The organism is Flavobacterium psychrophilum DSM 3660 = ATCC 49418 (assembly GCF_002217405.1).
In the GTDB taxonomy this organism is placed as follows: domain Bacteria; phylum Bacteroidota; class Bacteroidia; order Flavobacteriales; family Flavobacteriaceae; genus Flavobacterium; species Flavobacterium psychrophilum.
In genome coordinates this window covers 1-57,671 of record NZ_MUHE01000007.1, presented here as the reverse complement: position 1 = coordinate 57,671, position 57,671 = coordinate 1, and the positions used below count along the sequence as shown (strand labels likewise).

Below are 57,671 nucleotides of genomic sequence, written 5' to 3'. Positions count from 1 at the left end.
TTTTTTTACTTCTCATGGCTTATAAATTCTCGGTAGCTTTTGTCGCCTTGGAACCCCATTATAACTCTAAAACATTCTCACTCCGAAATGTCTTTTTCATAGCCTTGAGCTATTAAGTTTTTTTTGGCTTAATTCTATGCTAAACAGTCTTTTTTAAATCTCATTATTAGGGTTTTAGCAAAAGAGGCGTGCTTTTGTTTGCAAACCAAGTGTACGGAACTTCGATAGAAATAAAATTATAGTGAAAATCTTTAATACAAAATACTGTAATTAATAGTATTAAGCCAGTGTTTTTTTATGTCAGCAACTCAAAAACTCAAAAACTCAAAAACTCAAAAAACGAAGACAATGGTAGGACATGTTTTTGGTTTTATGTATTGAAATACAAATAAATAAGAATTTTAAGACAACAAGTACAATTGGATTAATCAACTTAACTTTAATTTATTCCGATAGTACAAGCGTAAGTTTAGGTATTTTATATAGTTAACTGGTAATGTGTATGTTTATATGTTAAAATTTTACTTTTACATTAAATTATTCTGCTATAATATTTTGAATGTATAATAATAATTAGTTATTTTTGCAAAATATATTATTTATGTTTTCTTAAAAATCAAAAAAAATAAATTTTTAATAAGCTTTTAAGTAATTGTCACATTTTGAAATATTTTAAAAATCATGTAATATTTTCATTTTAGAGCATTAAAACTTTCAAATTACTTAAGTTGATATTTTAAACAAAATTTTGTTTCAGACAGAAAGCAAAAACAAAAACAAAAACAAAAACAAAAAAAAACAAACAATTACTAATTAGTTAACACCCCTTTATGATGTACAAAAGACTCAGCGTATTGGTGTTTTTATCTTTTCTTGCCTTTACAAGCGCAAGTGCACAAGATCTTAACTGCCGATCGAAACAAGAAAATGATGTTATTTTTAGGAATAACCCGAAGTCGTTAAAAGAATGGAATGATTTTAATAATTATTCTCGTCTTCAAGAATCTAGATTAATTAATGAAATGAGAGGCGTAAATACTACTAATGCCGCAACTTATACTTTGCCAGTAGTATTTCATGTGTACGGAGATGTACAAAGTGGTAAAACAGTAACTTATGACAAGTTAGCGACCACATTACTTGAAATTAATAAAGATTTTAATGGTTTAAATGATGATTATGGTACCGTAGAGCCTTTTTTTCAAGCTAGACGTGCTACTTTAAGTATTGAATTTAAATTGGCAAAAATAGATCCAAACGGTAACTGTACCACTGGAGTTATTTTTCATCCAGCAAAAAATGGTTACGGTAATGGTGGGGGTTATGATGACCAAATTGCTGCCGATGCTTGGGATAATACCAAATACATAAACGTTTACATACAAAACGATTTATATAATGATGGTAGTGTAACCAATTCTGGTGTAGCATGGTATCCAGATAACGGTATGACTACCGCAAAGACTGCACGTATTGTTTTTAATGGTGCTTATATTTTTGGCAATACAGACAAAGAATTTGCTTCTACTTTTAGTCATGAGTTTGGGCATTTTTTAAACTTAATACATACTTTTGATGGTGGTTGTACTGGGACCGATCAGGTTGCGGATACCCCAATTGAAGATGGTACACACGGTCTTAGCTGTACGCCAGGTACAAATTGTACAGGAGATAAGGTAAATATAGAGAACTATATGGGGTATAATGGTGCAAGAGGTTGTTATAAAATGTATACTCAAGGGCAAGTAGCCCGTATGATAACAGCATTAGGTCACCCTGCAAGAACAACACTATGGCAAACTGCTAATTTAACTGCTACTGGAGTTAGTACTAGTACAGGTTCTGCATTAGCTTCTACAACAGTTAGATTTAAAGAAGATGCGCTTAATAATGGTGCTTTAGCTGGCAATGCCGTAATTATATTAGATGGTACCAAAACATTTGCTTTAGCTACAGGTACTTTGACACAAGGAACACACTATACTGTTACTAATTTACCAACAGGGCTTACGCCAGTACTTGCAGTAAATACTAACAAACAACTTACACTTACCTTTACAGGTACTGCTACAAGCCATACCGCTAGTAATTCTGGCGATATATCGGTTAAATTTTTGGCAGCAGCCTTTTCAGGAGGTCTTACAGGTGTAAGATGTAATGGTCTAACTTTTGCTACAAAATTTATTGATCCTTACGGTATATTTTTTGTAGATATGGCAGATGTTACTGTACAAGGAGCTGCTAATTCTTGGAAGTTTTTTGCTACAGATTTTGGTCAAGATTATGGCGCTTGGAGATTTGCAGCCAATCAATTAAAAATTGAAACTTATGGTAACAAATTAGCTTGCCAAACAGGAACTAAAAACATTAGTTTATTAGTATCTGGAACTATAATAAATGCTACCAGTAATTTTACAGCACCAACTGCCTACCCAGGACAACTAGATTTACGTACTGCTACTTATACCGCTTGGGATGGTAAAACAGGATATGTGGGGTTTGAACATTTAATTGATGGTGAAGTGTGCTACGGTTGGTTTAAAGTACGAGTAGATGCAAATGGCGACGGATATACAGTATTAGAGTATGCTTACAACACACAACCAGGGGCTAATATAGTTGCAGGGATGACTACGAAAATAGCTACTTCATTATCTGCTACTACTATTTATGAAGCAGACACTAATGACGGTGCTATAGATCCTGCAGGAGTTTCTTTAAAATTAGTTACTAACAATGGTACTTATACCCAAAGTTCAGGAGTTGTTGCTGCAACCAAATATACACTTACAGGTGTTCCTGCTGGTCTTACAGCTACACTTACCGCAATTAGTAATAATGAATTGAAACTTACTTTTGCCGGTAGAGCTACTGCAAATGCACTTAGTAATACTGCAAATTTGGTTTTAACACTTAAAGACGCAATTGTAACAGGTGGTGTTGCAGGTTTAGATACTTCGGTGTTTACAATAAAACTAGATTTTGAAGATCCTTATGGTATATTTTCAGAAGCACTTACTGGAGCAACGGCTAACGCAACTCAAACTTGGAAATATATTGATCTTGCAAAAGGTGACAATACAGAATATGGTGTTTGGAGATTTGCTGCTAATAATTTAAAAATAGAAACTTACGGTAAACGATTAATAGGTACAACAGGTACAATAAACATTACAAAATTACCTTTTAATAGTGTTATTGATGGTACTAAAACATTTATTGCGCCAGGTGCTTATCCAAATCAGTTAGATTTGCGTAGTGCTACTTATACTGCTTGGGCAGGTGGTACAACAGGTTTTGTTGGTTTTGAATATTTTAGAAGAGGAAGACCATGTTATGGTTGGATGCAAATAACTATTGATGCTAATGGTGATGGTTATACTGTTACAAAATTTGGATACAACACAAAACCTAATGGTGCTATTACAACCCCATCGAGTTTAGCAAATGCTACTTTTGATAATGCAGAATTATTAGGTGTTTATCCAAACCCTTTTGCAAATGAAGTTACTATAAGTACGTCAGAAATGTCAGGCAAAAATGTAACCCTTTCGATTTATAATTTATTAGGTCAAGAGGTGTACAATAAAACAGTAACCAATAGTGCAGACAGCATTTTGTTAACTACAAATAATTTAGATAAAGGAGTTTATATTCTAAAAGTAACAGTAGATAATGAGAAATTTATTTCTAAAAAAATAATTAAAAAATAATTAGAAAACACATATAACAATTCATTTCGAGTGGTTAGCTAAAGGCATCTTTTTTGTAATAACAAAAAAGGTGCCTTTTTTTTTTACTATAACAATTGTAGTACCATAATCATTAAAAATAAATGTATCCCTTATTAACCTTAGCAGGAATAAATAGTATTAATTTTTTTAACAGGTTTTAATATGATATTCATCAACGGTAGGATGTTTTGCAATAGGGGACTAGCAAAATTATTAGGAACTGTGAGAGAGTTTTTAAAAGTTTATTCCTAACTTAACGAGGAAGTAATAGAAAAAAGTATTAACAAATCAAATACCAAAAATAAAGACTCAGTTTTAAATAGACAGTAATTTTGAAGTTGAATTAGATTATTAAGAAACTCTTAGATGTTATAAAAAAAAATCTCGTTATACTAAAAATTAGTGTATTTATTGGCTACCATTTAGGTATATTATGATTAGGTAAGGTTTTTGTATTTATTTGTTATTTATTCTGTTGTCATAAATTGCACAAATTTTTTAAGAGCTAGAATCTTAATTTGTTTTTTATAAATTCCTTATGAGGTTACGGCTTTCAATGTATATGACATTCTAGCTTTAATTTTTATGAGATAACACCAGAGCCAATTAGCTCATCACCAATGTGCCAAGAAACAAACTGCCCTTGTGTAATGGCAGATTGTGGCGTTTCGAATTCTACATACAAACCATTTTCAAACTGATGCAAAGTCGCTTTTTGTAACTCCTGACGGTAACGAATACGCGCCATGACTTGTATTGTTTGCCCATTGGTTAAAGCTAAATCTGGACGAATCCAATGTATTTCATCATTAGTAACGAACAATGCTTTTTTAAACAATCCGGGATGCTTGTGTCCTTGTCCAGTATAAATTGCATTGGTTTCTACATTTGTCGAAATGATAAATAAAGCTTCTTTTGTGCCACCAACATTTAATCCTTTACGCTGACCAATGGTAAAATAATGAGCTCCTTGGTGTTTTCCAACAACTTTAGCGACTTCTGGAGTATATTGAATATCTTTGGCTTCGAAAGCCAATTTTTCTTGTACCGAATCGAAATTAATTTTTTCTTGATTATATATTTGGTTGGTTGCATCAACTTCAAATATTAAACCTTCTTTAGGTTTTAGTTGTTGTTGCAAAAATTCTGGCAATCGTACTTTTCCTATAAAACACAGCCCTTGAGAATCTTTTTTTTCGGCAGTAACTAATTCTATTTTAGTAGCAATTTCACGTACTTGAGGTTTTGTAAGTTCGCCAATTGGGAATAACGATTTGGCTAATTGCTCTTGCGATAATTGGCACAAAAAATAGGATTGGTCTTTGTTATCATCTACACCAGCTAGTAATTGATAAACTGGTTTGCCATCAACTTCAATTTCTCCTTTTCGGCAATAATGACCTGTGGCAACATAATCGGCACCAAGTGATAGTGCGATTTTCATAAAAACATCGAATTTTATTTCGCGATTGCAAAGTACATCAGGGTTTGGTGTGCGTCCTTTTTTGTATTCGCTAAACATATAATCGACAATTTTTTCTTGATATTGTTGGCTTAAATCGACGGTTTGAAATGGTATTCCTAATTTTTCGGCAACTAATAGTGCATCGTTACTATCTTCTAACCAAGGGCATTCGTTAGAAATAGTCACAGAATCGTCGTGCCAGTTTTTCATAAACAGACCTATTACTTCATAGCCTTGCTCTTGCAATAAATATGCAGCAACACTCGAATCGACACCTCCAGAAAGACCTACTACAACACGTTTCATATAATGAAATTTAAGATAGGCAAAGATATTATTAATTTGAAAATTAAAATTGGTTTATTAATTCTTATTTTCGATAATTGTATTTTTTAACACATATTTTAGACTGAAATAACCAATAATTCCAGCAATTAAGGAGGAAATTAAAATGACAAATTTTGCATTGTTTATGATTGTATCGTCATTAAAAGCCAATAAGGTTATAAAAATAGACATCGTAAAACCAATACCTCCCAGAAAACCCACGGCAAGAATAGATTTCCAGTTTAAATCATCTGGAAGTTTGCAAATCCCTAAGGAAACCGCTAGCATGCTTAAGAGAAAAATACCCAGTGGTTTACCAATAATTAATCCCAATGCAATTCCTATACTATAATTTTGAATTAATGTTTCGCTTATATTAGAACTTAACACAATGGCTGTATTGGCCAATGCAAATAATGGAAGTATAAAAAAGGCTACTGGTTTGTGCAAAAAATGTTGTAAAATATATGATGTAGATCTCGAATCTCCGTTTCCAAAAGGAATTGCAAAAGCAAGCAATACACCCGTAATTGTAGCATGAACACCTGAATGTAACATAAAATACCACATAAAAACACCCCCAATTAAGTACGGAATTAAGTTTCTTATTTTAAGTCTATTAAGAATTAGTAAAAACCCAAAAATACCTAAGGCAATACATAAATTAGTCCATAATAATGTTTTGGTATAAAAAACAGCAATTATCAGAATTGCTCCTAAATCATCGATTACAGCTAATGCGGTTAAAAATATTTTTAGCGATAATGGTATTTTATTTCCTAAAAGCGACAATATAGCCAAGGCAAAAGCAATATCTGTTGCCATAGGAATTCCTGCTCCAGATTGGGTTTTGGTTCCAAAATTCATTACTAAAAATAATCCTGCGGGAACAATCATACCACCAATAGCACCAAAAATAGGGAGCATTGCATCTTTAATGTTTGATAATTCGCCATCATAAACTTCTCTTTCTAATTCTAGACCAATGAGTAAGAAAAAAATAGTCATTAGCCCATCATTTATCCAATATTCTAAACTATTTCCTGCTAAATTTGCATGCCAAAAATGCAAATAACTGTTTGCAATTGCTGAGTTTGCTATAACCAATGAGAAAAGTGTGCAACTTATTAGAAATAATCCGCTAGACTTTTCGCTTTCAAAAAATTCTTTAAATAATCCAGTAATTTTCATGAGGTAATACTTTTATTAATTTTTACAAATATACTTTGTTTTAAATTTAGAATTATTATTTAATCATTATCCGTTTAGGGCAAACAAAAATAAAAACTTATATTTGTAATTCTACAATACAAAAAATAAAAATGCCAAGCAGAATTTTAGTAAGTTTTCAATTATTTGTAAGAAAAATAATTCGCCGTTTCGAGAGTATCTTTTTTTTAGCAAAAGAAGTATTGTCTGAAAGGAATTTTATTTATTTATCCTCTGTTGTTATTGCTATATCTTGTTCATTTGCAGTAATTATTCTAAAAAGTTTTGCGCACAATGTGTTCTTGTTTGCTAATTATTTGAACACTTTTTTAAAACTACCTTATTCAAATAGTATTTTACCTGTTATTGGTATCCTACTCACTGTTTTTGTTATTAGAAGATTTCTAGATGGAAAATTAGAAAAAGGAAGTTCTCATATTTTGCAGGCGGTAGCAAAAAAAGGCGGTGTTGTTCCTAAAAAACAAATGTATGCTCAGATTATTACAAGTTCACTTACTGTTGGTTTAGGAGGTTCGGCAGGATTAGAAAGCCCAATTGTAATTACTGGAGCAGCTTTTGGTTCTAATTTTGCACAAAAATATAAATTATCACAAAAAGATAGAATTTTACTCTTAGCTTGTGGGGTTGCTGCAGGAATTGGATCGGCTTTCAACGCACCCATTGCGGGTGTTTTATTTGCCATAGAAGTAGTCTTAACAGATGTAAGTATATCAGCATTTATACCTATCATGATTTCTGCAGCGACGGGCGCTTTAGTTTCTCAAATGATTTTAAGTAGAGATATATTATTAAGTTTCAAACAAGAAGAAACTTTTAATTTTCACAACACACCTTACTATATTTTATTGGGAGTTTTGGCTGGTTTTGTATCTGTATATCATGCAAGAAATTTCAGAAAAGTCGAACATTTTTTTAGCAGATTTAAAAGCAGTCCTTACAAAAAAGCATTATTTGGTGCGATACTTTTAGCGGTTTTAATTTTCTTTTTTCCAACACTTTTTGGAGAAGGTTACGAAAGCATTAGAACTTTATCTACAAACCATCCCGAGGTTTTATTAGACAATACAATTCTAAAAAACCATAAAAATAACCAATGGATTTTGCTTGCTTTTATAGGAATTACAGTTTTTCTAAAATCGTTTGCCACAGGAATAACACTAGGAAGTGGGGGTAACGGAGGTAATTTTGCTCCTTCGCTTTTTGTGGGGTCTTACTTAGGTTTTTTTGTCGCAAAATCTATAAATCTTTTAGGGATCTCTAGTGCATTGCCCGTAGGGAATTTTGCGATTGTAGGTATGGCTGGAATTTTGAGCGGATTGTTTCACGCACCTCTTACAGCTATTTTTTTAATTGGCGAAATTACTGGCGGTTACGACCTTATGGTTCCGCTTATGATTGTATCCTCAATTAGTTTTGCTGTATCTAAAAGATTTGAAAAACATTCGATGGATGTTAAGAGCCTAGCAGACAAAGGCGAGGTTTTTACCAGTAATAAAGATAAAAATATTTTGCAAAGTATAGATTTCCTAGCTTTAATAAAAACCAATATTAAAACAATTACTATAGAAAATTCGTTAGAAAATTTAGTCGAACATTTATCAACTCTGCATCAAGAGATTTTTCCTGTTATTGATGAAAAAGAAAAACTAGTCGGAATTGTAGATTTTAATGACATTCGAACAACCATTTTTAACCCCTTTAGGATAAAACATACTTGTATCAAAGAAATTTTAAAACAACCCATTGGGGTTATACAATACGATGACGGAATAGAAATTGTTATGGAAAAATTTCAAATCACAAATCAAACAACGCTTCCAGTTATCAAATATGGAAAATTCTTCGGATTTATCTCGAAAATAGACATCTTAGAGGAATATCGAGAAAAATTAAAAGAAATGATTATCGAGTAAATAAAAGTAGCAAATACTAAGCCCCATTACAAATTTCACTACTTACTACTGTTAATCCCATTATTTTAGAGAGGCTAACTCAAATATCCTTATATTTCTTATATGATTCAGAAAATGATATTGTATTCAGACCACTTATTAAATATAAAAGGTATAAGTATAAATATAAATAATTCTTAATAAAAACCATATTTTTCATAATTTCCTTAATTTTGACAAAAATTACAATCCATTGAATAAAATATATTTTCGTTTAGTTTTACTATTGATACTTTTCAGTCAAACAACACTTTGGTCTCAAGATGCCAAACAAATTGTTATTCAGCACTCTGATTTTTTAGATATTTCCGAGAAAGAAGTTCCCGGAGCCATTGTTCTAACCGGCAATGTAGTTATCATACACGAAGGCGTTCGTATGACTTGTAACAAAGCCTATCATTTTACAAAATCTAACTTTGTTAAAATCTTTGGAAATGTAAATATGGTGCAAGGAGACACCCTTTCTATGAATAGTAAATATGCCGAATATAACGGAAATACTAAGTTTGCTTATGCCACAGGCGATGTCTTGCTTCGAGATCCAAAAATGACCTTAGCAACAGATACTATTAACTTCGATAGAAATTCGCAACAAGCCTATTACAATTCAAAAGGAACTATCCGAGATCCCGAAAATACACTAGTAAGTAATTCTGGCAAATATTATTTAAATCAGAAAAAATTTCAATTTTCAGATGCTGTTAGCGTTACAAATCCTAGACAAACAATAAAAACAAACCATTTAGATTATTATACAAATTCAGGTCATGCGTATGTTTTTGGGCCATCAACAATTACATCGGCCACCAATACAATTTATACCACTAAAGGTTTTTATGATACTAAAAAAGACGAAGGAAAACTACAAAAAGGCTCTAAAATAACCTACAAAGACAGACTCATAGAAGGAGATGATATTTATTATGACCGAAAATTAGACTTTGCTCGAGCAAAAAACAATGTCAAAGTAACCGATACAATTAATCATTTTGTAGTAAAAGGCAATTATGCAGAAGTTTACAAACAAAAAGACTCGATGTTTATTACAAAAAAAGCCGTTGCTATTACCTTGTTCGAAAAAGATTCTGTTTACTTTCATGCCAAAAAAATATTAGTAACAGGCAAACCCGAAAGCCGAATTATCCGAGGTTCAAACAATGCTCGTTTTTTTAAAAAAGACATCAGTGGTAAGTGCGATTCTATTCACTATGACAAAAAAAAGGGATTAACACAAATGATAGGAAAACCCGTACTCTGGAACGGAAAAAACCAAATGACAGGCGATGTTATGCATCTTGTTTCTAATCAAAAAACAGAAAAAATAGATTCCCTAAAAGTACTAAACAATGCTTTTATTATTTCAAAAGACACCATAGGCGAAGGCTTCAATCAAGTAAAAGGACAAAATTTATTTGGTAAGTTTAAAAAAAACAAATTGCATGAAGTAAATGTTATTAAAAATGCCGAAGTCATCTTTTATATGCGAAACGAAAAAAATGAACTCATAGGAATAAACAAAAATGTGAGCAGCAAAATTAATATGATTTTAGAGGCCAATAACATCGAAACCATTACTTTTTTTACCGATGTCGAGGGCATAATTTATCCAGAAGAAGAACTACCAGAAAATGCCAGAAAACTAAAAGGATTCATTTGGCGTGGCGACGAACAAATCCTAACAAAAGAAGATCTTTTTCCAAAAGAAGAACTCGAACTCGATGCCAAAGCCCAAAAAGAATCGAAAGCAAAATCTAAAGATATAAACATTCCTATGCAACCATCTCAAGAAACATTAGAATACGACAAACAAAATGTAGAAAAGAAAGTTGGTAAAAAAAAGAAAAAATAATTTTTTAAAATAAAAAATTCAAAAGATATTTTTTAAAGGTACAAAATTTTAAAATAATGATTAAAGATTTTCTCAAATACCAAGCACAAACCTCACCCTATCCACTTGGTATGCAAGTTTCACATGCCATAGGCTCTTATATATTTGACACCAACAACAAAAAATACCTAGATTTTGTAGCAGGAGTTTCCGCCTGTACCTTAGGACACCAACATCCTAGAGTAAAAGAAGCCATCATAAATCAGTTAGACAAGTACATGCATGTTATGGTATATGGCGAATACGCACAAGATCCCGCAGTCAAATTATGCAAATTATTAGCAGAAAATATGCCTGAAAAACTAAACAAAACCTATTTAGTAAATTCAGGAACAGAAGCTATTGAAGGCGCACTAAAACTCGCTCGAAGAATTACAGGAAGAAGTCAACTTATTTCCTGTCACAACGCATATCATGGCAATACGATGGGATCTATGAGCGTGATGGGATTCGAAGAACGCAAACAAATATTCCGACCACTCATTCCTGATGTCGATTTTATCACCTTCAATAACGAAGCCGATATTCAAAAAATAACCACAAAAACCGCAGGAATAATCCTAGAAACCATACAAGGCGGTGCAGGATTCATACGTCCCGAAAATGATTTCTTAAAAAAAATCAGACAACGTTGCGACCAAGTAGGCGCCATGATGATTCTCGACGAAATTCAACCCGGCTTTGGGCGAACAGGAAAACTATTCGGTTTCCAAAATTACGACGTCATTCCCGACATTGTAGTCATGGGAAAAGGCATGGGGGGAGGCATGCCAGTAGGAGCATTTACAGCAAACGAAGCCCACATAGATCTATTAAGTCACGACCCAAAACTCGGACATATTACCACCTTTGGCGGGCACCCAGTAATCGCAGCCGCTTGCTTGGCAACATTACAAGAACTCGTTCAAACTAATATTATGCAAGAAACCTTGCACAAAGAAAAATTATTCCGACAACTCTTAGTACATCCACTCATAAAAGAAATCCGAGGCGAAGGACTCATGCTTGCCATTATAACAGAAAGCCCCGAAATCACAAACCAAATCATCTTCAAATGCCAAGAAAAAGGCTTAATTTTGTTCTGGTTACTCTTCGAAGGCTGTGCCATTCGCATCACGCCACCGCTAACCATTTCAAATCAAGAAATTAGCGAAGGTTGTGGCATAATTATTGATGCTATGAATGAGTTAGCCATGACAATGACTAACGAATAATTTTTTTAGGAGCTATTTCCTGCTATCCGTTACAATCTTTTTTTCGGAAAAAACCTCAAAAAAGGATTTTCACTGCTATCAGGGCTAGAGCTTCGATCTGAAATTTAACATTCAGTCATCAAATTAAAAAAATATTAATTGTCAACTGTCAACTGTCAATTATCAATTAAAAAATGTTAATTAAATTGTTCACAACAAAACAAAAAAAAAGTATCCATTAAACATTTAAGTCCTACTTTTATTTTTGGATAAATTTAAACGAAAAGACCATGTACTTGAGCCAAGAAGAAGACGATCAAAACTTATCCTTGTCAAAATTTGAATCAATGCTAAAAACAAACAAAGTTTTGTTTTTCGATTCAGAAGAATTCGAGGATATTATCCTACACTACCTAGACATTGGCAAACCTGCACTAGCAAAAAAAGCCTTAAAACTCGCCCTAGATCAGCACCCAAAATCTACAGGGCTAAAACTCGTACAAGTAGAAATGCTCGTGTATGACGACAAACTCGATATTGCCGAAAAAATGCTAAACGAACTATACGCCATCGAGCCTACAAACGAAGAAATATACATTCAAAAAGCAAATATCTGTTCTAAAAGAGACCAACACGAAAAAGCAGTCGAATACCTAAAAATAGCTTTAAAATACACTGACGACCTTCCAGATGCGTACAACCTAATAGGTATGGAGTACCTCTTTTTAGACAATCTAGAGTTAGCAAAAGAAAATTTTATACTATGCCTAGAATCAGATCCAGAAGAACAAGCTAGCTTATACAATGTAGTATATTGTTTCGAATTTTTAGATCAGCACCAAGAAGCTATAAAGTATATTACAAAATATATAGAAACAAATCCCTATAGCGAAATCGCTTGGCACCAATTAGGAAGACTCAATTACGGACTCAAAGAATACGAAGCATCATTAATTGCTTTCGATTACGCAACAATCATAGATGACGAATTTCTTGGTGCCTTTATGGAAAAAGCAAAAGCCCTAGAACGCCTAAAACGCTACGAAGAAGCAATCGAAAATTATAACGAAACTATCAAATTAGATGATCCAACTTCTTATGCCTTATTGAGAATAGGAAAATGCTACGAGAAATTAGGAAACGAAGTACAAGCCATTAAGTTTTATAACCAAACGGTACACGAAGATCCTTTATTAGACAAAGGTTGGATCGCTATAACCGATTTTTATTTTCGCAAAAAAAACTACCCAAAAGCACTATATTATGTAAACAAAGCCATACAAATAGATGCCGAAAACAAACTATATTGGAAACGCTTTGCAACCATAAATAAAGCTTTAAATCTTTTTGAAGAAGCAGAATATGGTTGCAGAAAAGCAGTAAAACATGGCGATTATCAACTAGATACTTGGTTGTTTTGGACAGATATTTTACAATTTTTAGGAGAATTTGAAGCTTGCATACAAACCTTATTACAAGCCTGCGAGCATTTTCCAGAAGAATTTGAAGTAGAATATCGTTTGGCAAGTTTCTACTTTATGTTAAATGAAAACGAAAAAGGATTTTTTCATTTAAGCAACGCCTTGCGTCAAAACTTTAAAAAAAGAAATATTATCGAAAAATTATTTCCAGTAGTTTGGGAACAAAAAATAGTACAAGATTATATTTTAAGACATAAAAAATAAATTCTTTTAACGACATAGAAACATAGGTTTTAAAGGGTACTTATACACTGCTTTTTAGCAAAAAAAAATATTTCTTAACTAGAATTATAATTAGCAAAGCATCTTATTATTCTATATACTATGGTGTTCTATTTATTTTTTTAACTCCAATAAATGAAAAAATTAGGATTACTAGGCAAAAACATAAGCTATTCTTTTTCGCAAAATTATTTCACAAATAAATTTAAACAAGAAAAAAATAATAACGCCTTTAGCTACGAGAATTTCGACATTCAAAGTATTGAAGAATTTACTAAAATTTTACAAATAAATTCAAACTTAATTGGCTTAAACGTTACCATTCCGTACAAAGAAACGATTATTCCTTTTTTAGACGAATTGTCTCAAAATGCTAAAGAAATTGGCGCCGTAAATACAATTAGAATCTCTCCAAACGGGAAGTTATTTGGCGACAATACAGATTATTTTGGTTTTAATAAATCGCTAAAACCTTTATTAAAATCACACCACAAAAAAGCTTTAATTTTAGGAACTGGTGGTGCTGCAAAAGCAGTGGCTTTTGGTTTAAAAAAATTAAATATAGAAAGCCTTTTTGTATCCCGTCTAGAAAAAGAAAGCACGATTACTTATAATGAGATAGATGCAAAAATTTTTGATGATTACCAAATCATTATCAATTGTACACCCCTGGGAACTACTCCAAAAACAGAATTGTTTCCGGATATTCCTTACTCATTTTTTACGCCAAAACACATTGCTTTCGACTTGATATACAACCCCGAAAAGACAGTGTTTCTTGAAAAAGCAGAAAATAAAGGCGCAATTATAAAAAATGGTTATGATATGTTAGTCTTTCAGGCAGAAAAAGCGTGGGAAATTTGGAATGAATAGTTTTGTCAGGTATTTTTAAAATGTCCAAGCTTTTTGTTGCAACTCTGATAAGAATGTCCAAGCTACAATTCGGCTATTTTTTTGACCTTGTGCCATATCAATTGTTTTTATTTCTACGGCAGAAACTTTGTTTAAAGTCTTGTAAATGCTAGACAAATTTTCTCTTTTAGACACTAATGTAGTAAACCACAAAACTTGCATTGGGTATTTTGCGCTTTCGTAAATCATTTGAGTAATAAATCCTATTTCGCCACCATCACACCACAATTCGGTATTTTGTCCTCCAAAATTTAAAACTGGATTTTTAGTTCGAATTTCTTGCAAATTGTTTACTTTTCTTGCAGATGATTTTGTAGCTTCTGCAGCCGAATTATGAAACGGTGGATTACAAATTGTAAATGCAAATTTATCATCTGTAAGGATAATATTTTTGAATATAAATCTAGATTCTACTTGCTGTTGCAAACTTATGGCATCAATTAATTTTGGGTTGTTTTCGATGATTTTTTTACAATTCTGAATCGCTTTTTCATCGATATCAGTTCCTACAAAACTCCAATCATATATAGCATTTCCTATTATTGGGTATATACAATTGGCGCCAATTCCTATATCTAGACCTATTACATTTTCGCCTTCAGGAATTATTTGGTTGTTTGTAGTGGCTAATAAATCTGCTATATAATGTAGGTAATCTGCTCTTCCAGGAATGGGCGGACAAAGATAATCTTGCGGAATACCCCAATTTTTAATGTTATAATAGGCTATTAATAAAGCATTATTTAGTGCTTTTACTGCTTCAGGGTTGCTAAAATTGATGGTTTGAGTATCATATTCGTTTGTAAAAACATGGTTTTTTAGTTCAGGAGAACAGGTAGTTAATGCTTCAAAATCATATCCAAATTTGTGTAGATTTCTGGGGTGAAGATTTGTTTTTTCGGGAACTATTTTAGCTTTCATAATCTTAATTTCGGTTGTAAAGGTAGTTGTAAAAAATGAAATTTAATGAACAGAAATCGTATAATGATTTTTTAGCATTTAATCTAAACATTCCATAATGAGTAAATCGCCTTTTTGGTGTTCGATTGTTACAATGCCGTCTTCAACAACATGGTTGCTACTTCCTGTTCGGTATCCAATTGTTAAGGTGTCGTTTTCTAATGGATAAAACAAATTTTTAGAATAAATTTCTGAGACTATCCCTATTGGGATTAAGGAAATTGGGGTGTTGGCAGTGTACCATTTTTTAAATTTAGTAGGTAATAAAAATATTTTCGAGTGGTCGTCTATAATTACAATTTTTAATAAATTTCGATAGCGAACAATATTGGTTAGATTTGTAATAGTGTGGTCTGCTCTTTTTCCTGTTGCCCAGACAACATTTGCCATTGGGATTTTTCGTTCTATAAGATAATCGAATGCTTTCTCGAGATCCGTTTTATTTTGGTCTGGTGCGTGTACTATTTCGATTGGGAATTGTTTGTCTATATAATATTCGGGATCGAAACCACGGTCGAAATCTCCTAGTAAAACATCGACTTTAATTCCTAATTCTAAAACTCGTTCTATTGCCGAATCTAAAACGATGACAAGTGGTGACCATTCTAGTAATTGTCCTAATAATTCTGAACTGCAAGCCGCTCCGTTTGCAATGATTAGTGCTGGTTCTTGGTCGTCTCGAACAATATGGTGTGATGACATTTTTTGTATAATTTGGGGTAAATGTATGAAAAAGTGAAAATTATATGATTTAATTTTAAAAAAAAAATCTTGTAATATGCTTTTGAAATTCCGAAATAAGATTGAATGATTTTGGCAAAATTATACCAAGAATCATGATGATAGCCCAGATAGTAGTGAAAATCCTTTTGTTTTTTTCTTTAAAAAACAAAAGATTGTAACGGATAGCTGGAAATAGCTCCTAAAAAAAATATTTCTTGTAACTTTAATTTTTATTTTGCTTTTTGTTTTCATAGGTTTTTAGTATCTTCGGCATAATAATAACTGTAAATATTTTGCAACATGCAAGACAAGCAACACGATAACCTACCTGTGGTAGATGGAAATGAAGTATTAGAATCAGAAAAAGAAGTGCAAGATTCTAGAAATGAAGCGATTGAAACAATCGAAAATCTAAACGCTGAGGTTAGCGAAGATGTAACTATTGGCGAAAGTCATGATATTCCGATGCCGAATTATGATGCAATGGATATGGAGAGTTTAGTTGCTGCACTAGAAAAAATTGTAGTTTCGGATAAAATTATGGCTGTAAAAAACCATATTGAAGAAATAAAATCAGTTTTCTTGTCTAAATACAACCATTTTATCGAAGAAAAAAAGGAAGCGTTTGCTCATGAAAATCCAGAATTTAGCGAAGAATTTGACTATAATTTTCCTTTAAAATCTAAATTCGATTCTTTATACAGTGAGTTTAGAAGTAAAAAAAATACGTATTTTAAGGGTTTAGAATCGGATTTGAAAGCTAATTTGCAAACCCGTTTGGCACTTATTGAGGAATTAAAATCATTAATTAATCCTGGCGAAAACATAAAAGACAATCTTAAACAGTTTAATGATTTAAGAGAGCGTTGGAAAACCGCTGGGGCGATTCCTAAAGATAAATATAACCATGTTTGGAATAATTTTCATTTTCATGTTGAGAATTTTTACGATTATTTGCATTTAGATCGAGAAGCTCGTGATATAGATTTTAAACACAATCTTGAAGCAAAACTTAAAATAATTGCTCGTGCACAGGAACTTATAAATGAATCTGATGTAATGAAGGCTTTTAGAGAATTGCAATCATTACATAAAATCTGGAAAGAAGATATAGGACCTGTTTCTAGAGAAAATCGTGAGGAAATTTGGGCTGTTTTTAGCGATTTTACCAAGCAAATGCATGATAAACGAGAACTTATTTTTGAAAAACAAAGAGGTTCTGAGGTTGAAAATTTAAACCAGAAAAAAGAAATAATTGCTGCTATAGATGCTATTACTTCCGAAAAAATTACTGTACACTCTGGCTGGCAAGCTCAAGTAGAAAAAATAGAAGCTTTGCGTGATCGTTTTTTTAGCGCAGGAAAAGTACCTGCCGAAGTAAATGAAGAAACTTGGAGCGATTTTAAAAATGCTGTGCGTAACTTTAATGTGCACAAGAACTCTTTTTATAAAGACATAAAAAAAGACCAAAATACAAATCTAGATAAGAAAAACGCATTAGTAACTCGTGCTAAAGAATTGCAAGAAAGTACAGATTTTAATGTTTCGACTCCTATCATGAAGAAAATTCAAGAGGAATGGAAACAAATAGGGCATGTGCCAAAAAAATATTCGGATTCAGTTTGGGTAGCATTTAAAGAAGCTTGTAATCATTATTTCGACAGATTGCATGCCGAGAAAAACGAAAATGAAGAGGTTGAACTCGCTGCTTTTGAAAAGAAAAAAGAATACTTAGAAACATTAAAATCATTTGAATTAGTTGGAGAGCACAAAACAGATCTTGATGCTATAAAATCTCATATTGAAACTTGGAAAAACATAGGAAAAGTACCTTTTGCAAGGCGACATATTGAAGGGAAATTTAATAAAATATTAGACGTTCTTTTCGAAAAATTGAGTTTAAGCAAAAAAGATGCTGATATGATGCGTTTTAGCAATAGAATGGACAATTTGTCAGAATCTAATGATACCAGAAAAATTGATAATGAGAAAATTTTCTTAACTAGAAAAGTAGAAGAAGTACAAAACGAAATTTTCCAATTAGAAAACAATATTCAGTTTTTTGCCAAGTCTAAAAAAGACAATCCGATGGTGCTTGAAGTAATGAAAAACATAGAGCGTCACAAAGAAGAATTAGCTACCTGGAAAGAAAAACTAAAACAAATTAGACAAATGTAATTTGTTTCTAACCATTACAAAAAGCACAAAGTTCATTACGAATTTTGTGCTTTTTTATTTTCTACTAACCCACCATGTTTTTTATTTATTTCGTCATGCTTTAAGTCATTTTGGCGTTGTTAAATACTGATTATAAGACATTTTGTCCTTTTATTTTTATTGGAATAACAATTGACGATTATTTACTATAACTAGCTATTAAGAAAACAACAAACCTAAAAAATATGAATATTAATAAATTTACAATCAAATCTCAAGAAGCCATTCAGGCAGCACAACAATTAGCCCAAAGCTTCGGACAGCAGCAAATAGAAAACGAACACATTTTTAAAGCCATTTTTGATGTTGATGAAAATGTTGCTCCGTTTATTTTGAAAAAACTCAATATAAATGTGCCTTTGTTTCAACAAATTTTAGACAGCACAATTCAGAGCTTTCCAAAGGTTTCTGGTGGCGAAATTATGCTTTCCAGAACCGCAAACACAATGCTAAACGAAGCTGAAATCATCGCAAAAAAAATGAACGATGAATTTGTTTCTATCGAGCATTTACTCCTAGCTATTTTTGCCTCAAAAAGCAAAGTAGCCCAAATATTAAAAGATCAAGGCGTAACCGAAAAAGGATTAAAAGCTTCTATTGATGAACTTAGAAAAGGCGAAAGAGTAACTTCTGCATCTGCCGAAGAAAATTATAACTCATTAAATAAATACGCCAAAAACCTTAACGAATTAGCTAAAAACGGAAAACTAGACCCTGTAATTGGACGTGATGAGGAAATTCGTCGTGTATTACAAATTTTAACCCGTAGAACTAAAAATAACCCAATGCTGGTAGGAGAACCTGGTGTTGGAAAAACCGCAATCGCTGAAGGATTGGCTCACAGAATTGTAGATGGAGATGTTCCTGATAACCTAAAAGATAAAATAGTATTCTCACTCGATATGGGAGCATTAATCGCAGGAGCAAAATACAAAGGAGAATTTGAAGAACGGTTAAAAGCTGTGGTAAAAGAAGTTACTGCCGCCGAAGGAGATATCGTTTTATTTATAGACGAAATACACACACTTGTTGGCGCTGGTGGAGGCGAAGGGGCTATGGATGCAGCAAATATACTAAAACCCGCTCTAGCACGAGGAGAATTGCGAGCCATTGGTGCTACAACTTTAGATGAATATCAAAAATATTTTGAAAAAGATAAAGCACTCGAGCGCCGTTTTCAGAAAATTATGGTAGAAGAACCAGATACTGAAAGTGCCATTTCTATCCTGCGAGGAATTAAAGAGAAATACGAAACGCACCATAAAGTTCAGATAAAAGATGAAGCCATTATTGCTGCAGTCGAATTGTCTCAACGTTATATAACCAACCGTTTTTTACCAGACAAAGCGATCGATTTGATGGATGAAGCGGCTTCAAAACTGCGCATGGAAATCAATTCAAAACCAGAAGAATTAGATGTTCTGGATCGAAAAATCATGCAACTAGAGATTGAAATTGAAGCCATTAAAAGAGAAAAAGACGAAAGTAAACTCAAAATATTAGGAATGGATTTGGCAAATCTAAAAGAAGATCGAAACGAGATTTATGCCAAATGGAAGTCTGAAAAAGATGTGGTCGATAATATTCAAGCTATAAAAACAGAAATTGAGGATTTTAAATATGAAGCCGAACGTGCAGAGCGTGATGGCGATTACGGAAAAGTAGCAGAAATACGTTACGGAAAAATAAAAGAATCACAAGAACGATTAGACGTTTTACAAAAACAATTAATAGAAAACCAATCAGGTACTTCCTTAATAAAAGAAGAAGTAACTAGAGAAGATATTGCCGAAGTAGTCGCAAAATGGACAGGGATTCCAGTGATGAAAATGTTGCAAGGAGAACGTGAAAAACTCTTACATCTAGAACAAGAATTACATAGAAGAGTCGTGGGACAAGAAGAAGCCATAGAAGCCGTGAGCGATGCAGTTCGTAGAAGTCGTGCTGGTTTACAAGACTTAAAAAAACCAGTTGGAACCTTTCTTTTCTTAGGTACAACTGGTGTAGGAAAAACCGAATTAGCAAAAGCACTAGCCGAATATCTTTTTGATGATGAAAATGCCATGACTAGAATAGATATGAGCGAATACCAAGAGCGTCACAGTGTGAGTAGATTAGTTGGTGCGCCTCCAGGATATGTAGGTTATGACGAAGGAGGTCAGCTTACGGAAGCCGTTCGTAGAAAACCATATTCTGTAATTTTATTAGATGAAATTGAGAAAGCACATCCTGACACTTTTAATATTCTATTGCAAGTATTAGATGAAGGACGATTAACAGATAATAAAGGACGTTTAGCCGATTTTAAAAATACCATTATTATTATGACTTCTAATATGGGAAGCCAAATAATTCAGGATAAATTTGAGAATCTCAAAGGAAGTCTCGATGCTGCAACTGAAGCTGCAAAAGTAGAAGTTCTAGCCTTGCTGAAACAAACCGTTCGTCCAGAATTTATTAATCGTATCGACGAAATTGTAATGTTTACACCACTTACAAATGCTAATATTGCCCAAATTGTAGGTTTACAACTCAAATCGGTAACTAAAATGCTAGCATTACAAGGAATAACTATGGACGCTACTCCAGAAGCGATTGCTTATTTATCTGAAAAAGGGTATGATCCCCAATTTGGTGCTAGACCAGTAAAGAGAGTTATACAACGTGATGTATTAAACCAATTATCGAAGGAAATTTTGGCAGGAACTATAGCAACCGATAGCATTATTTTATTAGATGCTTTTGATGGAAAATTAGTTTTCAGGAACCAATCTAATACCATTTAAAGTTTAAATTTACTGGGATAAAAAAATATACAGTTTGTCATTCCGAGGAACGAGGAATCTCATCAAGTTATTCAAATTATGAGATTCCTCGTTCCTCGGAATGACAACATCCTCAATAAATATTCCAGTATTTTTAAAGCTAAATTGGTATAAATAATTTTTTTAGCTGTCCGAAAAGTTTTTTTTCGGACAGCTTTTTTTAGAATACTCGCATTAGTAAATTAAGGTAAGCCTAATATTTTTGATAACCCCAAAAATAAGGTTGCCCTTTCATACGGTTTCCTATTTTCCTATTTAAATGGCAAAAGAATTTTAATGATTATAAAAAAAAATCCTGACAAAGTCAGGATTCAAAATAAATAATATGATGTATTAACTTCTATTAATTACGGCGTTTATTCGTTAGGATTACTTCACATGAGTTTTATTTTTATCCAAGTTTTGTAAACTTGGTTTGTAGCTAAAATTTTAGTCCTTGTGGTAAATCCTAAATATTTAAAAAGACTTTATATTAAAGAATTAATGGATGTTATCTTATTAGTTTTCTGTATTTCAAACGTTTAGGTGTTAAATCTCCACCCAGACGTTTTTTCTTGTTTTCTTCATATTCAGAGAAACCTCCTTCAAAATAATACACTTCCGAATCACCTTCAAATGCTAGAATGTGAGTACATATTCTATCTAAAAACCATCTGTCGTGAGAGATAACCACAGCACAACCAGCAAAGTTTTCTAAACCTTCTTCTAGTGCACGGAGAGTATTTACATCTAAATCATTTGTAGGCTCATCTAACAATAGTACATTTCCTTCTTCTTTTAGTGTCATGGCTAGGTGCAAACGGTTGCGTTCTCCTCCAGAAAGAGTGTTTACTTTCTTGTTTTGCTCTCCACCTCCAAAGTTGAAACGAGATAAATAAGCACGAGAATTTACTTGTCTGCCACCCATCATAATGAGTTCTTGACCGTCAGAGAAATTTTCCCAGATAGATTTGTTAGGGTCTATGTTAGAATGCGATTGATCTACATAGGCTATTTTTACAGTTTCTCCAACTAAAAATTCGCCAGAATCAGTTTCTTGTTCTCCCATTATCATTCTAAAAATAGTCGATTTACCAGCACCATTTGGTCCGATAACGCCAACTATTCCGGCCTGAGGTAAGGTAAAATTTAAATTGTCGTATAACAACTTATCGCCAAATGCTTTAGCAACATTTTTAGCTTCTATAACATTTGTTCCTAAACGAGGCCCGTTTGGAATGTAAATTTCTAGATTTTCATCTAATTGTTTCTGATCTTCGTTTAATAACTTATCATAATTTTGTAAACGTGCTTTTTGTTTGGTCTGACGACCTTTTGCTCCTTGACGAACCCAGTCTAACTCACGTTCTAAGTTTTTACGACGTTTTGAAGCTACTTTTTCTTCGAGTGCCATTCTGCTCGATTTTTGGTCTAACCAAGAAGAATAATTTCCTTTCCAAGGAATACCTTCCCCTCTATCTAACTCAAGAATCCAACCTGCAACATTGTCAAGGAAATATCTATCGTGTGTTACAGCAATTACAGTCCCTGCATATTGCGCTAAATGTTGTTCTAGCCAAAGTACACTTTCTGCATCTAAGTGATTCGTAGGCTCATCGAGTAACAATACGTCAGGTTGTTGCAGTAATAAACGGCATAAAGCTACACGACGACGCTCTCCTCCTGATAAATTTTTAATTGGTGTGTCTGCCTCTGGTGTGCGCAAAGCATCCATAGCTATTTCTAGTTTGGTGTCTATTTCCCAAGCGCCTAACGAATCTATTTTGTCTTGCAAAGCTGCCTGACGATCCATTAGTTTGTCCATCTTATCAGCATCTTCATAATATTCTGGCAAGCCAAACATATCGTTTATTTTGTTAAACTCGTCTAGAACAGCCATAGTTTCGGCAACGCCTTCACGAACAATTTCGATAACGGTTTTCGAATCATCAAGAATAGGTTCTTGTTCTAAATAGCCTACAGTGTAACCTGGTGCAAAAACTACGTCACCTTGGTAATTTTTATCGACTCCTGCAATAATCTTCAATAGTGAAGATTTTCCTGAGCCATTAAGACCTAAAATTCCAATTTTTGCTCCATAAAAAAAGCTTAAATAAATATTTTTTAGGACTTGTTTGTCTGCTCCTTGGTAGGTTTTACTCAATTTTGACATTGAGAATATTACTTTCTTATCGTCTGACATTTTTTAGATTATTTATTGATGTGCAAATATAATGTATATTGAGTTGATTTCAAAAGCAATATGTTTTAGAATTAGTTGCATAAAAAGAGGGACTCAATTGTTCTTATTTTTGCTTAATTTATTATCTTTAGTAAAGTCTCGAAAAAGGATTTTTACTTAAAATTAGGGTTTAATTCTATTATTTAGAGTATTTTGGTTAGGGATTGAGGTAGAAATTTTTTTTGAAGCTTTTTTTGCCTCAAAATGATTACTTCATTATATTTTTTAGGAGTTCAGTCAAATTCGTTTGTTGCGCAAAGCCCAATCCTTTTGTTAACCCTCAAATAATGAGGTTTAAAAAATATGTTTATTCTAGAATTAAGAGAAAATTACTAACTTAAAATAATGTAATTGAAAGTGTTAATTTATTTTTGTGTAATGAATAGCCTTTTTTTATATTATACTACGGGTTAACTTTATATTTTAAAAGTATAATTTCTTTGTGTATATTTGAACATTCAAAAAATTTAGTCAACCATGAAAAAAACACTACTTTTTTTAGTTTTCACCATATCGGTAAATGCGTTTTCACAAGAAGATGCTTGGGTGTATTTTAAAGATAAACCAAACGCATCAGTTTTTTATAGTAATCCTTTATCTGAACTAATGCAACGTTCTCTAGATAGACGAACCACGCAAGGAATTGCATTAGATATTAAAGATGCCCCAATACACCAACCTTATGTAGACCAAATTACAGCTTCGATTGGAATTGCTGTTTTGGCCAAATCGAAATGGTTAAATATGGTTCATGTTCGAGGACTACAAACCGATATTGCAGTTTTATCTGGTTTGTCGTTTGTAGATCATATTCAGTATGCCAATCATTCTTTAAATCCAGGAGTGAGAATGGCTCAGTCTATAAAAAACGAAGAAAAATCAAATAAATTATTAGATGCTAACGAAACCCAGATTGCTTATAATTATGGTAATTCTGCCAATCAGGTACAAATGCTAAATTGCCATGTTTTGCATCAACAAAATTATACGGGTTCGGGTAAAGTCGTAGCTATTTTAGATGCTGGTTTTCCTGGAGTAAATACAGCAGATCCATTTGCAAGTTTGCGTACAAGAGGGCTAATATTAGGCGGGTATAATTTTGTGAATAATTCGACTAATTTTTATACTGGAAACAATCATGGCACTAATGTTTTATCGACCATGGGAGGAAATACTACTAATTTAGTAGGAACAGCACCAGATGCTAGTTACTATTTATTTATCACAGAAGATGTTGCCTCAGAAACCCCTTTAGAATTAACTAATTGGGTTGAAGCAGCAGAGGAAGCCGATAGGTTAGGAGTAGATGTTATAAATTCTTCTTTAGGTTATTTTAGATTTGACAATCCTGCTTATAGCTATACTTATGCTAAAATGAACGGACAAACATCAGTAGCTTCTAGAGCCGTAGATATTGCTTTTTCAAAAGGAATGATATGTGTAATTTCGGCAGGAAATGAAGGGTCAACTGCAGAACCGCATGTAGGCACTCCAGCCGATGCAGCCTTTGCAATAACAGTAGGTTCAGTAACTTCTGCCGAAGTAAAATCTGAATTTAGCTCTATTGGTCCAACAAGCGACGGGAGAATGAAACCAGATTTTATGGCAATGGGAACAGCAGCAGTCATTTCTAATACCGCAGGTACAATTACAACTGCAAACGGAACCTCCTTTTCATCTCCTATTTTAGCGGGAGCAATTACTTCATTTTGGTCTGCATTTCCTAATAAAACAAATGCTCAAATTGTACAATTATTAAAATTGTCTGCCAGCAGGTATGCCACTTCTATTGTAACACAAAATAATGATTATGGCTATGGAATTCCTAATTTTCAAGCCGCACTAACAGCAGCACTTTCTATACCAGAAGTTTCTACTGTTGCTTTAAATTTGTATCCAAATCCTGCTACTAACGAAATTACAATTTCAAGCCCAGCTAGTAATATAGGATATTCAATTAAATTGTATAATAATTTAGGACAGCTGGTCTTAGAGAAAAACATCGATAATCAGTCTCAAAGAATTTCTTTACAAACCTTAAATAGTGGCGTTTATTTTTATAATATTGCTTGCGCTGAAAAAACTTCATTTGGAAAATTAATTAAAAATTAATTTATTACAGGATAATAATTAACACAAAAGCTACAAAAGGAATAACTTAAAATAAAATGATTTAAGCGACTCCTTTTGTTTTAAAACACACTAAATTCTGATTTCGATTAAATAATTTCAATGAATAAAATAACATCACTTTTCAATATAAAATATCCAATTATTCAAGGCGGAATGATTTGGAATTCAGGTTACAAATTAGCAAGTGCAGTTAGTAATGCAGGCGGTTTAGGACTAATAGGAGCAGGATCTATGTATCCAGAAATTTTACGAGAACACATTCAGAAATGCAAAAAAGCAACAGACAAACCTTTTGGTGTCAATGTGCCAATGTTATATCCAAATGTGGAAGAAATTATGAATATAATTATAGAAGAGGGCGTAAAAATCGTATTCACATCGGCAGGAAATCCTAAAACATGGACAAATTTTCTAAAAGAAAAAGGAATTACAGTAGTTCATGTAGTTAGTAGCTCAAAATTTGCATTAAAAGCACAAGAAGCTGGTGTAGATGCTGTTGTTGCCGAAGGTTTTGAAGCTGGTGGTCATAACGGAAGAGAAGAAACAACCACTTTAACATTGATACCAATGGTTAAAGAACAAATTTCTATTCCCCTTATTGCCGCTGGCGGTATAGCAACAGGAAGAGGAATGCTTGCCGTGATGGTTCTTGGTGCCAATGGCGTACAAGTTGGCTCCCGTTTTGCCGCTTCTACCGAAAGTTCTTGCCATGATGATTTCAAAAAAACTATTATCGATGTCAAAGAAGGAGGAACACAACTTACGTTGAAAGAATTAGCACCTGTCCGATTGATAAAAAATAAATTTTATAATGATCTTCAGGATTTATATACCAAATGCCCTACGCCAGAAGATTTGAAAACACTTTTAGGCCGTGCTCGTGCCAAACGTGGTATGTTTGAAGGTGATTTAGTAGATGGAGAACTCGAAATAGGACAAATTGCAGGACTCATTCACGATATAAAACCAGCGGCAAATATTATCGAAGATATGGTAGCTGAGTTTCAAAAAGCAAAACACGAAATGGCTAATTTATAAACATAAAAAAAGAGATTTATTCTTAACCAATTTTAAGGATAATACAAAATCTAAATGTATTTTTGTACAAATTTTATATAAAATGAAAAAACTAATATTATTTTCAGTTATTGTTATATCATCTATTATTCATGCACAACAGCAAAGACCAAAATTAGTCGTGGGTATTGTCGTAGATCAGATGAAAATGGAATATTTATACAGATTTTCTAGCGATTTTTCTCAAAATGGTTTTAAAAAATTACTAGATGATGGCTATACTTTTCATAATATGAACTATAATTATATGCCAACTTATACTGCCCCAGGGCATGCTTCATTATACACAGGTACAACACCTGCAGTACACGGAATAGTTGCTAACGACTGGTTTAATAAAACAACAGGAAAGAATATATATTGTACAGATGACACATCAGTAAAAATACTTGGTGATGGCATTGCAAAAGAAGGCGAAATGTCTCCAAAAAACCTACAAAGTACTACTATCACTGATGAATTGCGAATGGCAACCAACTTCAAAGGAAAAGTAATTGGTTTAAGTATTAAAGACCGTGGCGCTATTTTACCAGCAGGACATTTTGCCAATTGGGCATTTTGGTTTAGTAGTACAGGTTCATTTATATCAAGCACTTTTTATGGCGAAAAATTGCCAGATTGGGTAACAGAATTCAACCAAGAAAAAAAATATATGACTTATATAAATAAAGGTTGGGATTTACTAAATCCGATAGACACTTATAACGAAAGTCTCTCTGATAACAACCCTTACGAAGGAAAAATTGATAAAACAAAAGAACCTGTTTTTCCTTACGATTTAAAAAAAATATATGATCAAAAAGGAGCCGAAATAATAAAAAGTACACCTTACGGAAATGACATTCTAGCCAATTTTGCAATTAGAACTATCGAAAAAGAAGCGTTAGGAAAAGATGATATTACAGATTTTTTAACCGTAAGCTTTTCTTCTACAGATTATATAGGTCACACTTTTGGAGCACATTCTATAGAATTGCAAGATACTTATTTGCGTTTAGATAAGACTATTGCTAATCTTATAGCAAATTTAGATCAAACCGTTGGCAAAGAAAATTATTTATTATTTTTAAGCGCAGATCATGCAGGTGCCGAAAATGCCAGTTATTTAAGAGATCATAAATATGATGTAAAAAATATTAACGTAAATGATCTAACTGCTAGCCTAAAAAAATTCTCTGAAGAAACTTTTGGAGTTAATCTAGTTTTAAATTACTCTAACGCTAATTTATTTTTTAATAAAGCCATCATAAAAGAAAAAGGACTTGAGCTAAACAAAATAAAACAAAGTTTCAAAGACTATTTAATGACTTTAAAAGAAGTAAAAAGAGCCTATACCGAAGAAGAAATTTTAAATTCGACAGGCAATGATTATTACTTAAATTTTATTTTAAAAGGATACGACCCTAAACAAAATGGAGACATAGTTGTGTTGTATGGTACCGGAAATATAGACCATGGTGTTACTGGGACAACCCACGGAACCCCTTATAGTTACGATACCCATGTGCCTTGTATTTTTTATGGCTGGAACATAAAAAAAGGAGAAACACACGATAAAAAAGAAATAACACAAATTGTGCCAACAATTGCTCAAAAAATTCAAATTCCATTTCCTAATGGAGTACAAAGTAATGTGTTGATAGAAATCTTGAAATAAAAGTAAATATTTTTTTATTTTTAAAACACTCTAATATTTAGTGCATATATTGTAATTACGAGGAATCTCATAATCTGAATCACTAGATAAGATTTATCATTCCTCGGAATGGCAAACCCATACCGTGTATTTCTTATTCCAGTAAATTTAATGATAAAAAGGTACTATATTTAATGAAATATTTACCTAAAGTATTTATTTTATAAGTGTAATAAAAATTTTATTTAAACAAATGTTTAGTCCTATAATAAAGAGTCTTTTTTATTATAATTACGGGCTAAAAACAACCGTTTTATCTTTCTTTTTCAATTATAATCGATGCTCTATAACCCTTTGATAATGCCCATTGGTTAGAGAATAACAAATTTCCTTTATCATCATATATATCAAATTGTGCAGTATTAGGAGGGCTTAAACCCTCATTTAAAGCTTCAAATTCAATTTTATTTGAACTCTGAAAAAGATCTAAGATTAATTCTTTGCGAGAATTGGTTAAATAAGCATTTTGAATTATTACTATTTCATTTTCCCATATTCTTATATTATCGCCATCAGGTTCTGCATAATCAAAATAAATTACTTTTGCATATTGCGATTTTGTTCTAATCACCCCAAAAATTTGGTCTCTTGCATAAAATTCTGGATGTTCTTCTTGCATCGCTTTATTCATTTTTGCAGCATTAATCTTTCCAGGATTCAAATCACTTATTGGTAAGTTAAATGGGTTGGGTTTCTGCAATTGCGTCGCATCATAAATTTTAGAAGATTTTTTAAATTTTGTAATTTCAAAGGGCTTCGAAATAGAAAATTGAGGCGTAGCATTCTGATTTTTCGGAATAGCTATGTCTACTCTAGGAATTCCCGTTGATGGGATAGACGAAGCTTCTTGAGCAAAGTTATTTGCCGAAAAAACAAAAACAAAAATAATTATATAAAATAACTTCATTGCGTATATTTATCAAAAAATATTTTAATTATTAAAGCCCAAAACTATATTATCTTTTACCAAAACTGTGCATGTAGTATAAGGTATATACTAAAAAATGATGCCATTTTGTAGCGTTTACAAATAATCTTTATTTTGTTTCCGCTTTTTTATAGATTTTAAATTTCTCCAATAAGAGTCTGTAACGCCAATATGATTTCGTTTTGTCGCTTATTGAGGTTTGGGTTTAAGAAAGCCAAATTTCTGGTTAAAGATAACGCTTTGTAAGTATAAAACCAACTTAAAACTAAAGCTAAAAACCAAATATTGCCAAATCGCTCGTACCTACTGGTATTTTTCTCTAGCCATCAAATTTTATATAGCAATGCAAATATACCCTAAAGTTGTAGTTATATAAAATACTATGTATGCTGCTTTCTATTCATTTATTTGTAAGAAATAGAGGCTTCATTTTATAATAAAAAGCTTTTTTTTTAATCTCATTATTTTTGTCAGCAGCAACAAAGGTTGTGCTTTACGTTACAAATGAAGTTCTCTGAACTCCAATAAAAATAACTGTACAGTAAAAATATTCTTTTTGTTACCTATAATAACTTGACAAATATTGAAACAAAAAATAAAATATGATACATTTATTTGTACAAATTATATTCATTATGGTAATTGCAAATATTTTAGATTTCAGAAAAGATATTAAATCTTATTTTGAAACTCTATTTATAATTGCGAAAAATATTCAGGAATTGTAGTATTTCACTTGAATAATTTTAGGAAGATTATTTTTACTAAAAAAAACAGACAAGAAAAATGTTAAAAAAGAACAAATAAACTTCTCAAGATATTTCAAGAAATCCTTAAGATGTACAGGCGCAAGAACCATGAGAGAAAAATCTTAAAAAAAATGATTTTCACTTCAATTCCTAACGCAAAATACTGTAATTAGTAGAATTAAGCCAAAATAGAAAATGGTCTAAAAATACTTTCTAGACCATTTAGTTTGTAACGAGGTTACAATTATAATGAGTTAGCTCCAGCTTCTGCTACTAAATTATCATGCTCAACAGTACTACCAGAAACACCAATTGCACCAATAACTTCACCGGTACTATTTTTTACAGGAACTCCACCAGGAAAAGAAATTAATCCGCCATTTGAATGTTCAATTCCAAATAATGAACCTCCAGGTTGCGAAAGACTTCCAATTACTCCGGTTGGAAAATCAAAGAAACGAGCTGTTTTTGCTTTTTTTAATGAAATATCTGCCGATCCTAGCCAAGCACCATCCATACGAACGAATGCCAATATATTTGCTCCAGCATCAACAACGCAAATATTCATTTTTGTATCTAATTCTACTGCCTTTTTTTTTGCAGCAAGAATCATTTTTTCTGCTTGTTCTAATGTAATATTCATCTGTTTTTATTTTTTAAATTGAATTGCAAAACTAATTGTCATTTTTTAATTATAAAGTTCAAAAAGTTATGAAAAAAGTCTAAATGAAGTGTTGTTTAATTATTTTTTCATGTGTCTGTTATTAATACCAAAAGAAAATTAGCTAGAAATTTACCAGATTGAGACTAATTAAGAAATTAATTTTGTTTATTTAATAAGAAAATCTGTGTAAAAATTAAACTTAGTCTAATTGCTTGCGAGTCATATTATTTTAATTCTTTTGGGCTAAATCCAAATTCATTTTTGAAAGCGATACTAAAATTGGAAAGGCTATTATACCCAAATTGCTTATGAATTTCAGATGGTTTTTTATCCTCATTTTTTATCAAATGTTTGGCTAATACAAGTCTTTTTTGTCGCAACCATTTGCCAGGATTTACATTGTATTCTAATAAAAAATGTCGTTTAAAAGTTGATAAACTCATATTGGCAAGAAAAGCTATTTCGGTTAAACTCAAATTAGAATTTAAATTGGCTTCTACAATATTTTTTAATGTAGTATTTTTTTCGGCTGATGCTAATGATTGTAAATAATGTATAAACGAGGCACCATACTTTTGCAATAAATAGAGTAATATTTCCTCTAATTTTAATTCTAATAATAAGGTTGTATTTGTTTTTAGATTTAAAATGCTAGAAATAGAAGTTACAAAAGAGTGAATAAAGTCATCGTTTTCAATTACAAAAAAAGGCGTTTCAGTATTCGTTTTTTTATTTAATTTCGAGATATGTTCAGAATGTTTTTTCAGGAAATTAAGAACATTATTATTTGTGAAAAAAAACAATTTGCAGAAGTAAATTTCATTGTTGTCTATTAATTCTGTCATTAAGCAGTTTCCTGATTTTATTAAAACAGATTGTTTATTATTTACTTCGACAAAGACGTCTTCAAACTTGACTTTTTTTTCCCCTAATTGCAAAAAACTAAACATATTATGGGTTAAATTAACTTTTGTATTTACAGCATCTTTAGTCATTTTAAAATCGTAAACAAATAATTCTGTGGGTTCTGTTTTTAACTGTAAAAAAACTTTGGGTATGTTTTGTATTATCATTGAGGGTACTTTTTTTACTTAGTTTACTTGCGGGTAACTAGCCAATGCTACTGCAAAAAAAAGCATCTTTTTTTTGCAATGATTTTATTAGTCGGGCTATTTTTGTATAGTTTACAGAAGTAAAAATTACTGCTTAATATGCTGTTTTTATGATTATAATTTTAAAACTTCGAAAGCTTTAAAAACTGCTGTATGCAAAATATCGCCATGCTTTTTTTTAGAAAAATAATTATATTTAGCATTAACCATTGGTTTGTTTTTTATGATTTCAAATAAATTTTCAGCGTCGTTTATCATAATTTTCCCTTCATTTCCTACGCCTATAAAAATTGTAGTTTTCTGATTAAAGTGGGAGTCTAAAAAAACAGATGCTTGTTTAAGCAATGATTCTTTGTCCCACCACAAACTTGGACTTATGATGATGTAATTTGAAAATAAATCTGGTTTTTTAAACAAAATTTCGGTTGCTAATAATCCGCCTAGCGATTGACCAATTATAGTTTTTGAAGTCGTAGTTTTGTATTTATTTTCAATAAATGGTTGAACCTCTTTTTCTATAAATGAAATAAATTTTTTAGAGCCTCCAGTTGTTGGGTACTCTTTTTTGTCTTTTTCTACTGTTGTGGGATAGGTAAAATCTCTTTTTCTATCTACATTTTCTATTCCTACAACAATAGATTTTGGGAGTAATTTTATCCATTCGAAGTTACAATATTGTACTAAACCTACGATGTGAATAAAATCTTCATGAGCAGAACCATCAAGTAAATAAATTACGGGGTAATTCTCTTCTTTGTTGTAACCTTATGGCAAATAGATGTTTATGGTTCTAATTTCGTTTAATTCTAAGGAATTTAGGGTTTCAATTTTACCTAAAACAAAATCTTTTTCTTGTGCAAAAGAATATAAGTTAATAAAAAACAGCACTAATATTATTTTTTTCATATCTAGTTAATTCTTATTTTCTCTATGGAGTGTGGTAATTTCGATGAGAATATTAAAAACCTAAAGCTGTAACCTACAATCTCTTTGCTTCTTCCCAAAAAACATCCATTTCTGCCAATGTCATTTCTGCTAAATTTTTGCCTAATTCGCCAGCCTTACTTTCTAAATACTGAAAACGTTTTATGAATTTTTTATTGGTTCTTTCTAGAGCATCTTCGGGATTAATGTTCAGAAAGCGGGCATAATTTATCATTGAAAATAAAACATCTCCAAATTCGGCTTCTATTTTGTCCTGATTTCCTGCTTCAACTTCAACTTGTAATTCTTGTAATTCTTCTTGAACTTTGTCCCAAACCTGATGTGGCTCTTCCCAATCGAAACCAACTCCTTTTACTTTATCCTGAATTCTAGAAGCTTTAACTAATGCGGGTAAACTTTTGGGAACACCTTCTAATACTGATTTTTTTCCTTCTTTAAGTTTTAGTTTTTCCCAATTTTGTTTTACTTCTTCCTCGTTTTTTACCACAACATCTCCGTAAATATGCGGATGGCGGTGTATGAGTTTTTCGCAAATATCATTAGCAACATTGCCTATATCGAAGCTATTGGTTTCGCTGCCTATTTTGGCATAAAAAACGATATGTAGCAACAAATCTCCCAATTCGTTTTTAACTTCTTTTAAGTCATTATCTAAAATTGCATCACCTAATTCGTAGGTTTCTTCGATAGTTAGATGGCGCAAAGTTTGTAGGGTTTGCTTTTTGTCCCAAGGGCATTTTTCACGTAATTCGTTCATTACATCGAGTAATCGATTGAAAGCGTCGAGTTGTTGTTGTCGGTTATTCATTTTATGTTAAAATGTCTTAAAGTAAAAAGTCGAAAGTCATAAGGTCTAAAATATTTTGAGACTTTATGACTTTCGACTTTAAGGTATTATGACTAAGTTTATTTCTTTGTTGACTTGGTCGCTTTTTGAGCTGGAGCCTTTTTGGCAGCAGCCATTCCTGCATTTTTTGGAGCTACTGTTTTTGTCGCTTTTGCTGGTTTTGCTTCGGTAGATACAACTACTTTTTCTGTTTTTTCTTCAGTTATTTGAGATTCTTCAGAAGAAACTAATCCTCTTGCTTGCAAAATGTTATACCAGTTTAATACTTTTTTAATATCTGACCCATATACTCGTTCCTGATCGTAATCTGGAAGTACTTCTAAGAAATAAGCGGCTAATTGTACTTTGTCGTCTTTAAAGACAGGTGTTGGTCCGTTATTTTCTTTTTTAGCAATATTTCTCATTACATCTACTAATGGTTTTTCGTCGCTAGTTGTGTATATAGAAACTTCCGATAATAAACTTACATTACTACGTAAACCTACTGTTATTCTTTTTCCGTCTATAAAAGATTCGGCAACGAAACCAGTTCTTGTTTGTACTTTTAGAGCGTATAATCCTGGTTTTCCAGAGATCGCTAATATTTTTTCTAAATTCATTTTTATTGTTTAATCGTTGAATCGTTAATTTGTAAAAATCGAAATTAATAAATTATTTATTAAAACCTATCTTTTTTTTGGTACTAATTTCATTCTGTAATCAGGACGTGCTTTGCCTTCCATGATATTTTGTAGTTTCTTTTTGATGAATTGCTTTTTGAAGACTGTAATTTTATCGGTAAACAAAACCCCTTCAATATGGTCGTATTCGTGCTGAATTACTCTAGCAATGAGTCCGTTATATTCTTCTGTTTTCTTGTTAAAGTTTTCGTCGTAATATTCGATTGTGATGTTTGGATTTCTGTACACATCCTCCCGAACATCAGGAATGCTAAGGCAACCTTCGTTAAAACTCCATTCTTCGCCTTCTTCTTTAAGCATTTTGGCGTTTATAAAAGTTTTCTTAAATCCTTTTAGTGCGGCTGCTTCTTCTTTTGAAATGTCGTCGCTATCGCTAAACGGATCCGCATCTACAATAAACAAACGGATAGGAAGTCCAACCTGTGGCGCAGCCAATCCCACACCGCAAGCGTTGTACATGGTTTCGTACATGTTTGCAATGGTTTCTTCTAGATTAATGTAATCTTTGGTAATTTCTTCGCATACTTTGCGTAAAACTGGATCGCCGTAACCTACAATTGGTAAAATCATTCTGAATATATTATATAATGTGCAAAAGTAAATAATTTAAAATGATAGTTACAAAACTTAACAAAATAAAACACGAATTTTACTAATTTTGTCAAATAATTCTGAATTTTAAGTGTTTTTTTTGAACCACATAACTCTATTTAAGTTAGGCTCATTTATTATGGTTGTTGATAACTCATGGTATTTATTTTAAACTTTCAATTTTAGTATTTCGTTTGTTTTTGCTCTAATTTGGTCGCATAAAACAGTGTTTTCGTTTAATGATTGTCCGTAAGAAGGAATCATTTCTTTGAGTTTGTTTTGCCAAATTGTTGTTTTTACTTCTTCTGGAAAACATTTTGTAATTAAGTCTACCATGATTTGCACCGCTGTTGATGCGCCTGGTGATGCACCAAGTAAAACGGCTAACGAACCATCATGAGCAGTAACTACTTCTGTACCAAATTCGAGAATGCCATGCCCGTCTTTGTCTTTTTTAATAACTTGTACACGTTGTCCAGCATTTTCGAGTACCCAATCTTCTTTCTTGGCCGATGGGACGTATTCTTTTAGTGCTTTTAGTCTGTCGTCCGATGATTGAATGACTTGTTCTATTAGGTATTTTGTAAGTGGAATGTTTTTTACTCCAGCACCAAGCATTGGTTTGATGTTGCTAAATTCTATCGATTTTATTAAATCAAAATAAGAACCATTTTTTAAAAATTTAGTCGAAAAACCAGCATAAGGGCCAAAAAGTAATGCTTTTTTACCATCAATCATGCGGGTGTCTATATGCGGCACAGACATAGGTGGTGCGCCAACCGATGCTTTTCCGTACACTTTTGCGCTATGCTTCTGGATGACTTCTGGATTGGTACATTTTAGCCATTGTCCGCTTACTGGAAAACCGCCAAAACCTTGGCCTTCTGGAATATTGGCTTTTTCTAATAATAATAAAGAGCCACCACCAGCACCAATAAATACAAATGGTGCGAATATTTTTTTCTTTTCGCCAGTTGCAATATTTTTTACTTTTGCTCTCCAACGACCGTCTTCACGTTTTTTTAAGCCGTAAACATCATGATTAAAATGCATGGTAACACCTTCTAATGTTTCTAGGTATTTGAACATATTTCGGGTTAATGTTCCAAAATTAACATCTGTTCCTAATTTCATCGATGTGGCAGCAATTTTGTCTTTGCTGTTTCTGTTTTCCATAACAAGTGGTGCCCATTCTTTAATTTTTTCTATATTATCAGAAAATTCCATTGTTTTAAAGAGGTGAAATTGTTGCAAAGCTTCGAATCTTTTTCTTAAATATTCTACATTATCATTGCCCCAAACAAGACTCATGTGTGGTACACTTTTGATGAAGTTTTCTGGATTTTGAAGCAATCCTTTTTCAACTAAATAAGTCCAAAGTTGTCTTGACACTTCAAAGGCTTCCGATATTTTTAGTGCTTTTTTTGTTTCGATGGTTCCATCTTCGAGTTCTGGTGTGTAGTTTAGTTCGCAAAACGCGGCGTGACCTGTTCCTGCATTGTTCCAAGCATCAGAACTTTCGGCTGCTGCAATATCTAGCCGTTCGAAAATTTCTATTTTTAGTTTGGGATTTAATTCTTTGAGCAACAATCCTAATGTAGCACTCATAATTCCTGCACCTATTAGCACAATATCGGATTCTATTTTTTGTCTAGCCATTTTTTTGGTGTTGGATTGAAAATTTATTTTTTTATTAAAATTTATTTTAAATGAAACAAAGGGGTTATGATTTAGAATACTAATTTTAAAAATTTGCCATTAATATTCTTATTATATTTTTCGAGTTAAATAGTCTTGAAGCATTATAGTTGCCGAAATCTCGTCTACCAATGCTTTATTTTGGCGTTGTTTCTTTTTAAGTCCGCTGTCAATCATGGTTTGAAATGCCATTTTTGATGTAAAACGTTCATCTACTCTTTCTATTGCCATATCTGGAAAATTATTTTTAAATTTGGTTACAAATTTTTCGATAATATCTGTACTTTGCGATGGTTCGCCATTCATTTGTTTGGGTTCGCCTATGAGTACTTTTTCTACTTTTTCTTTGGTAAAATAATCTCTTAGAAATGCTATCGACGTTTCTGAAGCAATTGTTGTAAGTCCTGAGGCTATAATTTGCATTTCGTCAGTAATGGCAATTCCTGTGCGTTTTTGTCCGTAATCGATGGCGAGAATTCTTGGCATTTTTTTTGGCAAAATTAGTTTATTTATACATTTATTTAAAATATTTATATAATAAAAATGCTTCCAATTTTGAAAGCATTTATTATTAGGTACATTTTGAATTTAATTGCTAAAAAAAAGCAGCTACTATGTTTATCTCTTTTTTTGTTTGATTAATATTTTTTTTCGAATCTCGATTTTATCTCTACTAGCGTCTAGTTTATCTTGTTTTTCGTCTCTTATTTTTTCTTGGTAATCATTTATTTTTTCTTGATAGGCTTCCATTTCCATTTCATATTTTTCCATTTTAGCTTCATATTCAGTCATATCTGGCTGGTAAGCTTCTATTGCTTTTTCGTAGGCTGCCATATCAGCTTCGTATTTTTTTATTTCAGTACTTTCCCAGTTTGTTGAATATTTTTCCATTTCGGCCTCATATTTTTTAATTGCCTTTTTATCATTTGGGTTTTTTGGAAACCTAACAGTTGGCGGTGGCGGAAAATTTGGTGCAGCTGGAGGCGATGGCATATTGCTCATATCTGGTCCATCTGGAGGAGTTGGCGGAGTTGGATATTCGTCTGAATTATTTTCTTCTTTTGCAATTGTTTCATATTTTGATGTATCTGTTTCATCATAAAATCTGAATTCTCCTTTGCCATTTAAATCTCTTCTCATAGAAAATTTAAAAGGAGTTATGGCTTGGTCACTTGTTACATCATGAGTGCTAGTTGATCCTTTGTGGTCATTGGCAGTAATAGAAATTGCAGTAATTTCGCCTTTTTTATTTCTTTTAATAATTGTGACTTTCAAATCTACATTGAATACTTTTTTTAGTGCATCGCAATCTTTTTTAATATCGGAATCGGTCGAATTTTTATCGATAATCATTTCTGTTATTCCATCTGTTCTTAATGTGGTCAAAGTACCATTTTCTAATTTTTCTTGCGCAATAACTTTCACCTGAAAGAAAATCACAAAGGCGACTAATGCAGGAATTACCAGTGCGTATTTCCAAATTTTTTTCTGTTTTGATTGATTTTTGTTTAACATAACAATTCGTTTTTTGATTAATGATTGATAAAATGAGTTGGTAATCGACAAGCAGTTGTGATCAGTAACTACTTTTAAAAGCGTCATTTGATACGCTTTTTTATCTTCTATGTTTTGTATTGCTTTTTGGTCGGCAATATATTCTAGGTTTTGAATGATGGCTTTTTTGTACAACCAAACAAACGGATTGAACCAGAAAAAGGTACAAAAAACTTTGGCAATTAATATATCTGCCGAATGTTTCTCTTTACTATGTACTTTCTCGTGGTTTAAAATATTATCTAATTCTGAGTTTGAATATTTGGCAGAATTAAATACGATATATTTGAAAAATGAAAACGGATTTATGTTCTCATTTATATCAACCATTGTAAAGGGCTTATTTATAGTTCTTTTCTTGTTTTTTATTAATTTGAAGAAGGAGATTAATTCTGAGGCTATTTTTAATAAAAGAATAATCGAAATAAAACTATAGGCAATTAGTAGTATGTTGTGCCAATTTATAGATTCCTCAATTTCGATTATAGGATTAATGGTCGCATTTTTTATTGATGCAAATTTTGTTGACGCAAATTTGGGTGCTTCAATAAAAACTATTTTTTTGATGAAAAATAAAGGAATTAATACTGATGTAAATAATCCTGATAGCAAAAACCAACGATTTGTATTAAAAAAAGTTTCTTTTTGAACCAATAAAGTATAGGCCAAATAAAAAATGACAATTAGAGAATTTACTTTTATTAGGTAAATAAAAAAGGCTTCCATAATCTTATTTTTTTTGTTCTATAATAGCTAAAATTTCACGCAATTCGTCGGCAGATATTTTTTTTTCTTCGGCAAAAAACGAAACCATATTTTTGTATGAGCTGCCAAAATAATTATCTATTGCAGTATTCATAAAGCGCTTTCTATAATTTTCAATACTTATAATAGGGTAATATTGATGCGTGTTCCCGTAAGCATTATAAGATACAAAACCTTTTTCTTCTAGGTTTCGTATTATGGTAGAAAGGGTGTTGTAATGTGGTTTTTCTTGAGTAATTTCTGCCAATACTTCTTTTACGTAGGCTTTTTTTAGCTTCCATAAAATGTGCATTACTTCTTCTTCTTTATTGGTTAGTTTTTGCATGATCTGAATTTTACAGCACAAACTTACAACTAGTATTTTAGTTGCACAACTATTTTTGTAGTTATCTAACTATTTTTTAAGTTTGTGTTTTCTTTGTCGACTAATTTAATAACCCAAATGATTAGTAAGATGCTAATTATTCCAAGAATTGTCATCAAAAACCAGTTTTTTTGGTACCCAAAATTTGAAACAACATCTAACCCTGCTTTAGAACTGAATATATGCGCACAACTGTAACTCATCGTAAATATTGCCATATATCTGCCTTCATGACCTTTTGGAGCACGACTTAAGGCAAACGAATTAGAAAACGGAAAAACAAACATTTCGCCAAATGTCATAAAAACCATCATTACAATTAAGATTCCCGACCAAAAATTAATCATTAGTAACGAAAGACTAATAGTCATTAATAACAAACCCCAACCGCATACTTTAAGTTTGCTAATTTTATTGCGCTCTATATAACTTACAAATGGCATTTCTAGGAAAAAAATAATTAAACCGTTTAAAGTAAGCAACAATCCTGTTTGAAGTTCTGTTAAGTTAAATTGCTCGTGATGATACAACGGAATGGTGGTAAATAATTGAAAAAATAACACACCTGAAATAAGGCAAGCTACTAAAAATATCCAAAAAGGCTTGTCATGAAAAACAGAATTTACTTCGGCAATAGTAACCGTTTCGATTTCTGGATCTACAAATTTCTTTTTTTCTTTAACCAATAACCCAAATAATATAATCGAAATAATACAAGTAGATCCATCAATCCAGAAAAGACCAGAATAACCTATGTACATAATTATTAATCCACCCAGTGCTGGTCCGGCAGCAAAACCAATATTTATTGCCAGTCTCACTAAAGTTAACGCCCGAGTGCGATTTTCAGGTTTTGCATAAGCGCCAATAGCAACAAACATAGCTGGTCTGAACATATCTGCAATGACCATTAATACAAATAATCCTAAAACTAATCCCCAAAAAGAATTTACAAATTGCAATAGGATTAAAACAATTCCGCTCACAAAAAGGCTAAAAAGCATGATTTTATAAAAACCAATTTTGTCCGATAATTTCCCACCAAGCCAAGAACCGCAAACAGATCCAACCCCAAAGCCAACCATAATCCAACCTACTTCGGAGTAAGTAAAATGCAAGTTTTCTTTCAAATATTTCGATAAAAAAGGCACAACCATTACCCCAGCACGATTTATAAAAGTTACAATAGCAAGAATCCAAATTTCTCTCGAAAATCCTCTGAAATTATTAATATATCGGGTAAAAAAGCTGTAAAACATAAATAATTAGTATAATTTTCAAAGTTACAATATTTCAACTTTGTAGCTTTGCAAGTTTTAAACTATTTTTGCATAAAATTCTTTCAATGAAAAAACACCTAATATTATTTACTGTTTTGTTTTTCGTAATTTCTTACGCTCAAGATAACAAGGCAGAAACTTCTCAGGAATTTCAAAATAATTTGAATAAAGAATATGCAGACAAAAAACAAAGTCCTCTTTCAGATGAAGATTTTCAGGTTTTTAAATCATTAGACTTTTATCCAATAAACGAAAAATTTATTGTAGAGGCAAAGTTTGTAAGAACTAAAAACGCGAAAATTTTTGTAATGAAAACTTCGACTACAAGACTTCCTAGATATAAAAAATACGGAGAATTGTCATTTGTAATTGATGAAAAACAATTTAATTTGAATGTGTATCAAAATATCGATTTGTCTAAAAGGGAAGGATACAAAGATTATTTATTCTTACCTTTTTCGGATTTAACTTGTGGTAAAGAAAGTTATCTTGGCGGAAGATACATCGATATGCGTTTTCCAAAATCAGAAACGGTAATTATCAATTTTAATAAAGCCTACAATCCTTATTGTGCCTATAATCACAAATACTCTTGCCCAATTGTTCCTTTAGAAAACGATCTGAAAATTGAAATTTTGGCTGGTGTAAAAAAATTTAATGACTAATGCAATTCATCAATTTACATACACATAGGCTCACAAAAGCTTTAAATGTATTAGAAATTGTTAATCAATATCCGCAAGAATTTGATTCGATTATTGCGTTTTATTCCATAGGAATTCATCCTTGGTATATTAACGAAAGTAGGGTAGAAGCCGATTTAAAAATTATTGAAGAAAAATTGCAAACTGAAAATTGTCTCGCTCTTGGCGAATGCGGATTAGACAAAAGAATAGAAATTTCGATCGAAATTCAAAAGCAAGTTTTCGAAAAACAATTAAAATTAGCCATCAAATATAATAAAGCAGTAATTTTGCATTGTGTTTCTGCTTATCAGGAAATTATAGAAATAAAAAGCAGATTACAAGTTGAAGTTCCTATGATTATTCATGGTTTTTCTAAAAATAAACAGGTAGCAAAATTACTTTTAGACAACGGATTTTATCTTTCGTTTGGAAAATATTTATTAAGAAATCCAACATTAGAACCTATTTTTGCATCAGTTCCTAACGATAGGTTTTTTTTAGAAACCGATACTATTGAAGAAACATTAGAAGAAGTTTACAAATTAGCAGCAAAATACAAAAACATCGAGGTTTCAGAATTACAGAAAATAGTTGAGAACAACTTTCAAAATGTTTTTTATAATATTAAAAAATAACATTGAATATTGATTGGCGATACGAGCGTAAGCGAACTAGCGAGCAATCTTTAATGTTGAAGTTTTAGTACTTTAAACTTTAAACAAAAAAATATGGCAGAGTGGACAGAAAGAGCAGCACTTTTATTCAAAAAAGAGGGTTTAAATAAATTACAAAATGCAAATGTTTTAGTCGTAGGATTAGGAGGCGTAGGTTCATTTGCTGCCGAGTTTCTAGTTCGTGCTGGAATAGGAAAAATAACCATTGTAGATGGCGATGTGGTCGATATTACTAATATAAATCGCCAGTTACCAGCCTTACATTCTACCGTTGGAAAGCCCAAAATAACAGTTGTAGGTGATAGGTTGATAGATATAAATCCTGAATTAAAATTAACCAGAATTCAAGAGTTTCTTTCGCCAGAAAGAGCTTTCGAAATTGTTTCTGATGAGTTTGACTATGTTTTAGATTGTATAGATAGCGTAACTCCAAAACTAAATTTAATTATTGCTGCCAAACGCAAACGTGTAAAAATAATTTCGAGTATGGGCGCTGGCGGAAAAATGGAAGCTGCTAAGGTAAAAGTTTCATGTATTACAAATACTACAAATTGCATGTTAGCAAAAACCATCAGAAAAAGACTTAAAGCTGAGAAAATAGACAAACTAAAAGTAGTTTTTTCGTCAGAAATACAAGATGAAACGAGCCTGAAAATGACTGATGGTTCTAATTATAAAAAATCATTTTACGGCACAAATAGTTATATGCCAGGGCTTTTTGGGCTGCACGCTGCGGAAACTGTTATTAGGTATTTGTTAAAGTAAAATATATTTAAGGATTTGCAACACTCTTAAAATTACTTTCAATAACTGTATTTATTGTATCTGCTTTTACAGGTTTTATTCTTACGGTTATTTTTTTGGGTCTTACAGGAATATAAATTTCGGTAACCCATTTTGCTGCCGATTTTTCGGTTAAGCTATTTTTAGGTATGATTTCGAAGATTTTATTGCGATCACTTCGCTCTAATTTATTTTTAGACATGAAGTCATATAGTTGTTCTAAAACTTCTTTCTTGTGGTTGTAATTTCCTGTAAGTGTTGCTTTTACTGCCTGAAAAGGATTGGTTTGTCCTGTATAAATATCGCTTTCGGACGAAGTGAAAACCTTGTTTTTAGTAGGAATTGCTACGGAAATGGTTATTTTATTTGCCAAGCTATCTACAGCATGGTATATTACAAAAGGATCGCCTTTTTTAGGGGTATTTGTAATTTTTAGCAACTCATTAAGTTTGGGAAGCGTTTTTTTAATTTTTGTGGGTAATTCTTCTACTTTGCAACTTATAACTTGTTGTATATAAAAAACGGTATCTCGGTTTACAAAGCCATCTATTTTTACAGAAAAACTATTTATTTCGGTAGTAAGAATAGTGTTTAGCAAAGTAAGTCCATTATCAAATTTTTCGCCAAAATCATTGTGAGTACCACGATTTATAATGCTTAAAAATTTATCTTTAAAACTCAATTTTCCACGAGTAGTCCAGGTTACAATTGTTTTTTTAATTAAAGTATCTTTAATTGTTAGTTTAAGTTCGGCAGGAATTTTATTTATAACAATATTTTGCAAAATGATTTCTCCATCAATTTTTTGAACGGATTGTATCTTTGCGTTTTCTCCTTTCCAAGGATTTATAGTTTCCCAGTTTTTAGAATTGGATACATAATTAAAAACTATTTCTTTTGGGACATTTATTTCTTTATGCTTCGTAACTACATAACTTCCATCTTTTGTAGCAACAAAAACTGAAATTGTTATGGTAATTAGTAAAAGTAATAAAAAAATGTATTTTGCAATTCTCATATAAGAATAAATAAAAATTTTGTTAAAAATATAAAATTTTTTCCAAAAAAATTAATGTTTTGGCTATTCTTTCATTAATGATTTAATAATGAATAAAAAACTAATAAATATAATAAAACCAACTAATATCCAGAGGCTTCCTTTGTAGTATTGTTTGTGAATTTTTAAATCTTTTCTATAGGCAAAAATCATAATAACGATAAAGGAAATTGCAAAAATGGCAGCAAAGAGTAATTGTCCGGAACTAAACATAAATATTTTTTTGTAAAAATAATGAATTGTAATTTCATTTTAATAATATACCACTTAAATTAATATGATTATTTGCAATGAGATTCCTTTTTTATTTAAATCACGAATTATAAAAATTAGGACTAATTTTTATTTTAAGACTAAAAAACATGATTTTAAGGTATATAATTTCGACTAAAATTTTTTACAGCGGTTTTTGTTTTATTAAAGTTGTTAGTTTTACAAAAAAAAATTATAAATTAATAATGAAAAAACAAATAAAATCTGTTCATGAATTTCACACTGCTTTTAGACTGGGTATCAATACAAATCCTACAGGGAATTTAGGGGAAAGAAAAAATTTGCTCCGTTATAATTTGATGAAAGAAGAAAATGAAGAATACCTCGAAGCAGTTGCTAATAATGATATTGTAGAAATTGCCGATGCTCTTGGTGATATGCTTTATATCTTGTGCGGAACCATTATAGAGCATGGTTTGCAAGATAAAATGGAAGCTATTTTCGACGAGATTCAGCGTAGTAATATGAGCAAATTAGGTCATGACGGAAAACCAATTTATCGTGAAGACGGTAAGGTGCTAAAAGGACCTAATTATAGTAAGCCAAATTTTAAAGGGATTTTAAATCTATAAGAGTAAGCTTTATGTATTAATTAGAAAAAAGCAGATTTTAGATTTCTAAATAATCTAAAATCTGCCCTCTAGAAAATTAAATTTTTACAGTCCAACTAAAAGTATCTTCTGCTAGTTTGTGCTGAATATTTGTTAGTTTTTCTTTCAATTCTAAAGCAATCGAGTCTTCTATTTTAGGTAATTCGTAGTAAACATCTTGGTAAGAAAATCCTACAATTGGGTTTACAACCGCTGCGGTTCCTGCTCCAAATATTTCTTTTAGCGATCCGTTTTTAGCTGCTTCTACAATTTCTGAAACGAGCACAGGTTGCACGGCTACTTTTATTCCTTCACGTTTGGCTAACTCTATTAAGCTTTTTCTGGTTACACCATCAAGAATACGTTCGCTAGTTGGTGCTGTATATAATGTGTCGTTTATTCTAAAAAACACATTCATAGTTCCAGCTTCTTCTAGGGTTGTATGCGTTGCATCGTCTGTCCAGATAATTTGCTGAAAACCTTGATCGTTTGCTAATTTTGTTGGGTAAAATTGTGCCGAATAGTTTCCTGCCGCTTTTGCAGCACCTATTCCACCATTTGCAGCACGACTATAATGCTCGGCAATAATTACTTTTACTTCACCAGAATAATAAGATTTTGCTGGCGAGAGAATAATCATAAACCTGTATTGTGATGATGGTTGGGCAATAACACCTGTGCCAATTGCTATCATAAAAGGTCGTATATATAAGGTGTTTCCTAAACCTTTTTTAACCCATTCTTTTTCAATTTTTAAAATTTCTTTTAATCGATCAATAAAAATGTGTTCAGGAACCTCTGGCATTGCCATTCTAGTTGCCGATTTGTTAAAACGATCTAGATTTTCGTTGGGTCTAAACAACCAAATGTCATTATTATCGTCTTTATAAGCTTTCATTCCTTCAAAAATGGCTTGGCCATAATGAAAAACTTTTGCCGAAGGATCTAATAAGAAAGGTTCGTACGGCTTTATAATTGGCTTTTGCCATTTTCCGTTTTTAAAATCACACATCAACATGTGATCTGTAAAAACATTACCAAAAGCTAGATTCTCAAAATCTACCTCATTAATCTTTGAAGAAGCTACTTTCACTATATCGATTTCACTTTGAATATCTAAACCCATTACAGAAAATTATTTTTTGCTAATTTAGTAAAAAACAAAGCGTATTGTAGTCGTTAGACTAAATATTTAAGCTTAAATATCAATTTTTATTTTAATGTAAATCTCACAAATCATTGTTTGAGTTTTTAGTAAGAAAATAAGTTTATTGTTAAATTAAATTTATTAAGTTGTGAATTTCTTGTTAGATTTGTATTAAAAAAATGCTCTTACAAAAGTATTAATTCTAGTATCAAAATAACAACCAATTGAAAAGAGAAATTATAAAAACCCTCGACGGTTCTACAACCATTCATTTGCCCGATTGGGACGAATGCTATCACTCTAAAAATGGCGCCATACAAGAAGCTTATCATGTCTTTATTAAAAACGGACTTTCGTTAGTTGAAGAAAAAACAATTTCTATTTTAGAGATTGGTTTCGGAACTGGGTTAAACGCTTTTATTACTTTGTTAGAAGCTCAAAAAAACAATATAAAAGTATATTATACTGGCGTAGAAGCTTATCCTGTTGCAAAAGAAGAAGCTATTGAGATGAATTATTTGCAAGAATTGAAAGCCGAAGAATTTGAAGCCGAATACAAAAAAATGCATGATTGCACCTGGGAAGAAAAACACATATTTAGTCCTAATTTTTTATTAACAAAGCGAAAACAATTTTTTCAGGATATTCAGGACAAAAACACTTTCAATTTAATTTATTTTGATGCTTTTGGTTACAGAGTGCAACCAGAATTGTGGAGCACCGAAATTTTTAAGAATATGTTTGAAGCTCTTACAAATAACGGAATTCTAGTAACTTATGCCGCTCGTGGGGTTGTAAAGCGTTCTATGCAAGAAGTTGGTTTTACCGTTAAAAAAGTGGCTGGACCACCAGGAAAACGAGAAATGATGATAGGTTTTAAAAAACTTTAATATTTTATTATGATTTTTTACATTTTATATGTGTAGATTTGGATAACACAATACCACAATTTTAAATTAAATACTATGTCAAAATTAATGGTTAATTATTCAAAATCTATTCTTGAGAGAGTTAGTTTTGATCCTATTTTATTTTGTAAAGAATTAGAAAAAGCTGTAAAAGCATTATTGCCTTTCGAGCTAGAAGAACTAGTAGTTTGGTTTTTTAACTTTACAAAAGAGAAACCAGAACTTAGGAGATGCGAAATTTATCTAGATTTATAACCAAAAGAGAAGCAAAATAGCTTCTCTTTTTTTTTCCTTTTTTTTTTCCTTTTTTTGTGACTTATATTAACTAATACAACATACAAATTAGGGTACAGGTATAATAGATTTACACGGTTTTTTGCGAAATGCCAACAAAAATAATTTTAAAACTTGTAAATTTTTTGTAAATATGTTATATATGTCGAAATGACAGCTTGGTCAGTTTTTAGCCATTCAGTCATATTATTTTTTCTGGATAGGACTAATAATTTCTACATTCTGAAAAGTGATGGCTCCACGTAAAACACCAGAAATGACATTTCTTAGCGCATCTATAATATGAATTTTAAGTTCGTTTTTAGGAAACAGCAAACTAATTTCACGAGCAGGTTTTGGCTCTACAAAATGTTTTAGTTTTAGCTTGTCTTTTTCTTTCAGATCTAGTGTGTGCAGGTAGGGAAGTAGTGTAATTCCTAATCCTTCATCGGCCAATTTTATTAAGGTTTCGAAGCTTCCACTCTCGATTTTAAATTTAGATTCGCTATTTATAGCCGTGTTTTTGCAAAGATTAAGGATTCCGTCTCTAAAACAATGTCCGTCTTGTAGTAATAAAATTTCATCAATATCTAAATCGCTAATTTCAATTTCATTTTTAGGCGAAAGCAAATGATATTCAGGAATATAAACCATAAAAGGTTCGTAATATAAAACAATTTCTTTTATTTTATCTTCATTTAATGGCGTTGCTGCAATAGCTGCATCGAGCTGGCCATTGTTGAGTTTTTTTATAATTTCGGAAGTATTTAGCTCTTCAATTATTAATTTTACTTTTGGATATTTTTTGATAAAATTATTCAGAAACATTGGCAAAAGTGTTGGCATTATAGTAGGGATTATTCCAATACGAAATTCGCCACCAATAAATCCTTTTTCGATAGCTACAATATCTTGCATTCTATTGGCTTCATTAACAATATTTTTTGCTTGTGCTACAATTTTTTGTCCAACATCTGTAAGTTGAATTGGTTTTTTGGTTCTATCAAAAATTAAAATCGACAGTTCTTCTTCTACTTTTTGTATTTGCATGCTCAAGGTAGGTTGTGTTACGAAGCATTTTTCGGCAGCAAGCGTAAAATTTTTGTGTTCGGCTACTGCCAAAACATATTGAAGTTGGGTAATGGTCATTATATAGCTATTTATGATGCAAATATAAATAACTATAATTTAAAACGATGGTGTGTTTTTATTATTTTTCTAAATTTTCATTAAATGCAGAAGGCAATAATTGAGGGATAAATTTAATTAGAATAGGTAATAATAAACTTCCGCCTGGTACTAAAAAAATGGTTAGCGACGGGATAGTTTTTAAAATATCTAACAATTGGTTTCTAACTTTTTTCTTCTCATCTGGGTTTAACTCTCTTTTTGTAGATTGCGAAAGCAGTTTCATGAGTTCCTTACTTTGAGATATTTCTACAACTAATCTGTTTTTATTTCTAGAAATTAAGGTTTGAACGTTTTGAGTCGTTTGATCATAAAAATGCTTTACAGGATTTGAATAATTAAAATGTTGTATTTTGGTTTTATTTGTGGTTAGAAACACATTCATTTCAGAAATACTTTTTTCTAGAAATGAGTTAGAAATAGCTAGTTTTTTTGCTAGTTGAAAAAGGAAATTTTTTTCAGATTTTTCTATTTTGGCATCATTCCACATTGCCATTCCTGCTAAATCTATGAGGTAATATTTCTCGTAGTCGTGGTTAAAATAAGATAAATCTAGATTATCTAGAGATACAATTTGTAATTTATTAAACTTGGTATACCTTACGGAAGATTCGAATAATTTTTGAAGTAAATCATCATATTTTGTTTTAACTTCTTTTGTTTTTAGGGCTAGTGAAACAATATTTACAATAATTTCCTCTGTTTTTTTTAAATATTTGTCAGGAATATTGCCTTCATCTAAATATTTTCGAAAGGCTAAAACATCTATAAATAGGAGTGCATTGGTTAGAATATTAGAAAAATTCTTGCTAATAATATTTTCATTGGTCTGAATGCGTGAATTTATTATTTTTTCTAGTTTGCTAGAATAGGAGTCTTGGGGTAATATTTTTTCTAATAGACTAGATTCTTTTGGGTGTAAATTTTTATAAAAAGTGGTACATTGATATATGAATTCTGAATGATTGCGATTTTTTTTAACTAATTGGTACACTCCAAATAAGGTGTTTAATAAGGCGATTTTAAGAAGCTCTTCGTTTGTTAAGCCTTTTGTTTCAATGTTTTTAGAGGTAACAAAATGTGTTGTATAACCAACTAGAAAGCCTGTTGCTCTAGTGTTTTCGTAAAATTGCTCATAATTATTTATTACAGTTTGATTTTTATCGTTTTGTTCTGTAAAAAACTTTTCAACCCAACTTGGTGCCGAAGGATTTATCATAATTTTATTTTGTAAGGCTAATTTTTTGTAAAAAACAACAATTCAAATCCAGTTAAAAAAGGGGAATTTTCTTGCGAGTATTTTCTGTATTGTTCAAAATTTTTGAAGTAACGAATTGGCTTTTTCTTATAAAATTATGGAGATATATTATTTGATAATTGCTGAGCAAGCTACTCTTGCGCCTGCATTTCCGGCAGGTTGCGATGTAAAATCGTCAGTTCCTTTATGAACGATTAGTCCTTTGCCTAGAATATCTTTAGTTGGATCTTGGCAGCCAATACACCACTCTGAAGTAGAGAATTTTATTGTAGCATTTCCGTTTAGATCGGCAGTAAAATTGCCAATATCTCCTTTATGATGCTCTGCTGAGCCCCATTTGCCATGTTTTTTGAAAGTTGGATTCCAGTGCCCGCCAGCAGAACTTCCATCGGTAGCAGAACAATCAGATTTTTCGTGTATGTGAATGGCGTGTTCTCCAGGGGTAAGTCCGCTTAGGTTTGCAACCATTGTTACTGTTCCGTTTTTCTCAATAAAATTAGCAGTTCCAGCTACATTGCTTTGGCTTTTTGGAGAAAATATTGTTTTTATTTCGTTTTTATTTCCTGCGCTACTTTTGCAAGCTATTAGGGTAAAAATAAGAGCGCATGATAGTAGAAGTAAATTTTTCATAATATTATTTGTTTTAGAATAAATGTACAAATAAAAAAGTCACAATAACAAAATAGTTAGTGTGACTTTTCTAGGAGATATAAGGCTAAACGTGCAATGCTCTATTGTCTGTTGCGGCTAGTGCTGCTTCTTTAATAGCTTCTGCAAATGTTGGGTGTGCGTGACTCATTCTTGAAATGTCTTCGGCAGATGCTCTAAATTCCATTGCGGTAACTGCTTCTGCAATTAAATCGGCACAACGAGCACCAATCATGTGAACCCCAAGAACTTCATCGGTTTTAGCGTCGGCTAGAATTTTTACAAATCCATCGGTATCACCTCCTGCTCTTGCTCTTCCTAATGCTTTGAATGGGAAACTTCCTGCTTTATAATTAACCCCATCTGCTTTTAGCTGTTCTTCGGTTTTTCCTACTGCGGCAACTTCTGGCCATGTATATACTACTCCTGGGATTAAATTATAATCGATATGTGGTTTTTGACCTGCTATAATTTCGGCAACCATAACGCCTTCTTCTTCCGCTTTGTGTGCTAACATGGCACCACGTACTACGTCGCCAATTGCATAAATATTTGAGATATTAGTTTGTAAATGATTATTTACTTCTATCATTCCTCTGTCGGTAATTTTTACGCCTGCTTTATCTGCGAAAAGTCCATCTGTGTAAGGACGACGGCCAACAGATACTAGTGAGTAATCTCCTTCTAAAGTGATGGTTTCTCCTTTGGTATTTTCGGCTAGAACAGTAACAGCATTGCCATTTCTTTCTACTGATTTTACTTTGTGAGAAACGTAGAATTTCATGCCTTGTTTTTTTAGCACTTTTGTTAATTCTTTAGACAAACTGGCATCCATTCCTGGAATAATTCGGTCTAGATATTCTACAACTGAAACCTGTGATCCTAGACGAAGGTAAACTTGCCCGAGTTCGATCCCAATTACGCCACCACCAATTATTACTAAATGTTTAGGAACTTCTGGTAGTTTTAATGCTTCGGTTGAGGTGATGATTCTTTCTTTATCTAATTTGATAAAAGGCAAACTAGATGGTTTAGAACCTGTTGCTATAATAATGTTTTTAGCTTCAAGAACTTCTGAGCTTCCGTCTGCTTTTGTAACTTTTACATGGGTTGCGTCTTCAAATGAGCCTAATCCTTGGTAAACGGTTACTTTGTTTTTGTCCATTAAAAACTTTACACCGCCAGATGTTTGGTCTACAACGGCTTGTTTGCGAGCAATCATTTTTTCGAGATTTACTTTTACTTCGCCCGAGACTTCTATGCCGTGGTCTGCAAAATGTTGTAATTCTTGGTAATGATGAGATGAGGCTAATAGTGCTTTTGATGGTATGCAACCAACGTTTAGGCAAGTTCCGCCAAGAGTTGAATATTTTTCGATAATAGCAGTTTTGAAACCTAATTGTGCGCAACGAATTGCCGATACGTATCCGCCTGGACCTGAACCTATAATAACTACGTCAAATGAACTCATAGTGTGTGTTTTTGTTTTTATTATTGCAATATTACGAATTTAATTGCAATGGCAAGGGCAAATTTTAATCGCAATTTAAAAAAAAATTAGATTTCTATGATGTTTGTGTTTTTTACTTCAGAAATCATAAAGGTGCTGTGGGTGCTACCTATGTGATCTAGTGTTGTGAGTTTTTCTACTAGAAAGTTACGGTATTCTTCCATGTCTTTTAGGACTATTTTTAGGATATAGTCGTAATCGCCACTCACATGGTGACATTCTAGTACTTCGTTTAGTTTTGTTACTTGGTTTTCAAATTTTGTTAAGAATTCTTTTGTGTGCTGAATGAGTTTGATATGGCAGAATACTACAAATCCTTTTTCGATTTTTTTCTTGTTTAGTATGACTACATATTTTTCGATAATTCCTTCTCGTTCTAGCTTTTTTATGCGTTCGTAAATTGCTGTTACAGATAGATTTAGTTTTAATGAGATTTCTTTTGTTGTTTTTTTGCTATCGGTTTGTAGTAATTTTAATAGGTTTTTGTCTATTTCGTCTAAATTCATGATTTTAAATTTTCTAAAAAGGCGTGGGTATTGTTATTTTTAATGTTTTAATTGTTTAAATTATATTAAAATATAGTTTTGTTTTCTGTTTTGTTTTGTTTGTGTTGTAATTAAATCTAATATTTTGTTTTTTTGATGATTGTTAAGTTAATGCCAGAATGCCATAGCCCTGATAGGAACGATATCCTTTTTGTCTTGCCTTTTCGGCAGAAAAAAAGATAAAGTGGATTCCTTCGCCAGTTCGCACTTTCAGGCTCGGGTGCAGGAAATTGCTCCTAAAGAATAAATAAATGAAATATTTATGTTGTCTAAATTAAGGACAAAGGTGAATAATTCTTTATAAATATAATATATTTATTTTAAAAAAAACAAAGATTATTTACATATGAAAAATTTTAATCCTGCAGACAAAATACAAGATTTACAGTATTTTGGAGAATTTGGTGGCGTTAATCCATCAATTTCAGATAGTTCGACTTACACGTTTTTGTCGGCAAAAACAATGTTTGATACTTTTGAGGGTAATGCCGAGGGTTGTTACTTGTACTCTCGTCATTCTTCGCCAAGTAATTTGTATTTAGATAGGGCTCTTGCTGCAATGGAGGGAACAGAATCTGCTAATGTTGCGGCTTCTGGAATGGGTGCTATTACGCCAACGCTTTTGCAGTTGTGTGGCAATGGTGATCATATTGTTTCGAGTAGGACTATTTATGGGGGTACGTATGCTTTTTTGAAGAATTTAGCACCTCGATTTGGGGTTAATACTACTTTTGTAGATATTACCAAATTAGCTGTTGTAGAAGCCGCTATTACGCCAAATACGAAAGTTTTGTATTGCGAAACGGTAAGTAATCCTTTGCTTGAAGTGGCTGATATTGCTGGTTTGTCTAAGATTGCGATTAAGCATAATTTGAAATTGGTGGTAGATAATACATTTTCGCCATTGTCTGTTTCTCCTATTAAATTGGGTGCGGATATTGTGATTCATAGTTTGACAAAATATATTAACGGAAGTAGCGATACTGTGGGGGGTGTGGTTTGTGCATCGCAAGAGTTTATTAATGATTTGAAAAATGTAAATTCTGGTACTAGTATGCTTTTGGGGCCAACGATGGATAGTTTGCGTTCTGCAAGTGTAATGAAAAACCTGAGAACTTTGCATATTAGAATGAAGCAGCATAGCCATAATGCGATGTTTTTAGCTAGTAAATTTGAAGAAAACGGAATTAAAACGGTGTATCCAGGTTTGAAATCGCATGCAAGTCATGATCTTTATTCTGGTATGATTAACCACGAATATGGTTTTGGTGGTATGATGACTATTGATGTGGGTTCTCTTGATAAAGCAAATGCTCTTATGGAGCTTATGCAACAAAGAAATTTAGGTTATTTAGCGGTAAGTTTAGGGTATTATAAAACTTTGTTTAGTGCTCCCGGAACTTCTACTTCGAGTGAAATTCCTTTAGAGGAACAAGCAGAGATGGGCTTAACAGATGGTTTAATTCGTTTTTCTATTGGGTTAGATAATGATATTACTCGTACTTATGAAATGATGCATGCTTGTATGAAAGAGTTGGAAATTTTATAGATTGGTTTTATAATTTTATTTGAATAAAAAAATCCCATTTCTGTATAGAAATGGGATTTTTTATTGGTTTAAGTGGTATTAATTTTGAATGTCAGAATTTGGTTCTGTAAAATTTAGCTTGCTGTTTTTTCGGCTAAAGCCAAAGTAAATGCAAAGCCCAATTAACAACCAAACGGTAAAGTAAATCCAGTTCCAGATGCTTAATTCTGCCATCATATATAAACAAAATATTAATCCTAGAAGTGGTATTAATGATAAATTCTGGCGGTTAGACCAAATGGTTAATCCAAATAAAACAATTAGGAAAATCCACATCGGAATTTTGTGTTTAAATAAGCTGAAACCACTTTCGTATTTCAGGGCATTGTCTATGGGTAAACTATCGACTAAAGTTTTATAACTCGCATCGTTTTTTTGTTGAAAATCACTTAAAACTTGCTCTAAATCTTCGGAAGGCTTAACTTTGTTAGAATTATTTTTCGAAATATAGTTAACAACAGCTGTTGTTTGTTCTTTGTTTAAAGAAGTTACAATTGTTGCTGGGGCATTAATTTGCTTTTCATTTGTTAAGAAATCTATGGTAGATTGCTTACTGTAAGTAAAAGTAATGACAAGACCTATGATGATTAAAAAAGGCATTACAAATTTCGAATTTATATAAGGTGTTTTAAATTTTCCTCTTGGAATATTTGGTTTGTTTTGTAATACTAAAACGCCAGCACAAACTAATACGAAGGCAAATAAAGTTCCAATACTACACAAGTCAGTTACCATTGTTAAATTTAAAAATAAAGCAGGAATAGCTACTACAAAACCTGTTACGATTGTTGCGTAAGAAGGTGTTTTAAATTTAGGGTGCACTTTAGAGAAACGTTTAGGTAATAAACCATCACGACTCATACTCATCCAGATTCTTGGTTGTCCCATTTGGAAAACCAATAAAACACTCGCCATAGCAATTACTGCACTTACGGCAATAATTCCCGACATCCATTTTAGGTTTAATTTTTCGAAAACAAATGCCAAAGGATCGCCTACATTTAATTCAGAATAATTAACCATTCCTGTAAGTACCAGAGCAATAATAATATATAAAACAGTGCATATAATAATTGCCCACATCATACCTCGAGGTAAATCACGTTGCGGATTTTCACATTCTTCAGCAGTGGTTGAAATAGCATCGAAACCAATATAAGCGAAGAATACCGCAGATACTCCTTTTAGTATTCCTCCCACACCATTTGGCGCAAATGGATGCCAATTGGCAGTGTCAACATAAAATACTCCAACTGCAATGACTAATAAAATAATACATAGTTTTACGACAACCATAAAGTTACTGGCATTTCGAGATTCTTTCATACCTCTATAAACCAATGCGGTAATTAAAATAATGATAAATAAAGCGGGTAAATCTGCAACAAAATGAAATCCTCCTAATGTTGGAGAGGTTGTCCAAGCTGTGTGAGCACTTTTTAAACCATCGGATAAATTTTCGTATGATTTTCCGCCTTGCATTAAGGCGGTAGCCTCTTTGAATCCGTTGGAAGCTGTTAAATAATCCATCTGAACATATTGTGGCAAATGAAGCCCCATGCTATCAAGTAATCCCGTAAAGTAATCACTCCAAGAAATGGCTACGGTAATATTACCAATGGCATATTCCATAATTAATGCCCACCCTATAATCCAGGCTATAATTTCTCCAAAAGCAACATACGAATAGGTATAAGCACTTCCTGATACAGGCACCATCGAAGCAAATTCTGCATAAGCAAATGCCGCAAAGCTACAAGCAATGGCCGTAAAAAGGAATAGGAAAATAACTCCCGGTCCGCCATCGTAGCTAGCTTTTCCAATAGTACTAAAAATTCCTGCACCCACAATAGCAGCAATTCCAAAAGCAGCTAAATCTCTGGTTTTTAAATGTTTTCCTAAGCTGTTGTGACCATCGGCTTCATTTTTAGCTACTTGTTTAAGAATATCTTGAACTGTTTTTTTTCTGAATAATTTTGAAAAAGACATATTTGCTTGATTATTGATTTGGTTACTCTGCTTTTTTTGCAGAAAACAAATATATAAAACTTACTGAATAATACCGTTTTATCTTTAAAAAATACGCTCATATTTATTCATTGTATTACCATTACGAGCAACGAGGAATCTCATAATCTGAATGGCTTAATGAGGCTCCTGGTTCCTCGAACCAAAGCCTAAAAGTGCAAACTGGCCAAGCAAAGACAAACGGTGTATATATTATTTTTCTAAATTTAATAAAAAAAAGGTTCTAATTATTCTTTTATAATCTTGATTGTTTTTTGTTGGTTATCATTTTCAAAGACAACTATGTATATTCCGCTTTTCAAACTCGATAAATCGATTGTTTTCGAGATTGTATTATTGTCGAAATTTTTTACATCAATTAGTTGACCCAATAGGCTATAAATGCTTGCTTTTGTAAGATTAACATGTTCTAGGTTAAGAATATCTTTTACAGGATTTGGATAATAATTGAAGGTTAAAAAATTAGATTCATCGGAACTTAATGTGGTATTAATTGCAAACTGATATGGTATTTGATAGTTTGTGTTTGTTGGGTTTGTGCTTACTAACTTCAAAAAATAATTACCAGGGGTAAGTACTCTTGTAAAATTTAGCGTAGTACTATTGTTATTTTGCACACTCCCAACGGGGTGTCCTAAATCATCTAAAATTGTACCGTTCATAGTGCTAGTTGTAATGCTACTAACAGAAACTATTGCATTTGAATTTTCTGAAATTGTAAATTTATAAAAATCCTTATCGGCTTCAACTGGATTTTGTACTGTTGTATAGCCTATGTATTTTTTATTTGTATTAACAATGTAAGCCAATTCTTTAAAATTAGGTTCATCTAAGCCTTGCATTAATTCATAATATTTACTCGGAAGCTCTGTATGGTTTTCTATTAAATCATATCTTGAATTGAAATAAAATACTTTGGCAGGATATGTTAAAGAAGGGTAATACTGGTTTAATTTAGAAGAGGGTTCGGCCACAATCCCATCGGTACTTAAATTAGTTCCAATCCCATTTGTTATTCTTCCTATTATATTTGAAAAATCGATTAAATTATCTATAGGTTTTTGGTTTAATCCAATAATTTTTTCTCCCAAAATTCCATTACAATTAATATCTACATTATAAAAATTGGGCGAGTAGGAATTATCGCTCATGCTTGTACTGTTCTGAATTTCTGATCCTCCAAATAAAAAATGACTTCCTTCTCCGCTATAATAATAGGCAGATTTTAGATCTCTAATGGCTTCCGAAGAAACATCTGTTCCAACTAGTCCTGCCAGGATGTTGTCGCTTGCATTACTGCCTCCGTTTGGAGTTCCTGCGGTTAGTAATTTTGCTACATGATGTCTTCCATCTGCTTGCCAGTTTGATGGGTTTTGTATATATTCTCTCGATGCCAATCCGCCCATACTATGCCCTACAAGCATCACTTTGTCTTTTCCTGTAAGTGCTAAAACTCGCTCTATTACTTTTTTTATTGCAATTCCTTGTTTTGCAATTGCCGCTTGATTGCTAAGTGTAGTAGTACCTATAGATCCATTAGGGTTTACATTAAAATTTACATAATAATAATCTGCATTTGCAATTATTGTAGTTTCAAAAGCAGCAATATCTGCTCCTGGTGTTGGATAAAATTTTTTGTTTGCAATGCTATTGTTGGAATCTGCATTTAAACAAAAATCGAACCGTCCCCCAAAAGTATAAGCATATTGAGCATCGAAATAATTTGACGTGAGGTTCCAAGTTTCTGAATTAGAATTAAGTCCGTGAATGAAAATAATTGGATAAGGCAGTTTACTTAGTGTAGCAGTCGTTTTATTGGTGTTAATTATATTAGGTGTTTTCAGTGTTATGATACTGTCGCCCGAATTTTGAAAATATTGAAAATCATTTGGTCTTGGTTTCAATTGAAATTCTTTGTCTTGCGAAAAGGACTTAGAACATAAAAATACAAGAAGTAGTATTGTTTTAAAAGTATTTTTTTTCATAAGTTATTTTTTTAATATTATTTAAAGCAATATATTATTTTTTGTGTTAAAAAAATAAAAAATAAAAAATAAAAAATAAAAAATAAAAAAAAATGTA

The 57,671-nt window shown here is 32.0% G+C and carries 45 protein-coding genes and 1 pseudogene; 18 read left to right on the top strand and 28 right to left on the bottom strand.

The features are described from left to right. Nucleotides 1-830 precede the first annotated feature (830 nt). Entirely contained in the window at nucleotides 831-3,713 is a 2,883-nt protein-coding gene (locus B0A57_RS01990) for a zinc-dependent metalloprotease (RefSeq protein WP_123960871.1), read from the top strand. A gap of 604 nt (nucleotides 3,714-4,317) precedes the next feature. Here B0A57_RS01990 and mnmA read toward each other — a convergent pair. Together mnmA and nhaA are read right to left on the bottom strand one after the other, a co-directional pair. Next, on the bottom strand, nucleotides 4,318-5,505 hold the full coding sequence (gene mnmA, locus B0A57_RS01985; protein WP_011963885.1) for a tRNA 2-thiouridine(34) synthase MnmA: 1,188 nt from the start codon (nucleotides 5,503-5,505) through the stop codon (nucleotides 4,318-4,320). Nucleotides 5,506-5,562: 57 nt separating this feature from the next. Continuing rightward, on the bottom strand, nucleotides 5,563-6,717 hold the full coding sequence (gene nhaA, locus B0A57_RS01980) for a Na+/H+ antiporter NhaA (protein WP_011963884.1): 1,155 nt from the start codon (nucleotides 6,715-6,717) through the stop codon (nucleotides 5,563-5,565). A 131-nt stretch (nucleotides 6,718-6,848) separates the two neighbouring features. Here nhaA and B0A57_RS01975 point away from each other — a divergent pair, with 131 nt between their 5' ends. From B0A57_RS01975 to B0A57_RS01955, 5 genes are all read left to right on the top strand, one after another. Further along, complete coding sequence (locus tag B0A57_RS01975; RefSeq protein WP_052079110.1) at nucleotides 6,849-8,669, top strand: chloride channel protein; 1,821 nt, start codon at nucleotides 6,849-6,851, stop codon at nucleotides 8,667-8,669. A gap of 232 nt (nucleotides 8,670-8,901) precedes the next feature. Continuing rightward, nucleotides 8,902-10,557, top strand: a complete 1,656-nt coding sequence (locus tag B0A57_RS01970) for an OstA-like protein (RefSeq protein WP_034098541.1) — start codon at nucleotides 8,902-8,904, stop codon at nucleotides 10,555-10,557. 56 nt (nucleotides 10,558-10,613) lie between these two features. After that, nucleotides 10,614-11,810, top strand: a complete 1,197-nt coding sequence (locus B0A57_RS01965; protein ID WP_011963881.1) for an aspartate aminotransferase family protein — start codon at nucleotides 10,614-10,616, stop codon at nucleotides 11,808-11,810. A 269-nt stretch (nucleotides 11,811-12,079) separates the two neighbouring features. Further along, nucleotides 12,080-13,474, top strand: a complete 1,395-nt coding sequence (locus B0A57_RS01960) for a tetratricopeptide repeat protein (protein ID WP_034098539.1) — start codon at nucleotides 12,080-12,082, stop codon at nucleotides 13,472-13,474. A 153-nt stretch (nucleotides 13,475-13,627) separates the two neighbouring features. Further along, nucleotides 13,628-14,365 carry a shikimate dehydrogenase family protein gene (locus B0A57_RS01955; protein WP_034098537.1) on the top strand — a complete coding sequence of 246 codons (738 nt, stop codon included), beginning with the start codon at nucleotides 13,628-13,630 and terminating at the stop codon, nucleotides 14,363-14,365. Between the two features lie 15 nt (nucleotides 14,366-14,380). On the opposite strand, the gene rlmF is transcribed toward B0A57_RS01955, so the two are convergent. Both rlmF and B0A57_RS01945 read right to left on the bottom strand, forming a co-directional pair. Next, nucleotides 14,381-15,325, bottom strand: a complete 945-nt coding sequence (rlmF, locus tag B0A57_RS01950) for a 23S rRNA (adenine(1618)-N(6))-methyltransferase RlmF (protein WP_034098535.1) — start codon at nucleotides 15,323-15,325, stop codon at nucleotides 14,381-14,383. Between the two features lie 78 nt (nucleotides 15,326-15,403). Further along, nucleotides 15,404-16,066, bottom strand: a complete 663-nt coding sequence (locus B0A57_RS01945) for a thiamine diphosphokinase (RefSeq protein ID WP_034098533.1) — start codon at nucleotides 16,064-16,066, stop codon at nucleotides 15,404-15,406. Between the two features lie 321 nt (nucleotides 16,067-16,387). On the opposite strand from B0A57_RS01945, the gene B0A57_RS01940 reads away from it, so the two are divergent. Continuing rightward, complete coding sequence (locus B0A57_RS01940) at nucleotides 16,388-18,265, top strand: DUF349 domain-containing protein (RefSeq protein WP_011963876.1); 1,878 nt, start codon at nucleotides 16,388-16,390, stop codon at nucleotides 18,263-18,265. 224 nt (nucleotides 18,266-18,489) lie between these two features. Continuing rightward, on the top strand, nucleotides 18,490-21,090 hold the full coding sequence (gene clpB / locus B0A57_RS01935) for an ATP-dependent chaperone ClpB (RefSeq protein ID WP_034098531.1): 2,601 nt from the start codon (nucleotides 18,490-18,492) through the stop codon (nucleotides 21,088-21,090). Nucleotides 21,091-21,619: 529 nt separating this feature from the next. Here the strand turns inward: clpB and ettA are convergent. Beyond that, nucleotides 21,620-23,311 carry an energy-dependent translational throttle protein EttA gene (ettA, locus tag B0A57_RS01930; protein ID WP_011963874.1) on the bottom strand — a complete coding sequence of 564 codons (1,692 nt, stop codon included), beginning with the start codon at nucleotides 23,309-23,311 and terminating at the stop codon, nucleotides 21,620-21,622. A gap of 516 nt (nucleotides 23,312-23,827) precedes the next feature. Between ettA and B0A57_RS01925 the strand changes: the two genes are divergently transcribed. From B0A57_RS01925 to pafA, 3 genes are all read left to right on the top strand, one after another. Next, nucleotides 23,828-25,462: a S8 family serine peptidase gene (locus tag B0A57_RS01925; protein ID WP_034098529.1), complete on the top strand. Its 1,635-nt coding sequence runs from the start codon at nucleotides 23,828-23,830 to the stop codon at nucleotides 25,460-25,462. Between the two features lie 120 nt (nucleotides 25,463-25,582). Beyond that, nucleotides 25,583-26,521 carry an NAD(P)H-dependent flavin oxidoreductase gene (locus tag B0A57_RS01920; RefSeq protein ID WP_011963872.1) on the top strand — a complete coding sequence of 313 codons (939 nt, stop codon included), beginning with the start codon at nucleotides 25,583-25,585 and terminating at the stop codon, nucleotides 26,519-26,521. An 82-nt stretch (nucleotides 26,522-26,603) separates the two neighbouring features. Beyond that, a complete protein-coding gene (gene pafA, locus B0A57_RS01915) occupies nucleotides 26,604-28,217 on the top strand; it encodes an alkaline phosphatase PafA (protein ID WP_034098527.1) in 1,614 nt (537 codons plus the stop codon). Nucleotides 28,218-28,509: 292 nt separating this feature from the next. Here pafA and B0A57_RS01910 read toward each other — a convergent pair whose 3' ends face one another. From B0A57_RS01910 to B0A57_RS01855, 13 genes and pseudogenes are all read right to left on the bottom strand, one after another. After that, nucleotides 28,510-29,163 (bottom strand): hypothetical protein, encoded by a 654-nt coding sequence (locus tag B0A57_RS01910; protein WP_011963870.1) that lies wholly within the window; start codon nucleotides 29,161-29,163, stop codon nucleotides 28,510-28,512. 1,014 nt (nucleotides 29,164-30,177) lie between these two features. Next, nucleotides 30,178-30,576 (bottom strand): GlcG/HbpS family heme-binding protein, encoded by a 399-nt coding sequence (locus tag B0A57_RS01905; protein ID WP_011963868.1) that lies wholly within the window; start codon nucleotides 30,574-30,576, stop codon nucleotides 30,178-30,180. Nucleotides 30,577-30,821: 245 nt separating this feature from the next. Then, nucleotides 30,822-31,670 (bottom strand): helix-turn-helix domain-containing protein, encoded by an 849-nt coding sequence (locus B0A57_RS01900; RefSeq protein ID WP_011963867.1) that lies wholly within the window; start codon nucleotides 31,668-31,670, stop codon nucleotides 30,822-30,824. Between the two features lie 153 nt (nucleotides 31,671-31,823). Beyond that, a pseudogene (locus B0A57_RS01895) lies at nucleotides 31,824-32,459 on the bottom strand (alpha/beta hydrolase); the annotation flags it as partial. 15 nt (nucleotides 32,460-32,474) lie between these two features. Further along, the gene (locus tag B0A57_RS12430; protein ID WP_316930238.1) at nucleotides 32,475-32,615 is read right to left on the bottom strand and encodes a hypothetical protein; all 141 of its coding nucleotides are present in this window, start codon (nucleotides 32,613-32,615) and stop codon (nucleotides 32,475-32,477) included. 73 nt (nucleotides 32,616-32,688) lie between these two features. After that, nucleotides 32,689-33,462 carry a nucleoside triphosphate pyrophosphohydrolase gene (gene mazG / locus B0A57_RS01890; protein ID WP_034098525.1) on the bottom strand — a complete coding sequence of 258 codons (774 nt, stop codon included), beginning with the start codon at nucleotides 33,460-33,462 and terminating at the stop codon, nucleotides 32,689-32,691. A 98-nt stretch (nucleotides 33,463-33,560) separates the two neighbouring features. Continuing rightward, on the bottom strand, nucleotides 33,561-34,100 hold the full coding sequence (locus B0A57_RS01885) for a DUF5606 family protein (RefSeq protein WP_034098523.1): 540 nt from the start codon (nucleotides 34,098-34,100) through the stop codon (nucleotides 33,561-33,563). Nucleotides 34,101-34,166: 66 nt separating this feature from the next. Then, nucleotides 34,167-34,751 carry a peptide deformylase gene (gene def, locus B0A57_RS01880; protein WP_034098520.1) on the bottom strand — a complete coding sequence of 195 codons (585 nt, stop codon included), beginning with the start codon at nucleotides 34,749-34,751 and terminating at the stop codon, nucleotides 34,167-34,169. A 189-nt stretch (nucleotides 34,752-34,940) separates the two neighbouring features. After that, nucleotides 34,941-36,458: a malate:quinone oxidoreductase gene (locus B0A57_RS01875; protein WP_227029007.1), complete on the bottom strand. Its 1,518-nt coding sequence runs from the start codon at nucleotides 36,456-36,458 to the stop codon at nucleotides 34,941-34,943. Between the two features lie 84 nt (nucleotides 36,459-36,542). Then, nucleotides 36,543-36,956: a Holliday junction resolvase RuvX gene (ruvX, locus tag B0A57_RS01870; RefSeq protein WP_011963861.1), complete on the bottom strand. Its 414-nt coding sequence runs from the start codon at nucleotides 36,954-36,956 to the stop codon at nucleotides 36,543-36,545. 132 nt (nucleotides 36,957-37,088) lie between these two features. Further along, nucleotides 37,089-38,750, bottom strand: a complete 1,662-nt coding sequence (locus B0A57_RS01865) for a M56 family metallopeptidase (RefSeq protein ID WP_052079111.1) — start codon at nucleotides 38,748-38,750, stop codon at nucleotides 37,089-37,091. Between the two features lie 4 nt (nucleotides 38,751-38,754). Continuing rightward, a complete protein-coding gene (locus B0A57_RS01860; protein ID WP_011963859.1) occupies nucleotides 38,755-39,114 on the bottom strand; it encodes a BlaI/MecI/CopY family transcriptional regulator in 360 nt (119 codons plus the stop codon). A gap of 65 nt (nucleotides 39,115-39,179) precedes the next feature. Beyond that, nucleotides 39,180-40,412 (bottom strand): MFS transporter, encoded by a 1,233-nt coding sequence (locus B0A57_RS01855; RefSeq protein ID WP_034098517.1) that lies wholly within the window; start codon nucleotides 40,410-40,412, stop codon nucleotides 39,180-39,182. An 86-nt stretch (nucleotides 40,413-40,498) separates the two neighbouring features. On the opposite strand from B0A57_RS01855, the gene B0A57_RS01850 reads away from it, so the two are divergent. From B0A57_RS01850 to B0A57_RS01840, 3 genes are all read left to right on the top strand, one after another. After that, nucleotides 40,499-41,098: a DUF1684 domain-containing protein gene (locus B0A57_RS01850; protein ID WP_034098515.1), complete on the top strand. Its 600-nt coding sequence runs from the start codon at nucleotides 40,499-40,501 to the stop codon at nucleotides 41,096-41,098. Then, entirely contained in the window at nucleotides 41,098-41,754 is a 657-nt protein-coding gene (locus tag B0A57_RS01845) for a TatD family hydrolase (RefSeq protein ID WP_034098513.1), read from the top strand. Before B0A57_RS01850 ends, B0A57_RS01845 begins: the two co-directional genes overlap by 1 nt. 93 nt (nucleotides 41,755-41,847) lie before the next feature. Further along, on the top strand, nucleotides 41,848-42,558 hold the full coding sequence (locus B0A57_RS01840; protein WP_034098511.1) for a tRNA threonylcarbamoyladenosine dehydratase: 711 nt from the start codon (nucleotides 41,848-41,850) through the stop codon (nucleotides 42,556-42,558). A gap of 7 nt (nucleotides 42,559-42,565) precedes the next feature. On the opposite strand, the gene B0A57_RS01835 is transcribed toward B0A57_RS01840, so the two are convergent. Beyond that, entirely contained in the window at nucleotides 42,566-43,594 is a 1,029-nt protein-coding gene (locus tag B0A57_RS01835; RefSeq protein ID WP_011963854.1) for an effector binding domain-containing protein, read from the bottom strand. A gap of 63 nt (nucleotides 43,595-43,657) precedes the next feature. Next, entirely contained in the window at nucleotides 43,658-43,846 is a 189-nt protein-coding gene (locus tag B0A57_RS01830; protein ID WP_011963853.1) for a hypothetical protein, read from the bottom strand. A 245-nt stretch (nucleotides 43,847-44,091) separates the two neighbouring features. Between B0A57_RS01830 and B0A57_RS01825 the strand changes: the two genes are divergently transcribed. Beyond that, nucleotides 44,092-44,478 carry a pyrophosphohydrolase domain-containing protein gene (locus B0A57_RS01825; protein WP_038467227.1) on the top strand — a complete coding sequence of 129 codons (387 nt, stop codon included), beginning with the start codon at nucleotides 44,092-44,094 and terminating at the stop codon, nucleotides 44,476-44,478. Between the two features lie 76 nt (nucleotides 44,479-44,554). Here B0A57_RS01825 and B0A57_RS01820 read toward each other — a convergent pair whose 3' ends face one another. Further along, nucleotides 44,555-45,622, bottom strand: coding sequence for a branched-chain amino acid aminotransferase (locus B0A57_RS01820; protein ID WP_038466829.1), 1,068 nt, complete (start codon nucleotides 45,620-45,622; stop codon nucleotides 44,555-44,557). 245 nt (nucleotides 45,623-45,867) lie between these two features. Between B0A57_RS01820 and mnmD the strand changes: the two genes are divergently transcribed. Then, nucleotides 45,868-46,533 carry a tRNA (5-methylaminomethyl-2-thiouridine)(34)-methyltransferase MnmD gene (gene mnmD / locus B0A57_RS01815; protein ID WP_011963850.1) on the top strand — a complete coding sequence of 222 codons (666 nt, stop codon included), beginning with the start codon at nucleotides 45,868-45,870 and terminating at the stop codon, nucleotides 46,531-46,533. A gap of 75 nt (nucleotides 46,534-46,608) precedes the next feature. Next, the gene (locus tag B0A57_RS01810) at nucleotides 46,609-46,806 is read left to right on the top strand and encodes a hypothetical protein (RefSeq protein ID WP_011963849.1); all 198 of its coding nucleotides are present in this window, start codon (nucleotides 46,609-46,611) and stop codon (nucleotides 46,804-46,806) included. 225 nt (nucleotides 46,807-47,031) lie between these two features. Here B0A57_RS01810 and B0A57_RS01805 read toward each other — a convergent pair whose 3' ends face one another. From B0A57_RS01805 to B0A57_RS01785, 5 genes are all read right to left on the bottom strand, one after another. Next, the gene (locus B0A57_RS01805) at nucleotides 47,032-47,973 is read right to left on the bottom strand and encodes a LysR substrate-binding domain-containing protein (RefSeq protein WP_011963848.1); all 942 of its coding nucleotides are present in this window, start codon (nucleotides 47,971-47,973) and stop codon (nucleotides 47,032-47,034) included. 61 nt (nucleotides 47,974-48,034) lie between these two features. After that, on the bottom strand, nucleotides 48,035-49,231 hold the full coding sequence (locus B0A57_RS01800) for an LETM1-related biofilm-associated protein (RefSeq protein WP_038466832.1): 1,197 nt from the start codon (nucleotides 49,229-49,231) through the stop codon (nucleotides 48,035-48,037). Between the two features lie 147 nt (nucleotides 49,232-49,378). Next, nucleotides 49,379-49,900, bottom strand: coding sequence for a superoxide dismutase family protein (locus B0A57_RS01795; protein ID WP_011963846.1), 522 nt, complete (start codon nucleotides 49,898-49,900; stop codon nucleotides 49,379-49,381). An 85-nt stretch (nucleotides 49,901-49,985) separates the two neighbouring features. Next, nucleotides 49,986-51,389, bottom strand: coding sequence for a dihydrolipoyl dehydrogenase (lpdA, locus tag B0A57_RS01790; protein WP_011963845.1), 1,404 nt, complete (start codon nucleotides 51,387-51,389; stop codon nucleotides 49,986-49,988). 86 nt (nucleotides 51,390-51,475) lie between these two features. After that, nucleotides 51,476-51,934: an Lrp/AsnC family transcriptional regulator gene (locus tag B0A57_RS01785; RefSeq protein WP_038466835.1), complete on the bottom strand. Its 459-nt coding sequence runs from the start codon at nucleotides 51,932-51,934 to the stop codon at nucleotides 51,476-51,478. A 385-nt stretch (nucleotides 51,935-52,319) separates the two neighbouring features. Between B0A57_RS01785 and B0A57_RS01780 the strand changes: the two genes are divergently transcribed. Continuing rightward, nucleotides 52,320-53,522: an aminotransferase class V-fold PLP-dependent enzyme gene (locus B0A57_RS01780; protein WP_011963843.1), complete on the top strand. Its 1,203-nt coding sequence runs from the start codon at nucleotides 52,320-52,322 to the stop codon at nucleotides 53,520-53,522. A gap of 78 nt (nucleotides 53,523-53,600) precedes the next feature. Here B0A57_RS01780 and B0A57_RS01775 read toward each other — a convergent pair whose 3' ends face one another. After that, a complete protein-coding gene (locus tag B0A57_RS01775; RefSeq protein WP_011963842.1) occupies nucleotides 53,601-55,550 on the bottom strand; it encodes an amino acid permease in 1,950 nt (649 codons plus the stop codon). A gap of 266 nt (nucleotides 55,551-55,816) precedes the next feature. Beyond that, the gene (locus B0A57_RS01770) at nucleotides 55,817-57,574 is read right to left on the bottom strand and encodes a T9SS type A sorting domain-containing protein (RefSeq protein ID WP_034098502.1); all 1,758 of its coding nucleotides are present in this window, start codon (nucleotides 57,572-57,574) and stop codon (nucleotides 55,817-55,819) included. Nucleotides 57,575-57,671 lie beyond the last annotated feature (97 nt).

What these genes read in the sequence shown, in the direction of transcription:
- B0A57_RS01990 (WP_123960871.1), top strand. Translation starts at nt 831, where the DNA reads ATGATGTACAAAAGACTCAGCGTATTGGTGTTTTTATCTTTTCTTGCC.
- B0A57_RS01825 (WP_038467227.1), top strand. Translation starts at nt 44,092, where the DNA reads ATGAAAAAACAAATAAAATCTGTTCATGAATTTCACACTGCTTTTAGA.
- B0A57_RS01925 (WP_034098529.1), top strand. Translation starts at nt 23,828, where the DNA reads ATGAAAAAAACACTACTTTTTTTAGTTTTCACCATATCGGTAAATGCG.
- pafA (WP_034098527.1), top strand. Translation starts at nt 26,604, where the DNA reads ATGAAAAAACTAATATTATTTTCAGTTATTGTTATATCATCTATTATT.
- ettA (WP_011963874.1), bottom strand. Translation starts at nt 23,311, where the DNA reads ATGTCAGACGATAAGAAAGTAATATTCTCAATGTCAAAATTGAGTAAA.
- B0A57_RS01855 (WP_034098517.1), bottom strand. Translation starts at nt 40,412, where the DNA reads ATGTTTTACAGCTTTTTTACCCGATATATTAATAATTTCAGAGGATTT.
- B0A57_RS01800 (WP_038466832.1), bottom strand. Translation starts at nt 49,231, where the DNA reads ATGATAAATCCTTCGGCACCAAGTTGGGTTGAAAAGTTTTTTACAGAA.
- B0A57_RS01850 (WP_034098515.1), top strand. Translation starts at nt 40,499, where the DNA reads ATGAAAAAACACCTAATATTATTTACTGTTTTGTTTTTCGTAATTTCT.
- B0A57_RS01865 (WP_052079111.1), bottom strand. Translation starts at nt 38,750, where the DNA reads ATGGAAGCCTTTTTTATTTACCTAATAAAAGTAAATTCTCTAATTGTC.
- B0A57_RS01780 (WP_011963843.1), top strand. Translation starts at nt 52,320, where the DNA reads ATGAAAAATTTTAATCCTGCAGACAAAATACAAGATTTACAGTATTTT.
- mnmA (WP_011963885.1), bottom strand. Translation starts at nt 5,505, where the DNA reads ATGAAACGTGTTGTAGTAGGTCTTTCTGGAGGTGTCGATTCGAGTGTT.
- B0A57_RS01820 (WP_038466829.1), bottom strand. Translation starts at nt 45,622, where the DNA reads ATGGGTTTAGATATTCAAAGTGAAATCGATATAGTGAAAGTAGCTTCT.
- B0A57_RS01770 (WP_034098502.1), bottom strand. Translation starts at nt 57,574, where the DNA reads ATGAAAAAAAATACTTTTAAAACAATACTACTTCTTGTATTTTTATGT.
- lpdA (WP_011963845.1), bottom strand. Translation starts at nt 51,389, where the DNA reads ATGAGTTCATTTGACGTAGTTATTATAGGTTCAGGTCCAGGCGGATAC.
- B0A57_RS01940 (WP_011963876.1), top strand. Translation starts at nt 16,388, where the DNA reads ATGCAAGACAAGCAACACGATAACCTACCTGTGGTAGATGGAAATGAA.
- ruvX (WP_011963861.1), bottom strand. Translation starts at nt 36,956, where the DNA reads ATGCCAAGAATTCTCGCCATCGATTACGGACAAAAACGCACAGGAATT.
- B0A57_RS01835 (WP_011963854.1), bottom strand. Translation starts at nt 43,594, where the DNA reads ATGAGAATTGCAAAATACATTTTTTTATTACTTTTACTAATTACCATA.
- B0A57_RS01845 (WP_034098513.1), top strand. Translation starts at nt 41,098, where the DNA reads ATGCAATTCATCAATTTACATACACATAGGCTCACAAAAGCTTTAAAT.
- B0A57_RS01830 (WP_011963853.1), bottom strand. Translation starts at nt 43,846, where the DNA reads ATGTTTAGTTCCGGACAATTACTCTTTGCTGCCATTTTTGCAATTTCC.
- B0A57_RS01805 (WP_011963848.1), bottom strand. Translation starts at nt 47,973, where the DNA reads ATGACCATTACCCAACTTCAATATGTTTTGGCAGTAGCCGAACACAAA.
- def (WP_034098520.1), bottom strand. Translation starts at nt 34,751, where the DNA reads ATGATTTTACCAATTGTAGGTTACGGCGATCCAGTTTTACGCAAAGTA.
- B0A57_RS01775 (WP_011963842.1), bottom strand. Translation starts at nt 55,550, where the DNA reads ATGTCTTTTTCAAAATTATTCAGAAAAAAAACAGTTCAAGATATTCTT.
- B0A57_RS01955 (WP_034098537.1), top strand. Translation starts at nt 13,628, where the DNA reads ATGAAAAAATTAGGATTACTAGGCAAAAACATAAGCTATTCTTTTTCG.
- B0A57_RS01945 (WP_034098533.1), bottom strand. Translation starts at nt 16,066, where the DNA reads ATGTCATCACACCATATTGTTCGAGACGACCAAGAACCAGCACTAATC.
- clpB (WP_034098531.1), top strand. Translation starts at nt 18,490, where the DNA reads ATGAATATTAATAAATTTACAATCAAATCTCAAGAAGCCATTCAGGCA.
- B0A57_RS01975 (WP_052079110.1), top strand. Translation starts at nt 6,849, where the DNA reads ATGCCAAGCAGAATTTTAGTAAGTTTTCAATTATTTGTAAGAAAAATA.
- B0A57_RS01920 (WP_011963872.1), top strand. Translation starts at nt 25,583, where the DNA reads ATGAATAAAATAACATCACTTTTCAATATAAAATATCCAATTATTCAA.
- B0A57_RS01910 (WP_011963870.1), bottom strand. Translation starts at nt 29,163, where the DNA reads ATGAAGTTATTTTATATAATTATTTTTGTTTTTGTTTTTTCGGCAAAT.
- rlmF (WP_034098535.1), bottom strand. Translation starts at nt 15,325, where the DNA reads ATGAAAGCTAAAATAGTTCCCGAAAAAACAAATCTTCACCCCAGAAAT.
- mazG (WP_034098525.1), bottom strand. Translation starts at nt 33,462, where the DNA reads ATGAATAACCGACAACAACAACTCGACGCTTTCAATCGATTACTCGAT.
- B0A57_RS01905 (WP_011963868.1), bottom strand. Translation starts at nt 30,576, where the DNA reads ATGAATATTACATTAGAACAAGCAGAAAAAATGATTCTTGCTGCAAAA.
- B0A57_RS01840 (WP_034098511.1), top strand. Translation starts at nt 41,848, where the DNA reads ATGGCAGAGTGGACAGAAAGAGCAGCACTTTTATTCAAAAAAGAGGGT.
- nhaA (WP_011963884.1), bottom strand. Translation starts at nt 6,717, where the DNA reads ATGAAAATTACTGGATTATTTAAAGAATTTTTTGAAAGCGAAAAGTCT.
- B0A57_RS01810 (WP_011963849.1), top strand. Translation starts at nt 46,609, where the DNA reads ATGTCAAAATTAATGGTTAATTATTCAAAATCTATTCTTGAGAGAGTT.
- B0A57_RS01860 (WP_011963859.1), bottom strand. Translation starts at nt 39,114, where the DNA reads ATGCAAAAACTAACCAATAAAGAAGAAGAAGTAATGCACATTTTATGG.
- B0A57_RS01785 (WP_038466835.1), bottom strand. Translation starts at nt 51,934, where the DNA reads ATGAATTTAGACGAAATAGACAAAAACCTATTAAAATTACTACAAACC.
- B0A57_RS01965 (WP_011963881.1), top strand. Translation starts at nt 10,614, where the DNA reads ATGATTAAAGATTTTCTCAAATACCAAGCACAAACCTCACCCTATCCA.
- B0A57_RS01960 (WP_034098539.1), top strand. Translation starts at nt 12,080, where the DNA reads ATGTACTTGAGCCAAGAAGAAGACGATCAAAACTTATCCTTGTCAAAA.
- B0A57_RS01900 (WP_011963867.1), bottom strand. Translation starts at nt 31,670, where the DNA reads ATGATAATACAAAACATACCCAAAGTTTTTTTACAGTTAAAAACAGAA.
- B0A57_RS01885 (WP_034098523.1), bottom strand. Translation starts at nt 34,100, where the DNA reads ATGAATTTAGAAAAAATATTAGCGATCTCTGGAAAACCAGGATTATAC.
- B0A57_RS01795 (WP_011963846.1), bottom strand. Translation starts at nt 49,900, where the DNA reads ATGAAAAATTTACTTCTACTATCATGCGCTCTTATTTTTACCCTAATA.
- B0A57_RS12430 (WP_316930238.1), bottom strand. Translation starts at nt 32,615, where the DNA reads ATGAAAAAAATAATATTAGTGCTGTTTTTTATTAACTTATATTCTTTT.